Genomic DNA, 56,506 nt, shown 5'->3' with positions numbered 1-56,506 from the left:
GCGCCCGACGCGAGGTAGACCAGGGACCGCCCGTTGATCGCTATGCCCGATTCACCGGACTGCGCCTCGCCGCCGACTGCGCAGCTCGTCCGCGTGATGAATCCGCCTACCGGCGTGACGATCTCACCCTGCGACTGGGTCTCAAAAGCGAGCGTGACGCTGCGTACGTCGAGGTACTTCGTACTGGTCACGGGTACCTCGCCTACCGGGACCGCCCCGCCGATCGCCGGCGGCGCAGCCTCGGGATGAGCGACCCCGACGACCGTCACCCCGAGGAGTGCTCCCAGCACGAGCAGCGAGGGGATCATGAGCCACACGGACGGCGGAAGCCGACGACGAGCGCGGTCGTCATTCAAGGAGACCCAATGGGTCGCGGATGCAGGACCCGAACACTGGGTCATCGTTGTCGAATGGGAGCGATTCCTGCTTCGCATCTGAGGCGAGGTCCTCGCCGGAGTACCCGGGTTCGACGAGCCCCGCCTCGACCAGACATGCCGCGATAATGGCGTCTTCATCGCGCGCATCGGGATTGCGGGCAAGATCGCGGCGCAGACTGCTGACCGCGTAGAAGTCCGGCGTGCACGCGTCCAGCGCTGCGTCCGAAGCGGCGTCCGGCTTCGGCATGTCTGGGAGCGCGATCGCGCCGTACGCATCGTCGAGCGTCACCCTCACTCCCCTGTCCTGCATGCAGCCGATAAACGCGTCGCTGGTCTCCGCCCATTCGGCGTCGGAGATCGCACCATCCTCGAGGATCGCTCGGACAACGTCACTGCCAGCTCGATATGTGTCCGCGAACTCCGACGCCCACGGTCCCGTGAACTCCGGCACGTCTCCGGCACTCCCGGCAACGATGTCTGACGGTCCGAAGTCTGCGGCGCACCCGTTCGACGCAAACAACATGAGCGCTGCGAATAGGGGGACGGTCCAAAGCCTACGCATTGCGGTAGGAGTAACCCGTCGCACCATCCCAACACAGCTGCTGTTTGGACCACTGCCCGGCGCGAGCGGGATTCCCGAGATGTGTACTCGACCCGAACGAAACGTGCACGATATTCAGGCACGTGGCGTTCTTCCCCTGCCACATGCTCAGATTGTCGACCCTGCAGGCAGCCTGCGCTGGAGCCGCAGCAGTCAGCGATACGCCCGTGACCAGAGCCGCCATCGCGACCAGACCGAACAGCTTCTTCTTCATCTCAACCCCCGTTGTTCCTGAAACGGCAGCCTGCTGAGATAGGCCGCCGGCTGCCCGCTTTCGAGCCAGGTCCAACATATCCAAAATATAAGATATGAGCAGTCGGCATTTCGGGGGACGGGGTAGGGGTCAGCTCCCAGAAACCTCCCCGGCACGCGCGAGAAGTGCGCGTGCGTGCCTGAGGAGCGGCTCGTCGACCATGCGCCCGGCATGCCGGAAGGCGCCGATGCGGTCGGCGGCAGCCGCCAGTAGCTCCCTCGCCGCGCGCACTGCCTCGGGGTCCGGACGGTAAGCGGCCTGGACGATCGGGACCTGCGCGGGATGGATGCACGCCGTCGCGACGAAGCCGACCGCACTCGCATCCTCTGCCTCTACCGCGAGCGACGCTTGGTCATTGAGGTCGAGATGGACGGCATCGATCGCGGCGACACCGGCGGCCCCCGCTGCGAGCAGGACGTGCGATCGAGCGGCGCCCACGACGTCGCGGTAGCGTCCGTCAGCGCGCCTGCTGCTCGTGCCGCCGAGTGACGCCACCAGGTCCTCAGCGCCCCACATCACGGCGACGACCGAGTCGTGCGCGACGATCGATTCGGCGCGCACGACTCCGGCGGCCGTCTCGCACAGCGCGACGATCGCGACCCCCGGCAGGGCGCGGGCCAGGTCGTCGAGCTGCGCGACGCTCTCGGTCTTCGCGAGCATCACCGTTCGATAAGCCGTTGTCGCCACGGCGGCGACGTCGGCCGCGAAGTCCGGGCCATCCGCTGGATTCACCCGCACGATCGTCAGGAGCGGGTCCAACGGATGCTCCACCATCGCTACGCGACCGATCGCCTTGCGCGCCGCATCGACGGCGTCCTCGAGATCGAGGATGACGGCATCCGCACGCTCGGCCGCTTTCGCGAAGCGATCCGGACGGTCTGCTGGGACGAAGAGGATCGCCGGCCCCAGGTCGAACGCCGCGGCGCCGGTCACGATGCACCCGAGCACTGGACGAGCGTGCTCCTGGTCGCGGTCGCGACGACGACGCCGTCCTGGTTCCGACCCGTGTGGAGCAGGGTGACGACACCCTCGCCCGGCCTTGACGACGACAACCGTTTCGCCGTCACGAGCGTCTCGGCGTACAGCGTGTCGCCGTGGCGCATCGGGTTCGGGAAGGCGATGTCGGTGAAGCCCAGGTTCGCGACGATCGTCTGCTCGGTGAGCTGCGCGACCGACAGCCCCACGAGCGTCGAGAGGGTCAGCATCGAGTTCACGAGCCGTTCCCCGAAGGGCCCGGTCGCAGACCACGCGGCATCCACGTGCAGTGATTGCCCGTTCATCGTGAGGGTCGAAAACAGGACGTTGTCGGCTTCCGTGAGGGTGCGCCCGGGGCGATGGCGGTAGGTCGCACCCACCACGAACTCCTCGAAGTACAGACCTCGCTGCTCGATCACGGGGCCGGACGACGTCTCGGATGAGTCGGTCATCATGAGCTCACGACGCGAAGCCGAGTTCGCGGGCGATGATCATGAGCTGCACCTCAGTGGTGCCCTCACCGATCTCGAGGATCTTCGAGTCCCGGTAGTGCCGCGCCACCGGGTTCTCGTTGAGGAACCCGTAGCCGCCGAAGATCTGGGTCGCGTCACGGGCGTTGTCCATCGCGGCCTCCCCGGCGACCATCTTCGCGATGGAGGCCTCCATCTTGTAGGGCGCTCCCCGGAGCATGCGCGACGCGGCGTCGTAGTAGGCCTGCCTGGCGGTGTGGACCCGAGCCTGCATCTTCGCGATCCGGAAGGCGATCCACTGGTTGTCACCGATCGCCCGACCGAACACGACCCGCTCCTTGGCGTAGCGGATCGCCTCCTCGAGGCACCCCTGGGCCGCTCCGACGGCGAGCGCGGCCACGGCGATCCGTCCACCGTCGAGCGCCGTGAGGAAGTTGGCGTACCCGCGCCCGCGTTCGCCGAGCAGGTTGCCCTCCGGCACGCGGACGTCCTCGAACCGCAGCGGGTGGGTGTCGGAGGTGTGCCACCCGACCTTGTCGTAGGGCGGTAGCGCGGTGAAGCCCGGCGTCGGGACCGGCACGAGGATCGACGACAACTCCTTCGTCACCCGGCCGTCGGATCGGACCCGCTCCCCCGTGACGGCCGTGACCGTCACGAGACGGGTGATCTCGCTCCCGGAGTTGGTGATGAACTGCTTCGTGCCGTTGATCACCCACTCACCGTCGACGAGCTCGGCGGTGGTCTCCGTCGCGCCTGCATCACTGCCGGCACGCGCCTCGGTGAGGCCGAACGCGGCGAGCGCCTGCCCGCTCGCGAGCTGCGGGATCCATTCCTCGCGCTGGGCGTCGGTGCCGTACAGGTAGATCGGCATGGCTCCGAGGCCGACGCCGGCCTCGAGGGTGACGCCGATGCTCTGGTCGACGCGTCCGAGCTGCTCGACGGCGAGGCAGAGCGCGAAGTAGTCCATCCCCCCGCCGCCGAGTTCTTTCGGGAACGGCAGCCCGAAGAGTCCCAGCTCCCCCATCTGCGCGATGATGTCGTACGGCAGACGCCGTTCCGTGTCGTACTGATAGGCGGCGGGCGCGACGACCTCGTCGGCGAACGCCTTGACCGTGTCGACGATCCGCTGGTGCTCGGGGCTGAGCTCGGTGTTCATGCTGATGCTCCGTTCGTGGGTGCTGCATCGGTTGGGGCTGCGTTGAGGTGTGCTGCGACGGGGTCTGCGGCGATCGTCGCAACCGATTGACGGGTGGCGACCGTGCCACCCGTGGCGACGTGGAGGGTGACCGTTCCGTCGGTCGTGGCGGTGAGGAGGTGCTCCATCTTCATCGCTTCGACGGTGACCAGCGGCTGACCGGCGGTGACGGCGTCGCCGCTCGTGACGTGCACGGCCGTGACGGTGCCGGGCATCGGCGTCCGCACCTCCGGATCGACCACACCGGCCGCAGTCGGATCCCCGCCGGCTGGGAGCGCCTCACGCGTGACCACCTCGACCACACTGATGGCACCGTCGAGCGCGATCCATCGTTCGTCCCCCAAGCGGACGGTCTCCAACGGGGTGCTGACACCGTCGTGCTCGAACCGCAGGGTGCCGTCCGACCGGCTGAGGACCGCGGCCCGGGTCGGTGCCGCGTCATCGACGGAGACGCTCGCGTCGTCGCTCGACCCACGCACCTCGATGCGGACGATGCGTCCGTCCTCAAGACGCAGGTGCTGTCGCGTCGGTGCTGCCGCGCCGAGGCGCCACCCACCCGGATCCGACCACGGCGTCCCGAGTCCGGCGGTCCGCGCTGCGGCCTCGAATCGTCGGTCGTCCGTTTCGGCGAGCGCCACTGCGGTCAGGACCCGCTCGGATGTCGCGGCGGACGGGCTGTCGTCGAGCAGGTCGGCGATGAGACCGGTGTGCAGTCGTCCCGCGACGACGTCCTCGTCGGCGAGGAGCCGCCGGAGGAAGCCGAGGTTCGTGCGGACACCGAAGACCACCGTCGCCGCGAGCGCTGCGTCGAGTCGCCGGAGCGCGGTCTCGCGATCGTCGGCCCAGCACACGATCTTCGCGAGCATGGGGTCGTACCAGGGGCCGACGAACTGCCCGGTGACGATGCCGCCGTCGACGCGGACGCCCGGCCCGTGCGGCAGACGCACCCGCTCGAGCACCCCGGTCTGGGGCAGGAAGCCGCTCGACGGGTCCTCCGCGTACAGCCGCGCCTCCACGGCGTGACCACGCAGGACGACGTCGTCCTGCGTCATCGTCAGCGGTTCCCCGGCGGCGACGCGCACCTGCCACTCCACGAGGTCGAGCCCCGTGACGAGCTCGGTGACCGGATGCTCCACCTGCAACCGCGTGTTCATCTCGAGGAAGGCGAACTCGTCGGGTCGGTCGTCGGCGACGAGGAACTCGACGGTCCCCACCCCTCGGTAGCCGACGCTCCGGGCGACCGTGCAGGCCGCCTCGCCGAGTCGCGCCCGCTGCCGGTCGTCGATGAGCGGCGACGGGGACTCCTCCACCACCTTCTGGTGCCGACGCTGGAGCGAGCACTCACGCTCCCCGAGGTGCACGACCGCACCGTGGGCGTCCGCGAGCACCTGCACCTCGATGTGCCGGGGTCTCGTGACGAACCGCTCGAGGAGGAGCGTGGCGTCGCCGAAGGCCGCCTCGGCCACCCGGTGCGCGGAGGCGATGGCCGATGAGAGCTCCTCGGCGCGCTCCACCACCTGCATCCCCTTGCCGCCGCCACCACCCGCCGGCTTGACGATGAGCGGGAAGCCGATGGCGACGCCGGCACGGACGAGTGCGTCGTCGTCGAGCGAGGCGTCGGCGACGCCCTCGATGATCGGGACGCCTCGAGCCGCGACGTGCTCCTTCGCCCGGATCTTGTCGCCCATGAGGACCAGGGCGCGCTCGTCCGGTCCGATGAAGACGATCCCGGCAGCGGCGAGCGCCCTCGCGAGCGCGGGTTGTTCGGACAGGAAGCCGTAGCCCGGGTGCACCGCCTCGGCCCCGGTCGTGACGGCGGCTCGGACGACGGCGTCGACGTCGAGATAGCTGTCCGAGGCCGGCGCGGGTCCCAGACGGACGGCGCGGTCCGCGAGCCGGACATGCGGGGCGTCGCGGTCAGCGTCGCTGAAGACCGCGATGCTCTCGATGTCCATCGCTGTGAGCGTGCGGATCACGCGACAGGCGATCTCGCCGCGGTTCGCGACGAGGACGGAGCGGAGGGGACGCGCGGATGCGTGGCCCGGCCGGTTCGGTGTCTGGATCGTCATGCCGTCACATCCTGAAGAGGCCGAAGCCGGGTTCTGGCAGGGGCGCGCGGGAGCACACCTCGAGCGCGAGTCCGAGGACCGTGCGGGTCTGGGCGGGATCGATGATGCCGTCGTCCCAGAGCCGCGCGGTCGAGTAATACGGGTTGCCCTGCTCCTCGAAGTCGGCGAGGATCGGCGCCCGGAAGTCATCCTCCGCCTGGGCGGTCCACACCTCACCGCGAGCCTCGAGCTGGTCGCGCTTGACGGTCGCGAGGACACTCGCCGCCTGTTGTCCCCCCATGACGGAGATGCGCGCGCCCGGCCACATCCAGAGGAACCGGGGATCGTAGGCGCGGCCGCACATGGAGTAGTTGCCGGCGCCGAACGAACCACCGATCACGACCGTCAGCTTCGGCACCCGGGTGGTCGCGACCGCGGTGACCATCTTCGCGCCGTGCTTGGCGATGCCTCCGGCCTCGGCGTCACTGCCGACCATGAAGCCCGAGATGTTCTGGAGGAACAGCAACGGGATGCCGCGCTGGTCGGCGAGCTCGATGAAGTGAGCGCCCTTCAGGGCCGACTCGCTGAAGAGCACGCCGTTGTTCGCGATGATGCCGACGGGGTGCCCGTGCACCCTCGCAAACCCGGTCACGAGGGTGTCGCCGTACTCGCGTTTGAACTCCGAGAAGTCACTGCCGTCGACGAGCCGCGCGATCACTTCACGGACGTCGTAGGCCGTCTGCAGCTCCGCCGGCACGACGCCGTACAGCTCTGCCTCCGGGACGACCGGCGGCACGCTGGGACGCACCTCCCACGCGCGCGGGTGGGGCGCCGGCAGCGTCGCGACCGCATCCCGGAGGATGTCGAGCGCGTGCGCGTCGTCATCGGCGAGGTGGTCCGTGACCCCCGACACCCGGGCGTGGAGGCCGCCGCCGCCGAGTTGCTCCGGCGTCACGACCTCGCCGATCGCGGCCTTCACGAGGGGTGGACCACCCAGGAAGATCGTGCCCTGGCCACGCACGATCACGTTCTCGTCGCTCATGGCGGGGACGTACGCACCTCCGGCGGTGCAGGACCCGAGTACGGCGGCGAGTTGCGGGATGCCGGCCGCCGACATCCTGGCCTGGTTGAAGAAGATCCGGCCGAAGTGGTCGCGATCGGGGAAGACCTCGTCCTGCGTCGGGAGGTTCGCTCCCCCGGAGTCGACGAGGTACAGGCAGGGCAAGCGGTTCGCGGCCGCGATCTCCTGGGCCCGGAGGTGCTTCTTCACCGTCATCGGGAAGTACGAGCCGCCCTTCGCGGTCGCGTCGTTCGACACGACGAGCACGTGTCGTCCGTGGACGAGGCCGATCCCGGCGATGACCCCGGCGCCGGGAGTCGCGTCGTCGTACATACCGTCCGCGGCCAAGGGCGCGATCTCGAGGAAGGGGCTCCCCTCGTCGAGCAGGCGGTCGACCCGATCGCGCGGCAGCAGCTTCCCCCGGGCGACATGCCGGGCCCGCGACGCCTCCGGTCCGCCCAGGGCCGCGGTCGCCATCGTCTGTTCGAGCACCGTCACGAGCGCCCGCTGCGCCGCCTCCTGCTCGCGGAATCGGGCTGAGGTGGGATCGGCACCGCTCGTGAGGGTGGGCACTCGGGCTCCTGTCGTCATCGACCGTGAGTGTATTCAGTTACTCATCACTCACTGAAAGAGAGGTTACAGTTCATTAACTGAAAAAGTCCAGCCCGAGGAGATCCGATGACCGGTCGTGACACGCCGTCCCCGAACCCGCCGCACCTCGGGCGCTCGGAGGCGAAAGCGGCACGTCGCTCCGCCCTCCTGCGGTCAGCGGCCGGACTGTTCGCCGAGCGCGGCTTCGCCGGGGTGTCGATGGAGGACCTCGGAACAGCCGTCGGCATGAGCGGACCCGCCGTCTACCGCCACTTCCCGAGCAAGCAGGCCGTCCTCGCAGCACTCCTCGTCGGCGTCAGTCAGGATCTGCTGGACGGCGGGACCCGCGAGGTCGAGCAGGCTCCGGACAGCGGTCGGGCACTGCGTTCGTTGGTCACCTTCCACGTGGCCTTCGCCCTCGACGACCCCGACGTGATCCGCATCCAGGACCACGACCTCGACAGCCTGGCACCGGACGACCGCCGCGCGGTCCGCACCCTCCAGCGGCGGTACGTCGAGCGGTGGGTGGACGTCCTCACGACGCTCCATCCCACGATCCCAGCGGCGGACCTGCGGGTCCGCGCGCTCGCGGGCTTCGGACTGATCAACTCCACGTCCCACAGCACCTCCCTCGGCCGGAACGAGGCCGGGACACCCGACCGCGAGGCGGTGCGCTCGACGCTCGAGCGGATGGCACTGGCCGCCCTGCTCGCCGAGTGAGGACGCGGGACCGGTTCAGTCGACGAGCACGGACAGGACGTTCCCCGCTGGATCGGTGAACCAGGCGATGTCCGGGCCGTTCCCGCGCATGATCCCCTTCGCGTCCGTCGGCAGGACGTCGTCCGGGTAGAGCTTCGTCACCACGCCCTGCGCCTGCAGCTCGTCGACCGCCGTGTCGATGTCCTCGACAACGAGGTTCAGCACCGTGAACGAGGCTGGTGTGTGGTCCGGCTTGCCGTAGACGAGCACCGACCCGCCGGCGGGGAGCGCCACGTCCAGGAATCCCATGGCGTTGTCGGTGACCGTGAGACCGAGGACGTCCCGGTAGAACGCCCTCGCCGCGTCGATGTCGTCGACCGAGAACCCGCTGAAGACATCCGTGTACGAGACCATGAGGCGCTCCTTCGCTGATTCCCGATGCGTACACGATGCACGATGCCACGTCGCGGTCGTCGCGTCCAGGCCCAAACGACCGCCTGGGCGGGCGGGCGCGAGGGCCTGGACTCGACGATCACACCATCGTCAGGACCATCGCCGGATCGGACAGCATCGTCCCGAGGTCGACGAGGAACCGGGACCCCTGCTCCCCGTCGATGAGCCGATGGTCGAACGACAGCGACAGCGTCACGACGTGTCGCAGCGCGACCTGCCCCTCGAACTCCCACGGCCGGCGACGGACGGCACCGAGCGCGATGATCGCCGCCTCACCGGGGTTGAGGATGGGCGTCCCCGCATCGACGCCGAAGACGCCGACGTTGGAGATCGTGATCGTCCCCCCTCGCAGTTCCGCCGGAGCGGTGCGTCCCTCGCGGGCCGTGCGGACGAGGTCCGACACGGCGTCCGCGAGTTCGAACAGGCTGAGCTCCTCGGCCCGTGCGATGTTCGGGACGAGGAGTCCCCGCGGCGTCGCTGCGGCGATCCCGAGTCCGACGTGGCCGTACTCGACGATCTCCCCGGCAGCCTCGTCCCAACTCGCGTTGACCGCGGGAGTGCGTCTCACGGCGATGCACACCGCCTTGGCGAGGACGGTCAGGATGTTGACCCGGTGGTCCCCGGTCCGAGGCGAGCGGGCGAGCGCGTCCAGCAGCGACATCGTCGGCGTCACGTCGACCGTCAGGAACTCCGTCACGTGGGGAGCCGTGAACGCGCTGCTCACCATCGCCTCGGCGGTCCGGCGCCTGACCCCCGTGATCGGCCGACGCACCGAGCCGTCGGCCGCCGTGGCCAGCACCTCTGGGGTCCCGGCCGGTGCCGCTGCTGCTCCGCGAGCACGCTCCGGCAGCTGCCCGCTCAGGTCGGTCGCAGCGCGCTCGACCTCCTCACGCGCGATCCGACCACCGACGCCGGTGCCGACGAGCGTTCCGAGGTCGACGCCCAGATCACGGGCGAGTCGCCGGACCGGCGGTGTCGCGCGGGGCCGGGAACGCTCCGGCACCGGGGCGGTGTGCGCCGGGGCAGGTGTGTCATCGCCGGCGGCCCGGGCACGGCGCCGTGGCCGTTCACCGCTCGCCGTGCGAGGGCCGTAGCCGACGAGGACCGGCTCGCGGTCCGCCGCCCCACTCGGTCGGTCGACCTCCGCTCTGTCGGCCTCGGGGACCGACGGGGGCGGAGCGGTCTCACCATCAGGCGCGAAGTCGACGAGCGCCTCACCGACGAGGACCGTCGTCCCCGGTTCGACGTGGAGCCTCGTGACCACGCCGGCGGTCGGCGCGGGCAGTTCGACGAGCGCCTTCGCGGTCTCGACCTCGGCGATCACCTGGTTGAGCTCGACGTGGTCGCCGACGGCGACGCGCCAGGACACGAGTTCGCTCTCGGTCAGACCTTCACCGAGATCGGGTAGGGAGAACCGTTTCATCGCCGTCCCTCCCCACCGGTCACAGGCCGGGCATCGGCCCTGCCCACGGCCGAGGCGGAGGACCGACGCCCCAGTGCGCGATCCACCCCGTCCAGGATCCGGTCGAGGTCCGGGAGGAAGTGGTCCTCGAGCGCCGAAGCGGGATAGGGCGTGTCGAACCCCGTCACCCGCACCGGGGCCTCTTCGAGGAGGTCGAAGCAGCGCTCGGTGATCGAGGCCGCCAGCTCGGCTCCGACCCCTCCGGAGCGTTGCGCCTCGTGCGTGATGACGAGTCGCCCCGTCTTCTCGACCGAGGCCGCGACGGCGTCGACGTCGAGGGGCGCGAGGGATCGGAGGTCGATCACCTCCAGGTCGACACCCTCGTCGGCCGCAGCCTCCGCAGCCTCGAGCGCCGTCTGGACGAGCGGCCCGTAGGCGACCAACGTCGCGTCCGTGCCGGCGCGAACCGTCCGCGCACGGGTGAAGGCGAGCGGATCGGCGGGGAGGTCGTCGAGGACCTCGCCCTTCGTCCAGTACCGCCGCTTCGGCTCGAAGAACAGCACCGGGTCGTCGCACGCGATCGCCTGACGGATCATGGTGTGCGCGTCCTGGGGGTCCGAGCACGTCACCACGCGCAGTCCCGCCGTGTGCGCGAAGTACGCCTCCGGGGACTCGGAATGGTGCTCGACGGCGCCGATTCCTCCGCCGTACGGCACCCGGATGGTGACCGGCATGCGCACGGCCCCCTTCGTCCGGTAGTGCAGCTTCGCCAACTGCGCGACGATCTGGTCGAAGCCCGGATAGATGAACCCGTCGAACTGGATCTCACACACCGGCCGGAAGCCTCGGAACGCCAGACCGATCGCCGCTCCGATGATCGCGGACTCCGCCAGCGGCATGTCGACGACGCGATCGGCACCGAACTCCGCCTGCAGGCCGTCGGTCACCCGGAACACCCCGCCGAGTCGGCCGATGTCCTCGCCGAGCAACAGGACCCGGTCGTCATCGGCGAGGGCGTGGTGCAGTCCGGTGTTGATCGCCTTGCTGAGGGTGAGCGTGGTCATCGGGCACCACCGTCGAACATCGCGAGGTACGAGCGGTACTCCTCGCGTTGCCGTTCGAGCCCGGGGTGGGCGGTGGCGTAGACCTCGTCGAAGAGCGAGAGCGGGTCAGGGGCAGGCAAGGCGAGGCACCCCGCACGGACCCGGGCGGCCGCGGCGTCGGCGACGGACGCGACGTGGGCTCGGGCCGTCTCGTCGAGGACCCCCTCGGACTCCAGCAGACGCTCGAGACGGGCGATCGGATCCTTCGCACGCCACGACGCGACCTCGCTCTCGTCCCGGTACCGCGTCGGATCGTCCGAGGTGGTGTGCGGCCCCATGCGGTAGGTGACGGCCTCGATGAAGGTCGGCCCACCACCGGAACGTGCGCGGTCGACGGCGATCCGCATCGCCGCCGTCACGGCGAGCACGTCGTTGCCGTCGACCCGCATGCTCGGCACCCCGAAGCCCGGTGCCCGGTCCGCGATGGGGCGTTGGGCCTGCAGCCCGACGGGCTCGGAGATCGCGTACTGGTTGTTCTGGCAGAAGAAGACCACGGGTGCCTGGAAGCTCGCGGCCAGCACCAGCGCCTCGTTCACGTCGCCCTGACTCGTCGCCCCGTCGCCGAAGTAGGCCACGGCCACCGCGTCGGACCCGTCGCGCTGACAGCCCATCGCGTAGCCCGTCGCATGGAGCGTCTGGGCCCCGATGATGACCGCCGGCGTCGCCATGCCGACCGCGAACGGGTCCCAGCCCGACAGCGCGGTCCCCCGCCACATCGCCATCAGTTGGTCGAGTTCGACGCCACGGCAATAGGCGACGGCCTGTTCGCGGTAGCTCGTGAAGACGAAGTCCCCGCGCCGCAGGACCCGCGCCGACCCCACCTGGGCGGCCTCCTGCCCGAGCGACGGTGGCCACAGACCGATCTCGCCCTGCCGTTGCAGAGCCGTCGCCTCCGTGTCGATGCGACGCGTGACGACCATGTCCTCGTAGAGCGCGAGCAGCTCGGTGTGACCGAGGTCGGCGACGAAGAGGTCGTAGAGGGCGTCCTCCTGACGGACGCCGTCCGGATCGAGGAGCTGGACGCACCCGTGGTCGACCGGGACCGGTTCGCGTGCATCACCGCCCCGCTCGTCAGAATCCTGCGGGAATTGGGTGTGAGTCTCCATCGACACGATGCACGCCGCCTTGAGTTCGGTGACCTCACGGCGGTGCCTCGTGAGCGATGCCGTGCCCTCGCGTCATCGCGAGGTGGTCCGAGGCTACGCCGGATCACCCTGGCGCTCAACCGTCGACACTCCGCGCAACGGCGAACGCCCGCCCCGCGGAAGCGGGACGGGCGTTCGGGTGCAGCTGCTGAGGCTTAGCCTTCGGCCGGGGCCTCGGGGCCTTCGCTGGCAGCGTCGCTGCCGTGCGTGTCGGCCTCATCGGCGACGACCGGAGCGAGCGAGAGCTTGCCGCGGTCGTCGATCTTCGTGATCTCGACGAGGATCTTCTGGCCGACGCCGAGCACGTCTTCGACGTTCTCCACACGCTTGCCACCGGCGAGCTTGCGGACCTCGGAGATGTGCAGCAGGCCGTCCTTGCCCGGGAGCAGCGAGACGAACGCGCCGAACGCGGCGATCTTGACGACGGTTCCGAGGAACTGCTCGCCGACCTCCGGGTTGGTGGGGTTCGCGATCGCGTTGACCTGGGCGCGAGCGGCCTCGGCCGACGGACCGTCGACGGCGCCGATGTAGACGGTGCCGTCCTCCTCGATGGAGATGTCGGCGCCGGTCTCGTCCTGGATCGAGTTGATCGTCTTGCCCTTCGGGCCGATCAACTCGCCGATCTTGTCGACGGGGATCTGGACGCTGATGACGCGAGGCGCGGTCGGCGCCATCTCGTCGGGAGCGTCGATCGCCGCGTTCAGCACGGAGAGGATCGTCGTGCGGGCGTCCTTGGCCTGCTGGAGCGCACCGGTCAGGACCGAGGTCGGGATGCCGTCGAGCTTCGTGTCGAGCTGGATGGCCGTGACGAACTCGGAGGTACCGGCGACCTTGAAGTCCATGTCGCCCAGGGCGTCTTCGGCGCCGAGGATGTCGGTGAGCGCCGCGTAGCGGGTCTCACCGTCGACGACGTCGGAGATGAGGCCCATGGCGATACCGGCGACGGGTGCGCGGAGCGGCACACCGGCGTTCAGCAGCGACAGGGTCGAGGCGCAGACGGAGCCCATCGAGGTCGAACCGTTGGACCCGAGGGCCTCGGAGACCTGACGGATCGCGTAGGGGAACTCCTCGCGGCTCGGCAGCACCGGCACGAGTGCGCGCTCGGCGAGGAAGCCGTGCCCGATCTCGCGACGCTTCGGCGAACCGACCCGGCCGGTCTCACCGGTCGAGTAGGGCGGGAAGTTGTAGTGGTGCAGGTAGCGCTTCTTCGTGACGGGCGACAGCGAGTCGATCTGCTGCTCCATCTTGAGCATGTTCAGCGTGGTGACACCCAGGATCTGGGTCTCGCCGCGCTGGAAGATCGCGGAACCGTGGACGCGCGGGATGACCTGCACCTCGGCGTCGAGCGGACGGATGTCGGTCAGGCCACGGCCGTCGATGCGGATGCCCTCGCGGAGGACACGGCCGCGCATGACGACCTTCGAGACGGACTTGTACGCCGCCGAGAACTGGGTGAGCACCTCGGCGTCGAGCGAACCGGCCTCGACGCGCTCGGTGATCTCCGCCTTGACGCGGTCCTTGAGGGCGTCGTCGGCGTTCTGGCGCTCGATCTTGTCGGCGATCTGGTAGACGTTCACCAGTTCGTCGTGTGCGAGACCGGCGACGGCGTCGTAGCTCTCCTGCGTGTACGGGAGGAACACGGGGTAGGCCGCGATCTCCTTGGCCGCCTGAGCGGCGAGTTCGCTCTGCGCCTTGACGAGCTGCTTGAGGAACGGCTTGGAGGCCTCGAGACCGGCCGCGACGACCGCCTCGTCGGGCTTCGTGGCGCCGCCCTTGATGAGGTTCCAGCTGTTCTCGGTGGCTTCCGCCTCGACCATCATGATCGCGACGTCTTCGTTGCCGTTGGCGTCGGTCACGATGCGACCGGCGACGATGATGTCGAAGACGGCCTCCTCGAGCTGGTCGACCTTCGGGAAGGCGACCCACTGGTCGGCCTCGCCGGCCTGGCCGGGGATCAGCGCGAGACGGACGGCGCCGATCGGACCGGAGAACGGCAGACCCGAGATCTGGGTGGACATCGACGCCGCGTTGATCGCGAGGGCGTCGTAGAACTCACCCGGAGCGATCGAGAGGACGGTGATGACGATCTGGACCTCGTTGCGGAGGCCGGTGACGAACGACGGGCGCAGCGGCCGGTCGATGAGGCGGCAGACGAGGATCGCCTCGGTCGAGGGGCGGCCCTCACGACGGAAGAACGAACCGGGGATCTTGCCGGCGGCGTAGGAGCGCTCCTCGACGTCCACCGTGAGGGGGAAGAAGTCGAAGTTGTCCTTGGGGTGCTTTCCGGCCGAGGTGGCCGAGAGGAGCATGGTCTCCTCGTCGAGGTACGCGGCGATCGCGCCCTGTGCCTGCTGCGCGAGGCGGCCGGCTTCGAACCGGACCGTGCGCTTGCCGAACTTGCCGTTGTCGAGAACGGCCTCGGCGAACTTGATTTCTGGACCTTCCACAGGTCTCTCCTTCGTACGTGTGCGCTCCCGTCGAGTGACGGGCCGCGCGTCCCGAATGGACGCGCCGTCGAGCGCGGTCGTGCATGATGCAGCGCGCAACACAGCCGCAGTACTTGCTCAAGCCGCCCGGTCTTCCGGGACTTGGCTGGCCACCAGTAGAACACCACCCGCGGATCGCGAGGGATACACCACCGAGGACCAGCTTCCTGTCGGCTGGCTGTGCGCGGAGCGGACCATCACGGTCCGCCGTCGGTCAGCCTAGCAGAGGGGGGTTCGGCGATCCCCGGAACGACACGGATCCTCAGGTGATGGGCGGGGTGCCAGGGGCGTCCGGAGACGCCGCGCGCCGGTGGTCGCGTCCCCAGGACACGAGCAGAAGGAGCATTGCGACGGCCGCTCCGAGGAGGGTGTCGAGCACGCGCTCCCCCACGATCGCGAGCACCGGCTGCGTCGACGAGGACGTGCTGATGATGAGCACGAGCGGCGTGATGAAGACGAGCGCCAACGCGTAGTGCCGGATGACGACGAGCTCGATCGTGAACTGCAGGGCGGCCAGCACGAGCGCGAGGATGTAGCCGTGCGGCTGGAGCGAGGCCACGGCGAGGAAGATCCCGGCGCCGACGACCGTCCCGAGCACGCGGTGCACGCCGCGTGTCGCGCTCAGGGTGCGCGAGTGCCCGACGCTGAGGATCGCGATGGCGGACCCGGCGATCCAGTACCCGTGACCGAGGCCGAGGACCGCTCCGAGGACCGCACTGATCGCGAGCGCGACCGTGAGGCGTGTCGCGATCCGGCGGTCGGTCGCGCTCAGCCGGTACTCGGGGAACAGCACACGCATCGGCGTCGGCTTCCCCGCGCTGCGGCGGACGGCCGGCACGAGCAACGGCACGACGACCACCAGGGAGGCGAAGGCAGAACCGGCCGCCACGAGCAGGATGACCAGTCCGCCGTCGAGCCCGGCGCCGCCGATCGGGACGGGCGCGGTCAGGTGGCCGGCGATGCCGAACACGAGTATGAAGAACAGCGCGCCCGGAGGGCCGAGGACGATGCCCTGCACCAGCCAGATCACCACCGACCCGACGACGATGAGGCCGATCGCGGTCAGCGGCCGAGAACCCGACATCGCGACACCCAGCGCCGCGGCCGTGACGAGTCCTGCTCCGATGAGCGGCAGCACCCGCAGACGGTCCCGGCGGCTGAGCGGCGCGCAGTAGAGCGCGGTGAACGCCCCGAGGCCGGTGAGCAGGCCGAGCGGCGTGAGTCCGAAGAACGTCGCGACCGCGACCGGCACGGCCATCGCGATGGCCGCGGTCAGCGCGGCGGGCCAACGTTTCGGCGACGGCGCGAAGCTGATCAGCGAGGTCTTCAGACCGCGTTCAGCCATCCGGTCCTCCGCTCTCGTGCAACCATCCAACGCTACGCCATCCTGAGCCCGGCGCCCGGGCCCCGCCGTCGCGCGGGGCCTCCCGGGCTACGCTGGTGCGGACCCCAGGAGGTGACGTTGACGCATCCCGCGCCGGCAGCCGCTCGCCCGAAGCAGCGCGTCCCGTTCTGGGACAACGCCCGTTTCGCGTGCATCACGCTCGTGGTCATGGGCCACGCGATCCAGCGCCTCACCTCCGAGTCCGACCCCGCGCTCGTCGTGTACCTGTTCCTCTACGCCTTCCACATGCCGGCGTTCGCCATCATCAGCGGGTACTTCTCGAAGTCGGCCCCTCCCGGACGACGACAGATGCGCCGGGTGATCACGGACATCCTCCTGCCCTACCTGATCATGGAGGGGATCTGGTCCCTCGTGCAGTTCCTCGTCGAGGGCAAACGCGCGTTCAACCCGACCCAACCGTCGTGGACCCTCTGGTTCCTCCTCGCGCTCGGCATCTTCCGCCTCGTCCTGCCCTATCTCGCGCTCCTGCGCTGGCCATTGCTCTGGAGCGTGGTGATCTCGATCGGCGTCGGTTACCTGGACAACGTCGACAGCACGTTCTCGCTCTCGCGCGCACTCGGGATCCTCCCGTTCTTCGTGCTCGGGTGGCAGATCAACCGGTGGCGGCTCGTGGACCGCTGGCGCCTCGTCCGCACGAGGGCCTGGTGGATCCGGATCGCCGCCGCCGTCGTCCTCATCGCGTGGGCGGTCGTCCTCGTCGGCGGGATCGACCTGTGGCGGCGCATCGACCTGCGCTACTGGTTCTTCTACGACCGGGGCTACACCGCGCTCGGCAACGAGGACGGGACGGGCGGCCTGGTGCGACTCGCGGCGATCCTGCTGGCCGTCGTCCTCACCGCGGCGTTCTTCGTGCTCGTCCCCCGCGGCCAGTCGTGGATCACCCGGTACGGCCAGTCGACGATGTACGTCTACCTGCTGCACTCCTTCGTGCTCTACCCCCTGCGTGAGTCGGGCGTCCTCACCGACACGGGCAGCCCCGAGCTCGTCCTCATCGGCCTGCTGGCGCTGTCGGTCCTGATCGTCATCGTGCTCTCCAGCGGACCCGTGCGCCGCATCACGAGACCGCTCATCGAACCCCGCGCGGCGTTCATCTTCAGTCGCAAGCGGGCCTTCGACCCGGAGCCCCCCTCGGAGCGACCCGACCGGGTCCCGCCGCGACGTCACGAGGTGACGAGGACGACCTTCCCGCGGACGTGACCGTCGATGAGGTGACGGTAGGCGTCGACGACCCGCTCGATGGGCCACACGCTGTCGATCGGGAGGACGATCTCACCCCGCGCGATCGACTCGCCGAGCGCTGCCAGCTCGTCGAGCGTCGCGTCCTGTCCGCCGACGCCCCGGAACCCGTGCTCGGCGGCGAAGGGTCGGTCCGCGATCGTGTTGACCCGCTCCGGCGCAACGCCGAGGTCGCGCGCCAGCTCGAGGGTGGGCCGACCGTGGGTGTCGATGACGGCGGTGATCCCGCCAGGGGCCGCCTCGAGGACACGCTCGCGCAGCCCGTCGCCGTACTGGACGGGGACGATGCCGAGACCGCGGAGGAACTCCTGGTTGGCCGCACCGGCGGTGCCGAGCACGACCGCGCCGGTCCGTCTGGCGAGCTGCGCCGCGAGCACGCCGACCCCGCCGGCCGCAGCACTCACGAGCACCGTGTCCGGCTGCTGGACGCCGACGGCGGCGACCGATGCGATCGCCGCGCGTCCGCGATGTCGAGCGCACCCGCCTGCTCGAGCGTGAGCCCGTCCGGCACATGATGGAGGATGCCGGCCGGAGCGATGAGGAAATCCGCCTGCGCGTGGAACCGGTGTCCACCGTAGACGTGGTCGCCCGTCGCGAATCCCTGGACGCCGCTCCCCACGCCGTCCACCACCCCGGCGAAGTCGTTGCCGTTCCCGCTCGGGACGTCCCGGCCGAAGGAGGCGAGCGCTTCGGGTGATACCGCGAGCTTGTGGTCGACGGGGTTGAGGCCTGCGACGAGGACGCGGACGCGGACCTCGTCGTGGCCGGGCACCGGGATGTCGCCCTCGACGAGGTGGAACACCTCGGGGCCACCGAACCGGTCGAACCGCACGAACCTCGCCATGATGCCTCCTCTGCCGGCTTCCGCCGACCTCCATGCTCACACGCTTCCCGGGCGAGGACCACCCTGGCCGCAGGGGACGTCACGCGCCGTTCACCCGGCCGAGCGAGAATCGCGGACATGGCATGGGTCGATGAGCTGCAGACGGCGATCACGGCGTGGTTGCTCGAGATCGCCGCGTCGGGCTGGGTGTTCCCGGCGCTGTACCTGCTGACGGTCGCCGACGCGTTCCTGGTCGTCCTGCCGAGCGAGACCGCAGTGACGGCGCTCGGGGCGATCTCGGCGTCGAGCGGCTCGCCGGACCTCGCCCTCCTCATCGGCGTGGCCTGGGCGGGCGCCGTGACCGGCGACGTGTCCTGCTACCTCCTCGGGCGACGGATCGGGACCACACGGTTCGCCTGGATGCGGCGCCCGCGGGTCGCGGCCGCGATCGGACGTGCGGGCGTTGCGCTCGAGCGCCGCGCCGCTGCAGCCATCCTCACCGCGCGCTACATCCCGTTCGCGCGCATCGCGGTCAACCTCGTCGCCGGGGCGAGTGGTCTCCGCCCCCGTCGGTACCTTCCGATCACCGTCCTCGCAGGGTTCGCCTGGGCACTGTGGAACGTGGGCGTCGGAGCCGTCGTCGGCCGGTTCCTCCCGGATCAGCCGGTACTCGCAACCGCCGTCTCGATCGTCGTCGCCGTCGGCCTGGGCGTGGCCGTCGACCGGATCAGCGCAGCCCTGGCCGCACGACGGCGACGGACACAGGCCTCACTCGACGAGCTCGCCCCGCGCCTTCTTGCCGACGATGGAGTGCCGCCGGCTGTAGGCGAAGTAGATGATGAAGCCGAGCGCCAGCCAGACGAGGAACCGCACCCAGGTGAGCGTCGTCAGGTTAAGCATGAGCCAGACGCAGAGCACCGCTGAGAGGATCGGGAGGAACGGCGACCACGGGACGCGGAACGCGCGCGGCAGCTTCGGGTACTTCTTCCGCAGCACGATCACCGCGATGCTGACGAGCACGAACGCGGAGAGCGTCCCGATGTTGATCATCTCCTCGAGGATGCCCACGTCGGTCAGGCCGGCGATCAGCGCGACGAGCGCGCCGACGATGAGCTGCACCCGCACGGGTGTCTTGCGCTTCTCGGAGGTGACGCTGAGTGAGCGCGGGAGCAGGCCGTCGCGGCTCATGGCGAAGACCACGCGGGCGAGGCCGAGCAGGAGCACCATGATGACGGTCGTCAGGCCGGCGAGGATGCCGATCGAGATCACCTGCGCCGCCCAGTCCGCGCCCACCGCGATGAACGCCGTCGCGAGCGAGGGGTCTTCGGCCTCGGCGAGCGTCGTGTACGGCACCATGCCGGTGAGGACGAGGCTCACGCCGACGTAGAGGACGGTCACGATGGCGAGGCCACCGAAGATGCCGCGTGGCAGGTTGCGCTGCGGGTTCTTGACCTCTTCCGCGCTCGTGGCGACGACGTCGAACCCGATGAAGGCGAAGAAGACGAGTGAGGCACCGGCGAGCAGACCGAAGACGCCGTACTGCGCGGGCGCGGCCCCCGTCATGAAGGAGAACAGCGACTGCGACCAGGCGTCGGACGCCCCGCCCTTCGTCGGGACCTCGTCGGGGATGAACGGCGTGTAGTTCGCGGCCTTGACGAAGAAGGCGCCGACGACGATGACGAAGATGACGATCGCGACCTTGATGATCGTGAAGACGCTCGCGACACGCGAGGACAGCTTCGTCCCGAGGACGAGCAGGGTGGTGAAGATCGCGACGATGACGAACGCGCCCCAGCTGACCTTGAGCCCGAAGACGTCGAGCTCGCTCGGCACGTCCCAGCCCCAGAGCAGGAAGACGTTGCTGAGGTAGATGCCCCAGTACTTGGCGATGACGGCGGCCGCGGTGAGCATCTCCAGGATGAGGTCCCACCCGATGATCCAGGCGAGGAGCTCACCGAGGGTGGCGTAGGTGAAGGTGTAGGCGGAGCCGGCGACAGGCACCGTGGAGGCGAACTCCGCGTAGCACATGATGGCGAGGGCACAGGTGACGGCCGCGAGGATGAACGCGAGCGACACGGACGGGCCAGCGTAGTTGCCCGCGGCCTTGGCTCCGACGGAGAAGATGCCGGCGCCGACCGCGACCGCGACACCCATGATCATGAGGTCCCAGGTGCCGAGGGTGCGCTTCAGACTGCGCCCTTCGACGCTGGAATCCGCGAGGGAGTCCTCGATGCTCTTCGTCCGCCAGATGCTCATGGTGCTCCTTGCCGTGGTGCGGTACCTCGTGGCCTCGCGCGAAGCCGACTCTCGACCTTGCCAGATGAGCAGGCTGAGGTCGAGTCGCAGACGGGATGTTCTCCGGCTGCCGGGTTCCTGGTACAACACGAACGGGCCGCCATCCCGAAGGATGACGGCCCGTCACGAAGAAGCTCGCGGTGTCAGCGCCCTTCGACAGGCTCAGGGACCGTGGGTCTCGTGAGCTGGCGGAGGGTTCAGAGTGCTGCCTAGCGGCGGAGTCCGAGGCGCTCGATCAGCGAGCGGTAGCGCTCGATGTCGACGGCCTGGAGGTAGCCGAGGAGGCGGCGACGCTGTCCGACCAGGAGCAGCAGGCCACGACGCGAGTGGTGGTCGTGCTTGTGCTCCTTGAGGTGCTCGGTGAGGTCCTTGATGCGGCGGGTCATGACCGCCACCTGGACCTCGGGGGATCCGGTGTCACCTGGGTGGGTTGCGTACTCTTCGATGATCGCCTTCTTACGGTCTCCTTCAAGCGCCATAGTGGTGATCCCCTCTCTGTTCGTTGCGCGGTGCCCGTCGCCTGATGCGTGGGCTCTCTTGATCCGCGGCCGTTCGACGGCAACCTTGTGATTCTAGCAGGTTCAGAGCGTGGGAGGTTCGCGGTGCGTCGAGCGCCGCTTCGCGTTGGCCCGTTCCTCCGCTTCGCTGGCTGCAACCCGGCGTCGGCGACGCAGCACGAGGATGAGGGCGAGCGCGATGAGGTCCAGGATCAGGAAGGCGAGGAGCAGCCAGACCCAGAGCGGCGGTCCGGCACCGGCGTTCGGCGCGGGTTCAGCCGCCGCCTCCGCCGCCTCGGCGGTCGTCGTGGAGTCGTAGACGAGCCGGACCGGGTCGCCGAGTGTGGCCCCGCCGTCGGCGTTCGTCGACACGAGGGCGAGGGTGATGTCGTACTCCCCCGCGTCCGCGCCGCGAAGCCACTGGGTCATGTTGATCCTGGTGGACCATCCGCCGTCGCTCCCGATCTCGATCGGCTGACCGTCGAAGCGGAACTCGGTCGCCCCGGTCCCGCCGGTGGACTGCAGGTCGCACGACGCGTCGTCGGCCGTGGAGCTGCTGAAGCAGGCCTTCGCCGAGTCGTAGAGGTCGATCGAGCGCCAGTAGGACAGCACGACGTCGGCACCCGGGTCGGCGGTGCCGGTGACGTCGAATCCGCTGACCTGCTCGCCGTCCAGGGTGTAGTCGACGCGGTAGACGGTGTCGCCGTCGGTCGGGCTCTCGATCGTGCCGGTGCCGGCGGCCGACGCGGGAGCGGATGCGGCGAGCGGCAGGACGAGGGATCCGGCGCCGATCGACACCGCCACCACGGCGAGCGCCGCGGTACGAGTGGCACGCTGCAGCAGCGAACCGAGTCGACGCGCTCCGGGGATCACCTGGCCACCACTCCCTCCGGCGACGCCGGACGGCGACGCACGCCACCAGTATCCCAAAGACCGGGGCGCCGAGCCTGGGAACGACGGAGGCGGGGACCGCACCCGGCGGTCCCCGCCCGCATCGGGGCGATCGGACGGAGACGTCCGATCAGGCCCCGAGACCGCCGAGCAGCTCGGAGAACGGGCGGTCGAGCGCGAACGGGTCGTCCAGGCGCCCGGAACGGTCCGAGGCCGCCACGAGTGCGCTCAACTCACCGGCCGCGCGGTCGATCCGCGCCGGCAGGGCGCTGACCTGCGCGTCGCCCGACCCCCAGTCCTCGGAGGCCGCGAACACGGCGGTCGGCACGGTCACCGCCCGCAGGTAGGCGAACAAGGGACGCACGGCGTATTCGAGGGCGAGCGAATGCCTGGCCGACCCACCCGTCGCACCGAGGACGACGGGCACCCCGGTCAAGGCGGTCGGCTCCACCACGTCGAAGAACGACTTGAACAAGCCGGAGTAACTGGAGGAGAAGATCGGCGTCACCGCGATCACGCCGTCGGCGGCCGTCATCGCTTCGATCGCCTCGGACAACCGTGGACTGGGGAACCCGGTCAGCAGGTTGTTCGTGATGTCCTGCGCGAGGTCGCGCAGCTCGATCGACGTCGTCCGGGCCTCGTACCCGTCCTGCTCGAGGCGTACCACGGTGGCGTCGCGGAGGCGGTCGGCGAGGAGGCGCGTCGACGAGGGCTGGCTGAGACCGGCCGACACGACGGCGAGCGTGCGCTTCGCGGTCATCGGGTCGCCCCGACCGCCGCCGCGCCGAACGCCGATCCGGAGGCGACCCGGCTCGTCTCGACCGCACCGGAGCGCGACGCGAGTTCCGCCTCAGCGGCCGCGACCATCGACGCGTGCGTCGGCGCCTCCGGCACGTCGGCCGGGCGGTCCTTCGCGAACTCCTTGCGCAGCACCGGCACGACCTCGCCGCCGAGGATCTCGAGCTGGTCGAGCACGGTCGCGAGCGGGAGCCCGGCGTGGTCCATGAGGAACAGCTGACGCTGGTAGTCGCCGAAGGTCTCGCGCATCCCGGCGTACCGGTCGATGACCTGCTGCGGGCTGCCGACGGTGAGCGGCGTCTGCTCGGTGAAGTCCTCGAGCGTCGGCCCGTGACCGTACACCGGGGCGTTGTCGAAGTAGGGCCGGAACTGGGCGACGGCGTCCTGCGAGTTCTTCGCCATGAACGCCTGACCGCCGAGCCCGACGATCGCCTGCGCGGCCGTGCCGTGTCCGTAGTGCTCGAACCGCTGACGGTACAGCTGGATGAGGCGCATGTAGTGCTCCTTCGGCCAGAAGATGTTGTTCGCGAAGAAGCCGTCACCGTAGTAGGCCGCCTGCTCGGCGATCTCGGGGCTCCGGATGGAGCCGTGCCACACGAAGGGCGGCACACCGTCGAGCGGTCGCGGCGTGGATTGGAAGCCCTGCAGCGGGGTGCGGAACTGGCCCTGCCAGTCGACGTAGTCCTCGCGCCAGAGGCGGTGGAGCAACGCGTAGTTCTCGATGGCGAGGTTGATGCCCTCGCGGATGTCCTTACCGAACCAGGGGTAGACGGGGCCTGTGTTGCCACGGCCCATGATGAGGTCGACCCGGCCGCCGGCCAGGTGCTGCAGCATGGCGTAGTCCTCGGCGATCTTCACCGGGTCGTTCGTGGTGATGAGCGTCGTGCTCGTCGAGAGGATGAGGTCCGTGGTCTTCGCCGCGATGTAGCCGAGCATGGTCGTGGGACTCGACGGGACGAAGGGCGGGTTGTGGTGCTCGCCGGTCGCGAAGACGTCGAGACCGACCTCCTCGGCCTTCACAGCGATCGCGACCATCGCCTCGATGCGCTCGTGCTCGGTGGGCGTGATCCCGGTGGTCGGGTCGGTGGTGACATCCCCCACCGTGAAGATTCCGAATTGCATCATGCGCTCCCACTCGTTCTTTCATGCGTTTGCATGGATATCCAGGACAACGGCGTTCACACCCGCGCTATTCCCGGCCCGTTCGGCATCCTGTCCACAGCGCGCCGCGCGAGCCGCACGCCGTGTCGGCGGGCTATGGCAGGATCACCGCATGAACGGCTCACCGAACCCTTCGTCCAGCATGCCGACACCGGCCCCTCGGCACGTGTGCGGCATCGTCCCACCCTGGTTGCTCGAGCGCATCGCCGAACTCGACGCTCCGCAGCTGGCGCGTGCCGCCAGTGCCGCGCGGTACTCGCTGCTCGCCACGCGACCATACCGCTTCCCCGAGCCCGGGTCGGAGCGGGCCACCGGCCCCGTGCGCAGCGCCACCGCTGGCAAGCGTCCGGTCAGCGCCCCGCAGCGCAGCATCCACGACGCCCGGCGGTCCGAGACCCTCCCGGGCACGCTCGTCCGCTCCGAGGGCGAGCCCGCCACCACCGACGCCGCGGTCTCCGCCGCCTACGACGGCCTCGGCGACACCCACGCCCTCTTCGCCGAGGCGTTCGAACGCGACTCCATCGACGGCCGCGGGCTGCCGTTGCTCGCCACCGTTCACTACGGCGACGACTACGACAACGCGTTCTGGAACGGCGAGCAGATGGTCTTCGGCGACGGCGACGGCGAGGTCTTCCGCAGCTTCACGAGCTCCCTCAGCGTCATCGGCCACGAGCTGGCCCACGGCGTGACGCAGTACACGGCGAACCTCGTCTACGAGGGACAGCCTGGAGCGCTCAACGAACACGTGTCCGACGTCTTCGGCGCCCTCGTCGAACAGCACGCGCGCGGCGAGGACGCGGCATCGGCGTCCTGGCTCATCGGCGAAGGGCTCTTCACGGACGAGGTCGAGGGCAACGCGCTGCGTTCCATGCTCGCCCCGGGCACGGCCTACGACGACGACGTCCTCGGCAAGGACCCGCAGCCGGCGCACTTCGACGACTACCTCGAGACGACCGACGACAACGGAGGCGTCCACCTCAACTCCGGCATCCCCAACCGGGCGTTCGCGACGCTCGCCGTCGCCCTCGGCGGCAACGCCTGGGAGCGTGCGGGGCTCATCTGGTACGACACCCTCGTCGGCGGCCTGTCGGAGCGCGCCGACTTCGCGACCTTCGCCGCGGCGACGATCGCTGCGGCCGCCGCCAGGTTCGGTGTGGACTCGGAGGAGCACACCGCGGTCGGGCAGGCGTGGGCGCTCGTCGGCATCGAGCCGTCCGCCTGAGCGTCGTGGCAGCGCCCGGGCTCGCGGAGTAGCATCGCGGCATGAAGGTCACGGTGACGAGGAGCGGCGGTGTCGCCGGTCTCACCCGACGCTGGGAGGTCGTCGTCGACGAGCAGCCCGACGTCGACCGGTGGATCGTCCTGCTCGACCGCCTCCCGTGGGACGACACCCCACAAGGACCACCGGTCCCGGATCGGTACGTCTACCGCATCAGATGCGCGCCCAAGGAGGCCACCCTCGGCGAGCAGCAGCTCACCGGACCCTGGCAGGAACTCGTCGAACGGGTGCGCGCCGTCCAGCCGCCACGCGACTGACGATTCCTCGCCGGTCGCATGACCCCGACGGTGTCAGTGCTGCGGGAAGCGCTCCGCCAGCAGTTCGATCGTCCGCTCACGTGCGGGCGCCGAGTTCGACGGCGTGCCCTCCCGTGCCGACCCGACGGGCGACACCATGACCTCATCGACACCGAAGCGGTCGGCGAGACCCTGCAGCTCCGCCGCAGCCTGGTCGGCGTCGCCGATGATCCAGGCAGCGCGCATCTGCTCGACGAAGCCGAGCTCGAGATCGCTCTGCTCGGTCGCGGCGGCCTCTTCGACGGTCGCGATGGGTCCGAGCGGCTTGCCGGAACGCAGTCTCGCCATCTGCTGCAGGTTGGGGAGCGCCAACGCCTCCGCCTCGGCGGCCGTGTCGGCGACCACGGCGTTCGCGGTCAGGAAGGTGCGAGGCGCGTCGAGGAGTGCTGACGGCTGGAAACTCGACCGGTAGAGCTCGAGGGCCCGAGCCGTCCCCTGACCGGAGAAATGGTGCGCGAAGACGTAGGGCAGCCCGAGTGCTGCGGCGAGCGCCGCCGAGTAGTCGCTCGATCCGAGCAACCACACGTCCGGCACACTGCCGGCCTTCGGCGTTCCCCGCAGGGCGTACTCCTCGCCGGAGGTCATCCGCACGCTCGCACCGTCGACGCCGAGGAGGGCGACGATGTCCTGCACGTTGTTCGGGAACCGGTCGACGTCGCTCGTGTTGCCCGACTGGCGGAGCACGGCGGAGATGACCGGGTCGCTGCCCGGTGCCCGGCCGAGACCGAGGTCGATGCGGCCGGGCGCGGAGGCCTCGAGGAGCGCGAACTGCTCGGCGACGACGAGCGGAGCATGGTTCGGGAGCATCACGCCGCCGGAGCCGACGCGGATCCGCTGCGTGGCGGCAGCCAGGATGCCGATGACGACCGCAGGGTTCGTCGATGCGACGGACGGCATGTTGTGGTGCTCGGCCACCCAATACCGGTGATACCCCAGCTCGTCGGCGCGCTTCGCCAGGGCGATCGTCGCGGCGAGTGCCGCAGCCGTGTCCTGGTCGGTGCGGACGGGGATGAGATCCAGTATCGAGAGTCGCATGGTCACCTTTCGTCGCGCTGCCGAACGGCGACAGACGCATCAGGGTGCAGCGCTCGGACGGCCTGACATATTCCGCCTCGGCGACCGCAGTGGATTCCCAGGGCGATCCAAGCCGGATGCCACACCTGACGCGTACGCTGGACGCCCGCGACCATGAAGGAGCACAGCATGGGATTCCTCGATCGACTGCTCGGACGCCCCGACTCCGATGGACCTGTCCAGGGGACGGGCGGCGCGAGCCCGGCCTCGGCCCCCGCACGGACGGAGGACGAGATCGCCGTCGAACGCTACCGCTACCTCCTGCGGACCGCGCCGCCGGAGACCATCGAACAGGTCCACCAAGAGGCCTTCACGAAGCTCACCCCCGAGCAGCGGGGCATCCTGTACCGACAGCTGTCGGAGGACGCCCCGACCGGTGAGGCACCGGCAGACGACTCCCCCAAGGCCCTCGCGCGTTCGGCCACCCGGGCCGAGGTGCGGCAGCCCGGGACCCTCGAGCGCACCCTCGGTCCGCAGGGCGGCGGGATGGGCTTCGGCAGCATGCTGGCGAGCTCCATGCTCGGCACCATCGCCGGTGTCGTGGTCGGTTCGGCCATCGCGCAGGCGTTCATTCCGGACACCGTCGGAACCGATGCCGCAGCCGATGCCGGCGGCACCGATCAGAGCGGTGCCGAGGCAGGGGCGGGAGACGGCGCGGCGACCGACACCTCCGCCGACGGCGGCGGCTGGGGTGACGGTGGATTCGGCGACTTCGGTGGCGGCGGCGACTTCGGGTTCTGAGCCCTGCCGACGCCCGGGCGCGGCGTCATGCGTCCGTCAGCGCCGCTGACCACCCGCGGTACGCGCAGGAGCGGCCGTCCGGAGCTCCACGGCCCGCTGGGCGAGCAACTCGATGACCGCTTCGATCCGTGCATCCCGGTGCGCGTCGTCGGATCGCTCCACCCACGTCGCGAGTTCCCGCTGTGCGCTGTTCGGCAGGCCGCGGAAGAACGACAGTCGACCGGCGTCGTCGATCGCCTCCTCGAGGTCCGGCCGCAGCCGCACCACCGTGCCGGTCGCCGAGAGCGGCGCGGCTCCCACATCAGCGTGTCTGCCCATGCGGCAACGGTAGTGGTTCGGGCGGCAGCCGTCGAGCAGCTCGGTCCTGACCGACCTCGGCCGGTCCTCGAGCCGTCAGGCCCTCAGGCGAGTTCCCATGAGGCGACGCCACCGCCGACGACGACGAACACCGGGTGCGGCTGCGGTCGCCAGACCTTCGCCCATCGGGACGCGACGTCCGGGCTGCGTCCGAGCAGGTGCCGCCGCAGATTGCCCCATTCGTAGTCGAGCTGGCCGTCGGTCACGACGAGGGGGTCCCGGAGGACGCCGGAGGCGACGACCCGCGCGCGGTCGAAGACGATGTCGCGCTCCTGCGCCTCGTCGGCGACACCGTTGAGATAGGCCGCGATCGCCTCCAACGGTTCGTCGGCCTCGAGGAAGCGCTGGAGCTGCGGGTGTGCACGGAGGCTCGATCCTGGCTCCTGCAGGACCCGCTGGGCGATCAGCCCTTCACGCCAGGACGACGTCAACGCTTGGGCGTCGAAGTACCGGGGATGGATCGACCAGAGACGCATGTCTCCATCCTGCCCGAGGGCGCTGACAACCGACTCCGGGCAGCCCCTGCCCCTCGCCGCCGAGCCCTGCCGCGACGCGCGTAGGCTGAGGTGCATGTCTGAGCGCGCCACATCCCGTCACCCGATGCCCCGGTGAGCGCTGCACCCGGATCCGGTCGGCGCGGGCTCCTCGTCGATCTGAGTCCACTCCGGGAGAGTCCCGCCTTCGCCCGCCTGTGGATCGGCGGGGCGATCACCGGGATCGGCGGCCAGATGACCATCGTCGCCGTCGGCCTCCAGGTCTACGACCTCACCGCGTCGACGTTCGCGGTCTCGCTCGTGGGCGTCATCGCCCTCATCCCGATGATCTGCTTCGGGCTCTACGGGGGCATGCTCGCGGACGCGTTCGACCGACGCACGGTCGCCCTGACGGCCGCCGTGGTCACGTGGGTGTCCACGGCGATCATCGCGGTGCTCGCCTGGAGCGGTTCGGAGCTGGTCTGGCCCCTGTACCTCCTCACGACGATCAACGCCGTGTCGACGACCGTCGTCGGGACGACGCGGCAGGCGATCCTCCCCCGACTGCTGCCGGCCCGCCTCCTACCGTCCGCCGCGGCGTTGTCCGGCATCGCCGCGGGGGTCATGGTGACGGTCGGACCAGCACTCGCCGGCGTCCTCGTGGCCGGCGTCGGATTCCGCTGGACCTACACGATCGACGTCGTGCTGTTCGTCGCCGCCTTCCTCGGGATCGCGTCGCTGCCGAAGATCCTGCCCGAAGGCGGCGTCAGTCGACTTCCGGGCCTCGCGAGCCTGGTCGACGGCTGGACCTTCCTCCGGACGGCCCCCAACGTCCGGATGACGTTCATCGTCGACATCGTCGCGATGACGTTCGGCAACCCGCGGGTGCTCTATCCCGCCGTCGGCACCCTGTTGCTCGGCGGCGGCGCGATCACCGTCGGGGTCCTGACCGCGGCCGGCGCGGTCGGCACCCTCCTGTCGAGCCTCGTCTCCGGACGACTCGGCCGGATCGACCGCCAGGGCCGCGCCATCGAGCGGGCCATCATCGTCTACGGGCTCGCCATCGCCTGCTTCGGCGCGGTCCTCTCGTGGGTCACGTTCTCCGGAACGGCGACGCACGATGCCGCCGACGCGAACCTCCCCGCCATCGTGATCGCGGCGATCGCCCTCGCCGTCGCCGGAGCGGCCGACAACATCAGTTCGATCTTCCGGATGACGATCCTCCAGGCGGCCGTGCCCGATGCCGTGCGGGGCCGGTTGCAGGGCGTCTTCACCGTCGTCGTGACCGGCGGACCCCGCGTCGGCGACCTCTACATCGGCCTCGCCGCGTCGGCCTTCGCGCTCTGGGTACCGGCGCTCGCCGGCGGACTCCTGGTCGTCGTCCTCGTCTGGACACTCGTCCGCGTCCAGGGGGCCTTCCGTCGCTATGACGCCCGGACGCCGACGCCGTAGCGCCTAGGCGGGAGCCGTGGCGATCGAGAAGACGTCGCGACCGCTGAGCGAGGCTCGGCCGGGCAGACCCTCGAGCTCGAGCACCAGCCCGAGCCCGGCCACCTCGTATCCGGCGCGCTCGATGAGGTTGACCGCCGCACCGCAGCTGCCGCCCGTCGCGAGCACGTCGTCGAGGATGAGCACGCGCGTCCCGGCCGGCAGCTGCTCGGTGCGCAGCTCCAGGGCGGCGGCGCCGTACTCGAGGCCGTAGTCCTCGCGGAGCACCTCACCCGGGAGCTTGCCCGCCTTGCGGATGGGGACCAGTCGCGTGTGGGTCGCGTACGCGACGGCCGCGGCGAGCAGGAACCCACGGGCCTCGACACCGGCGACGGCGTCGAAGCGACCCTCGAAGCGCGCCGCCAGCTCGTCGATGATCGCGCGGAAGGCGTCGGCGTCGGCGAAGACCGGGGTCAGGTCGCGGAACAGGATGCCGGGCGTCGGGAAGTCCGGAATGGTCGCCGTCAGGCGGTCGACGTACTGGGTTGCGGTGGTCATGTGGTCCTCGTTCGGTCTGGGAGACATGCGACACCCCTCGCCTCCGCGACACGTCGGTCGAGAGAGACGAGGGGTGACCTGCGGATGGTTACTTGACGCCCAGGAGGTCGATCACGAAGACGAGCGTCTGGCCGGAGAGCTGGTGGCCACCGCCGGCCGGGCCGTAGGCGAGCTCCGGCGGGACCGTGAGCTTGCGGCGACCGCCGACCTTCATGCCGGGGATGCCGTGCTGCCAGCCCTGGATGAGGTTGCGCAGCGGGAAGTTGATGGACTGCCCGCGGCTCCAGGAGGAGTCGAACTCCTCGCCGGAGTCGTAGCCGACGCCGAGGTAGTGGACGTCGACGGTCGAGGAGGCCTGGGCCTCGTCGCCCTCGCCGAGGAAGATGTCCTCGATGACGAGTTCGGTGGGGGCCGGGCCCGTGGGGGCGTCGACCTCGGGCTTGGTGCGTGCTGAATCGGTCATGACTCCATCCAAGCAGTTCCGCCCGATCGGTTCATGCGGATTTCGCTGAGCGCGTGACGTCCCGGGCCGGCCCCTGGTGGCGTGGTCGTGGCGCCGCACCCGGTACTTGGGGGTTGCGGGCCGTGGCCCCCGGGTGCATGCTGGAGGGACAGACCAACTCATCGCCCGGGCGACTCGCAGGCATTGCCGCAGCACCGGGCGATGAGTCTGTCCGGGGCCGTCGCCCGGGGATCCGTCTCGCCTCCCGTTCCATCGTGTCCGGGCACCCGCAGCTCGGACCGCTATGTCCACAACGCCCGCGCCCGACGCGCCTGCGATACCGTAGACGGGTGAAGTTCGCCCATTTCGTCGCCACAGACCACCAGCCGAGTACCCCCGCAGAGCCGCGGGTCCGACTCGCCGTCATCAGCGACACCGGGGCGGTGTTCCTCGACGAGATCCTCGAGGACGCCCCGCGCGACCTCCAGGAGCTCATCGAACGCGGCCCGGCCGAGCTGGACCGTGTACGGAGCTTCGTCGAGACGTCGCTCGCCCACGGTGTCAGCGGAGAACCCCTCGACGGGCTCGTCCACGCGTCCGCGGTCCTCCGTCCGCCGACGATCCTCGCGGTCGGGCTCAACTACTCGGCGCACTCGCAGGAGCTCAACCTCAAGACCGACAACGCCCCCACCATCTTCGGCCTGTGGGCGAACTCGCTCACCGGGCACGAGGGCACCACGAGCTGGCCCGCGGCGATCAGCGAGCAGGTGGACTACGAGGCGGAGCTCGGTGTCGTCATCGGCCGGGCCGCTCGCGATGTCGATGCGGCCGATGCGCTCGGGTACGTGTTCGGGTACACCGTCGTCAACGACATCACCGCCCGCAACATCCAGTACTCCGAGGCACAGTGGTCGCGCTGCAAGTCCTTCGACGGGTTCACCCCGACCGGCCCGGTCGTCGTGACCGCGGACGAGATCCCCGACCCGCAGGACCTCCACATCTCGACCGTCCTCGACGGCGTGACGCTCCAGGACTCCTCGACCAGTCACATGGTCCGCAGCGTCGCGACGCTCATCGAACATTTGTCGGGCTCCGCGACCCTCCTGCCCGGAACGCTCATCTCGACGGGCAGCCCGGGCGGCGCGGGATACTCGCGCGACCCGCAGGTCTTCCTGACCGACGGCGCGACGGTCACCGTGTCCGTCGAAGGCGTCGGATCGCTCACGACGCACTGCACGGTCACCGCCGGGTAGCGACTCCCCCACAGCACACGACGAAGCCGTCCGGACCCTGGTCCGGACGGCTTCGTCGTGTACAGCCGCGTCGGTCAGCGACTCGGGTCGGAGTCCGCGCCCGGGATCGGCAGGTCGATGATCGGGATGGCCGAGGTGATGGCCTCGATCCCCGAGAGCCGCGCGGGCGAGAGCTGCTTCGTCACCTCGTCGCGCGTCATGAGGTTGGCCTCGACCACGAGGTCCGCGACGTTGCGGCCCGTGAGCAGCGCGGTCTTCGCGAGCGCCGCAGCCGACTGGTACCCGATGAACGGGGTCAGGGCGGTGATGACGCCGACGGACGCGCCGACCATCACCTCGAGCCGTTCTTCGTTCGCCGTGATGCCGTCGATGCAGTTCACCCGCAGCGTCTTGCACGCCTGTGCCATCCAGACGATGCTCTGCAGCAGCGAGTGGGCGATGACCGGTTCGAAGGCGTTGAGCTGCAACTGCCCGGCCTCGGCCGCCATCGTGACCGTCATGTCGGCGCCGACGACGCTGAACGCCACCTGGTTCACGACCTCCGGGATGACCGGGTTGACCTTGCCCGGCATGATGCTCGATCCGGCCTGTCGGGGCGGCAGGTTGATCTCGCCGAGGCCTGCCTGCGGACCGCTCGACAGCAGACGCAGGTCGTTGCAGATCTTAGAGAGCTTGATGGCACTCCGCTTCAGGGTGCCGCTGAACGACATGAACCCGCCGGCGTCGCTCGTCGACTCGATGAGGTCGGGTGCCGTGGTGAGCGCGAGGCCCGTGATCTGGTTGAGGTGACGGACGACGGCCTCCGCGTAGCGCGGGTCGGCGGTGATCCCCGTCCCGATCGCGGTGGCGCCGAGGTTGACCTCGGCGAGCAGCCAGAGGGTCTCGTGGAGGCGGTCGTAGTCCTCGTTCAGCGTCGTGGCGAAGCCGTGGAACTCCTGCCCGAGGGTCATCGGGACGGCGTCCTGGAGCTGCGTGCGCCCGACCTTGAGGACGTGGGAGAACTCGACGGACTTCGCGCTGCACGAGTCGCGCAGCAGGCCGAGCTCCGTCAGGAGGAACTGCAGCGAGAACGCGAGCGCGATCTTGATCGAGGTCGGGTAGACGTCGTTGGTGGACTGCGACCGGTTGGTGTCGTCGAGCGGGTGCAGGAACTGGTATTCGCCCTTGGCGTGGCCAGCGAGCTCGAGCGCGATGTTCGTGATCACCTCGTTCGCGTTCATGTTCGTCGACGTACCTGCGCCGCCCTGGATCACACCCACGATGAACTCCTCGTGGAAGTCACCGTCGATGATGATCTGGCACGCGCGGTCGATGAGGTTCGCCTTCGCCGGGTCGAGGACCCCGATCTCGGCGTTCGCGCGGGCGGCGGCCTGCTTGACGCTCGCGATGGCGACGACGAGGTCGGGGTAGACGGAGATCGGACGCTTCGTGATGGGGAAGTTCTCGAGCGCGCGTGCCGTGTGGATGCCCCAGTACGCGTCGGCCGGGATCTCCATCGAACCGAGTGAATCCGACTCCGTCCGAGTCTCGTCGCTGTTCGTCCTGTCCGCCATGTCGTCGTCTGCTCCAAGGGTGGTGGGGGTGCTGCTGCTGCTGGTGGTGCTGATCGTCACTCGTGGCTCCGTTGCCTGGTGGGTGGATGTCCCTTCCAGCGTAGCCGGGTGCGATCCGCGATGCCTCTGCGGTGTCTTGGACCCGAGACGGTTCCGTGCCTGCGGTTCAGCGACCGTGGGTCACCGCTTGCGCGAGAACGCCTCCAGCCGCTCGGCCGGGCTCAGGGCGGCCATGCGGTCGATGAACGCCGCACTGAAGGTGTCGGCGGTGGTGTAGTCACCGAGTGGGACCGTGGAGTGGGTGATGCGGTCGTCGTAGACGTGCACGAGGTTGAAGGACTGACCGCCGAACATCCCGTTCACCTCCACGGACGGGAGCGAGAGGTTCATCGAGTAACAGCTCGCGCTGGCGACCTGGACGGGGATGCCGGCGAAGGTGCTCGAGGTGGAGTAGTGCAGATGGCCGCCCAGGATGGCCCGGACGTCGCTCCCGCGCAGCACGGCCTCGAGCCGGTGCTGGTCGCGGAGCTCGAGGATGTCGAAGAACGGGATACTCGACGGCACCGGCGGGTGGTGCATGGCGAGGATGCTGCCGAGCGGCGCCGGCGTGGCCAGCACCGACTCCAGCCACTGCAGCTGGCTGTCCTCGAGCTCGCCGTGGTGCCACCCCGGGACGGTCGAGTCGAGGCCGATGACGCGCAAGCCGCCGAAGTCCCAGACGGCGTCGAGCGGCTGCTCCCCTGCCGGCAGGTCGAGGAGCTCCGTCCGCATGACCGACCGTTCGTCGTGGTTGCCCATGAGCCAGACGATGGTGGTGCCGAGTCGCTCGGCGACGGGCTCGACCCGCTCCCGGAGTCGACGGTAGGCGTCGGCCTCTCCGAGGTCCGCGAGGTCGCCCGTGAACACCATCGCGTCGGGCCGGAGCTGCATGCGCTCGATCTGACGGAGGGCCTGCTCAAGGTTGGCCTGCACGTCGACCGCGTCGTAGAGGCGTCGGCCGTCGGCCAAGAGGTGCGGGTCGCTCAGATGGACGATGACCCTGTCGGGAGCCGGGTACTGACCGAAACGGACGTCGGAAGTCATGGTCCGAGTCTAGGAGTCACCGCCGACGTGCAACGCCGCGGTCGACCACCCGAGGGCGGCCGACCGCGGACGGTCAGGACGCGACGCCGAGGAGTTGCTCGATGGGTCCGCGGGCGAAGAAGACGAGGAACCCGGCTGCGACGACCCACAGCAGCGGGCTGATCTCGCGCGCCTTCCCGGACAGGGAGCGGAGCACGACCCAGGCGATGAAGCCGGCGCCGATGCCGTTGGCGATCGAGTACGTCAACGGCATGACGACGACCGTCAGGAACACCGGGAGCGCGACCGAGAACTCGGTCCAGACGATGTCCTTGATCTGCGAGATCATGAGCGTCCCGACGATGACGAGCGCGGCGGCGGCGACCTCGGAGGGCACGATCTGCGTGAGCGGCGTGAAGAACATGGCGAGCAGGAACAGCGCGCCGGTCACGAGGTTCGCGAGGCCGGTCCGTGCCCCTTCGCCGATGCCCGCACCGGATTCGATGAAGACGGTCGAGGAGGAGGACGAGGTCGCGCCACCGGCGACCGCACCGACACCCTCGACGATGAGCGCCGAGCGGAGTCGCGGGAAGTCGCCCTTGGCGTCCGCCACACCGGCCTCCTTCGAGAGCCCGGTCATCGTGCCCATGGCGTCGAAGAAGTTCGTGAACACGAGGGTGAAGACGAGCATGAGCGCGGCGAGGACGCCGATGCGCTCGAAGCCGCCGAAGCTCACCTGGCCGAGCAGGCTGAGGTCGGGCACCCCGACGACCTGGGTGGGCAGGGTCGGGACGCTGAGGTTCCAGCCACCGGGGTTCTCGCCGCCGTTGGAGGCGCCGACCTTGAAGACGGCCTCGGCGATGATGGCGATGATCGTGGAGGCGACGATGCCGATGAGCAGGGCGCCCTTGATCTTGCGTGCGACGAGCACCCCCGTGAGCAGCAGGGAGATGACGAACACGGCGGTCGGCACGGTGGCGACCGAGCCCTCGATCCCGAGGCCGACGGGCGGCGAACCGGCGCCCGTCGAGCGGACGAAGCCGGCGTCGACGAAGCCGATGAACGCGATGAAGAGGCCGATGCCGACCGTGATCGCGATCTTCAACTGGATGGGCACCGCGTTGAAGATCATGGCGCGGAGTCCGGTCGCCGCGAGGAGGACGATGATCAGCCCGTTGATGACGACGAGCCCCATCGCCTCGGCCCAGGTGACCTGACCGACGACGCTGACCGCGAGGAACGAGTTGATGCCGAGGCCGGCCGCGAAGGCGAACGGCAGCCGCGCCACGAGACCGAAGAGGATCGTCATGACGCCGGCGGTCAGGGCGGTCACGGCGGCGACCTGGGCGAAGCCGAGCTCGCCACCGGTGACGTCGGCCGAGCCGCTCAGGATGATCGGGTTGAGGATGACGATGTAGGCCATCGCGACGAAGGTCACGAGGCCGCCGCGCACCTCGCCTCCGACGGTCGAGCCGCGCTTGCTGATCTCGAAGAAACCGTCGAGACGCTCTCGGAACGAGCGCGGAGCGGTGGGCGTCGTGGTCACTGGACCTCCTGGGTCTGCATCGAAGCAACCAGCGTACCGGCACGGCGGACCGCCCCGCGACGACCGGGATGCGAGGGTGCCGCTACGATCGGCTGGACCCCTTACCCAGCACCCTCCTCACGGAATCGAGCTCACATGGCGCTGCCCTGGACTCTGCACGGCGACGGCAAGCACGTCCCGACCCACGCGATCGTCGGCCCCGGAGAACGGCTCACCTGGCCGCGGACCATCGGACTCGGCATGCAGCACGTCGTCGCGATGTTCGGCGCCACGTTCCTCGTCCCCGTGCTGACCGGGTTCCCGCCCACCACGACGCTGTTCTTCTCGGGCGTCGGCACCATCCTGTTCCTCGTCATCACCAAGAACCGCGTGCCGAGCTACCTCGGCTCCTCGTTCGCCTTCATCGCCCCCATCTCCGCCGCGGTCGCGAGCCAGGGCATGGGCAGCGCCCTCTTCGGCATCCTCGCGGTGGGGCTCCTCCTGGCGCTCGTCGGCGTCATCGTGCAGGTCACGGGCACCGGGTGGATCGATGCGCTCATGCCGCCGGTCGTCGCCGGTGCCATCGTCGCGCTCATCGGGTTCAACCTCGCCCCCGCCGCGAAGAACAACTTCGTGGCGGCTCCGATCACCGCCCTCGTGACGCTCGCGGCCGTCATCCTGTCGACCGTCGTCTTCCGCGGGATCCTCGGCCGACTGTCGATCGTCATCGGTGTCGTGGTCGGGTACATCGTCGCGGCGATCCGTCAGGAGATCGACTTCTCGAAGATCGCGGACGCCGCGTGGGTCGGCCTCCCCGAGTTCCACCTCGCGGACAACCCGATCTCGAACCCGGCGGTCTGGGCGGTCCTCCCGGCGTTCCTCCCCGTCGTGCTCGTCCTCATCGCCGAGAACGTCGGCCACATCCGTGGCGTCGCGCAGATGACCGACGCCTCGGTGAACAAGCAGACCGGTCGCGCGCTCCTGTCCGACGGCCTGGCGACGATGCTGGCCGGCTTCGGCGGCGGTTCGGGCACGACGACCTACGGCGAGAACATCGGCGTCATGGCGGCGACGCGGGTCTACTCCACGGCGGCCTACTGGGTCGCCGGTCTGTTCGCGGTCCTCCTCGGCCTCTCCCCCAAGGTCGGTGCGGTCATCAACACCATCCCGGCGGGTGTCCTCGGCGGCGTCACGACGGCCCTGTACGGACTCATCGGGATCATCGGCGTGAAGATCTGGCTCGACAACAAGGTCGACTTCTCGAAGCCCGTCAACCAGTTCACCGCGGCGACGGCGCTCATCATCGGCATCGCGGACTTCACCTGGGTGGCGGGTGGCGACGTCAGCTTCAACGGGATCGCGCTCGGCACGATCGCCGCGATCGTCATCTACCACGTGATGACGACCATCGGTCGCTGGCGGAAGACCGCCTGACCCGTCCGGTGCGGGTGCGTCAGCGCGGTGCGCTGGCGTCAGCGCGGGTCGTACGCGTGAGCGCGGGTCTCTCGAGCCCCGCGCTCACGTGTGTGACGCGCGGTCACGCCGGGTAGGTGCGGTTCGCGTCAGCGCACCGCGCTGGCGCCCCCACACGGATCGGTCCCGGACCTGTGGCCCGCGCTCGCGTCAGCGCGGTGCGCCGGCGGATCCGAGGGGTCAGCCCTGGTGGAAGAACGGCACGATCAGGTAGATGCCGAAGAGGACCGCCGCCGCACACAGGGCGAAGCAGGCGTAGGCGCCGGCGCGGGCCAGGTTCTGCTGCGCCGGAGTCAACGGGTTCTTCCGAGCGGCCTTCGCGGCCCGCTTCGCCGCCTTCGCGGCCTCCTCCGGCGTGATGACCGTGATCGCGTCGGTGAACTCGGCCGGCGCCACCACGGGCACGCGCCCGGCGGTGGTCAGGAGCCGGAGCCCGAGGGAGTAGAGACTGACGATCGCGGTCGCACCGACGAGCGACGTCGCGAAGACGATCAGGAATGCTGCCCAGTCGATCACTTCTTCACCTTCTTGGGCTTGGGGTTGCGCTTGATCTTGACCGCACGACCGGAGTCGGCGACCTCACTGACGACGTTGCTGTGGTCGACCTGGTTCCGGCGCGAGATGAGGAAGATGGTGAGGATGACCCCGACCCCCACCACGGCGTCGATGATGATGCCGACGAGACCGAGGTGGGCTACGGCGGCGGCGAGTGCCCCGACGATGCCGGCCGCGGGCAGGGTCATCAACCAGCCGAGGGCGATGCGCCCGGCGGTCCCCCAGCGCACCTTCGATCCGCGCCGCCCGAGACCGGAGCCGATGACGGATCCGGAGGCGACCTGCGTGGTGGAGAGGGCGAAGCCGAGGTGGCTCGACGCGAGGATCGTGGCGGCGGTGCTCGTCTCGGCCGCGAAGCCCTGCGCCGGCTTGACGTCGGTGAGTCCCGTGCCGATGGTCTTGATGATCCGCCAGCCGCCCATGTAGGTGCCGAGCGCGATGGCGAGGGCGCAGACGACGATGACCCAGAGCTCGGGGCCGGTGCCGACCGCCTGCACGCCGACTGCGATGAAGGTGAGCGTGATGACACCCATGGTCTTCTGTGCGTCGTTCGTACCGTGCGCGAGGGCGACGAGGGACGAGGAGAAGATCTGCGCGTACCGGAACCCGTCGCGACCGTCGGGCTTGCCGTCGTAGCGGCGCGTGATCCGATAGGCGAGCTTCGTCGCCGAGTAGGCGACCAGCCCCGCCGTGACGGGGGCGATCAACGCCGGGAGGATGACCTTGGAGAGGACGACACCGAAGTCGATCGAGCCGAAGCCGGCGCCGACGATCGCCGCGCCGATGAGCCCGCCGAACAGTGCGTGGCTGGACGACGACGGCAGACCGAGGAGCCAGGTCAGCATGTTCCAGACGATCGCGCCGATGAGCCCAGCGAAGATCAGCTCCGGTCCGATCCGGATGCCGCCCTCGCCCTCTCGGATGAGCCCGCCCGAGATGGTCTTCGCGACCTCCGTGGACAGGAACGCACCGACGAGGTTGAGGATCGCGGCGAGCAGGACGGCGGTCTTCGGCTTGAGGGCGCCCGTGGCGATCGGGGTCGCCATGGCGTTCGCCGTGTCGTGGAACCCGTTCGTGAAGTCGAAGAACAGTGCCAGTGCGATGACCAGCACGACAGTCAGGGTAACGAGTTCCACTGGTGTCTTTCTCGAGGCGGAGCGAATACGGACACAGTGCTCCCCGACGAGATGTTTGGGGGGAATTCACGTGCTGGATACGGGCGGTTCACCCGCCGTACATGATCCTTACACCCTGCCCGGTCGAGGTCAACTCGACGCCGATCAGCGCCCGCCGCCGCCTCCGCCGCCTCCGCCGCCGCCCGCGAAGCCGCCGCCGGTCGAGCCGCCGGACGAGCTCGCTCCCCCACTGGTCGACCAGGACGCCGACGTACTCGACGCCGATCCGGAGAAGCCGGAGAACGCGTTCGCGAACATCGCCGCCTGGAACGGGGTGTTCGAGGCGTACCACGACGGCGCACTCCCGGCCTGCTCGTAGCGGATGCCGAGTTCCTTCGCCCACTCGCGCTCCACGCCCCAGAGCACGGCGAAGGGCAGGAGCCGTTCGGTGACCCGGACGAGCTGGCCGGGGTCGCCGAAATCCACCCGTTCGGCACCGTCGGGGCTCTGCAACATGCGGAAGCGGTCCTGCTCCGCCAGCGCGAGGTAGTCGCGGAGGCCGAGCAACTCGTCCCGCGCATCGGCACCGGTGGCGGTGAGCGGTTTCGGTGCGATGGCCAACACGATCCCGGCGAGCAGCGCGATCCCGGTCACGAAGAGCGCGGCGACCGACCAGCCGTTGTCCGCTCGCTGGGAGTAGGCGACCCCGAAGAAGACGATCCCGGCGACGCCCAGGACGGCGAGCGCCCCCACGATGATCCACGCCCGCCCGGAGGAGACCGAGCGTCGGAGGCCGAGGTCGAGGGCGTTCCGCTTGGCGGCCGCGAGTTCCGCGGTGACCGCCTTGCCGAGCGCCGGGTCGACCTCCTTCATCTCCCGCGGTCGGTTCCGGTCGGGGAAGAGCGCGGCGAGCACGCGCCGTTCCTGCTTATCCGTCGCGCTGTCGTCGAGGTACTGCAGGGAATAGTCCTTCTTGCCCGGTCCGTCCACGATCCGGAGCTTGCCGCGGACGGCGAGGCTGACGATCTCGGCGGCCATCGACGAGGCGGCGCGACCGGCGAGGTCGCCCGCCAGCAGGAGGTTCATCTGCTTCGGGGCGGAGTACTGCGGCACGATAACGCCACGACCAGGGTGGTCCCGCCAGAAGCGCAGTCGGATCCACAGGAGTGCTCCGAGCCCCGCGGCCGACAGCGCGCCGAGGACGATCGGGACGATGGAGAAGACCGGTGCCTCGCCGGGGCGGGCCGGTTGGACGAACGTGCCCGGTTCGAACCCGATCGCGACCGTCAGCGTCTGGCGGGCCTGCAACGGGACGGAGGAGGTCGTGAAGACGTCTCCGTCGGCGTCCTCCGCTTGGGAGAGGTCGCACGGCGAGCTGTCGTCCGGATCCCCGCGGTAGCAGGCGCCGTCACCGGTGAGCGTGTCGGCGATGTCGGGCGCGACCCGCACCGTCATGCTGGCGTCGGCGAACGGCTGGTCCCAGCCGGTCCCGGGCGCGTCCCAGTAGAACTCGTCGGAGCGTGTGTCGCGATAGGCGCCGACGACGCCGCGCTGCGTGTAGGTGATGATGTAGCTCTGCGTGCCGCGCACGTAGTCGTCCGTCCCGAGCGACAGCTCGAGGAAGTCACCGTCGCGGTCGGTCTCCCACTCCACGGGCGCACCGTCGGCGTCGGTCACCGAGACGATCTCCGTGTGCAGTGGTGCCCGGTCGAACTCGTCGGGGATCGCTCGGATGATGCCCTTGTTCTGGTCGGAGTCGGGGAACTCCGCGACGAAGGTCTCGACCGCGCGCAGCTCGGCTTGACCGTCGCCGCCACGACTCAGGGTGTAGTCGCCGTCGAAGGACGCGAAGGTGAAGTCGGACACGTCGGTCCGAGCGTCGGCCGCGGCGGGCTGCGTGCTCGCCAGGGTCGCGACGAGCGGTGCACCCACCCCCAGGGCCAGGGCGACGAGAAGCACCCGCGAGGAGCGGGCACGGACCGGGGACAGGCGACGACGTCTGGGCTTCACCCGGCCAAGTCTAGGAGGGGTGCCGGCGGGCGCGCGGACGCGCCCGCCGGGACTCACATCTCCTCGTGGGTGTTGGGGTCTCCGTCGAAGAGCCTGCCGTCGGTCCGCCCGAGTGCGGTGATCGCCTGCACCTCGGTGTCGCTGAGCTCGAAGCCGAAGACGTCGATGTTCGTGCGCTGGCGTTCCGGGGAGGCGGACTTCGGGATCGGGAGCACGCCGCGCTGGTGATGCCAGCGCAGGACGACCTGTGCCGGTGAGACGTCGTGCGCCGCGGCGGCCGCTGCGACGGGTTCCTCGGCGAACGGCGCCTGTGCCTTGCCGAGCGGGCTCCACGCCTCGGTGACGACACCGTGCTCGCGGTGGAAGGCGAGGAGCTCCTCCTGCGGGAAGTACGGGTGCAGCTCGACCTGGTTGACGGCCGGCAGCACACCCGTCTCGTCGGCGAGGCGGGTCAGGAACTCCTCGGTGAAGTTCGAGACGCCGATGCTGCGGACGAGGCCCTCGCGCTGCAGCTGGATCATGGCCTTCCACGACTCGACGAAGCGGCCGACGGAGGGGTTCGGCCAGTGGATGAGGTACAGGTCGATGTGGTCGAGGCCGAGCGAGGCCAGGGATCCGCGGCACGAGGTGATGGTCTCCTCGAAGCCGTGGTCGCGGCCGGGCAGCTTCGTCGCGACGACGAGTTCGTCACGGGGGACGTCGGTCTCGCGGACCGCGGCGCCGACGGCGTCCTCGTTGCGGTAGTTCACGGCGGTGTCGATCAGTCGGTAGCCCGCGTCGATGGCGGACAGCGTGGCGTCGGTGCCCTCGCGGCCTCGCAGGGGGTACGTGCCGAAACCGATCGCGGGGACGCTCGAACCGTCGTTGAGCGCGAATGTTGGGATGGTCGTCATCACCCCACGCTAGACCCGGCGGCCCTCGGATGGCTCCGAGCGGGCTGGGAGCGCGGCGCCTCGACTAGCGTTGGACCATGGCGAAGCTCTCTGCCCCCCGTGCCCAGACCCGACCGACCGAACGCACCCATCACGGCGACACCGTGGTGGACCCGTACGAGTGGCTCCGTGAGAAGGAGTCACCGGAGGTGATCGCGCATCTGGAGGCGGAGAACGCCTACACCGAGCAGGAGACGGCCCATCTGGCCGGACTGCGCGAGCGCATCTTCCAGGAGATCAAGAGCCGCACGCTCGAGACCGACCTCTCGGTCCCGACCCGTTCCGGTGCGTGGTGGTACTACGGCCGCAGTGTCGAAGGCCGCCAGTACGGCATCCAGTGCCGCATCCCGGTCGCCGACCCGGAGGACTGGACGCCGCCGACCCTGCCCGAGGGCGGCGCGGCCCCCGCCGAGCAGATCATCCTCGACGCCAACGTCGAGGCGGAGGGCCACGAGTTCTTCTCCCTCGGCAGCTTCGACGTGTCGGACGACGGCACGCGACTGCTTTACGGCGTCGACGTCGAAGGCGACGAGCGGTACACCGTCCGTGTCCGGGACCTCGCGAGTGGCGTCGACCTCGACGACGAGCTCCTCGGGACCGCGGGCGGGGCGGAGTTCTCCCCCGACGGCACCGCCATCGTCTACACGACGGTCGACGAGAGCTGGCGCCCCGACACCGTGCACCTGCACCGGGTGGGGACGTCCCAGGACGACGACACGGTCCTCTTCCACGAGCCCGACGAGCGGTTCTGGGTCGGCGCCGGATTCACCCGTAGCCGCGCGCTGCTCCTGATCGAGGCCGGCTCCTCGGTCACGAGCGAGACCCGGCTCGTCCCCGCCGACGCACTGTCCGAGGAGGCGCGGGTCGTCTGGCCGCGGACCGACGGCGTCGAGTACAGCGTCGAACACCGGGTGGCCGACGGCGCAGACCGGTTGCTCATCCTGCACAACCGGGACGCGCCGGACTTCGAGCTCGTCGACGTGCCGCTGTCGGATCCGCTCGGCACGGCGCGGGTCGTCGTCGCGCACAGCAGCGAGCGCCGGCTCGAGGACGTCGAGGCGTTCGAGGCCGTGACCACCGTCTCCTACCGGCGCGACGGCCTGACCCGCATCGGCCTGCTCGACCCGACGAGTGGCGACATCGACGAGATCGCCTTCGACGAACCGCTGTCCACCGTCGGCTGGCACGGCAACAGTGAATGGGCCCAACCGATGCTCCGGTTCGGATACGGGTCGCTCGTGACGCCGTCCACGGTGCTCGAACTCGACGTCCGGTCCGGCGAACGCTTCGTGCGCAAGCAGCAGCCGGTCCTCGGCGACTACGACCCGGCGGACTACGAGCAGTTCCGGGAGTGGGCGACGGCCGTGGACGGGACCCGCGTGCCGATCTCCATCGTGCGCCGGGTCGGTGTCCAGGGGCCAGGGCCGCTCCACCTCTACGGGTACGGCTCGTACGAGGCGAGCATGGACCCGTCCTTCTCGATCGCGAGGCTGTCGATGCTCGACCGCGGCGTGACCTTCGCGATCGCCCATGTGCGCGGCGGCGGCGAACTCGGGCGTCACTGGTACGAGGACGGCAAGAAGCTCCACAAGCAGAACAGCTTCAGCGACTTCGTCGACGTGGCCGACCACCTCATCCGCGAGGGCTGGACGACGCCTGCCCGGCTCGTCGCCGAGGGCGGCAGCGCCGGTGGCCTCCTCATGGGCGCCGTGGCGAACCGTGCTCCCGACCGCTTCGCGGGCATCCTCGCCGGCGTCCCGTTCGTCGACGCGCTGACGAGCATCCTCGACCCGTCGCTCCCCCTGACGGTCATCGAATGGGACGAGTGGGGCGATCCGCTCCACGACCCCGAGGTCTACGCGTACATGAAGGCGTACAGCCCCTACGAGAACGTCGACCCGGCGAAGCGCTACCCTCGCATCCTCGCGACGACGAGCCTCAACGACACCCGCGTGCTGTACGTGGAACCCGCGAAGTGGGTGGCCCGCCTGCGGGACGCCGGTGCACCGGCGCTGATGAAGATCGAGATGAGCGCCGGGCACGGCGGGGTGAGCGGCCGCTACAACGCGTGGCGTGAGCGCGCCGAGGAACTCGCCTGGCTGCTCGATGTGCTCGAACTCACGGACACCGATCCGGCCTGATCCGAAGCGACGACGCCCCTGCTCCATCCGGAGCAGGGGCGTCGTCGGTGCGGCGGGTGTCTAGCCGAAGAGGATCGCCGCTTCGTCGTAGCGCTCCTGCGGCACGGTCTTCAGCTTGCCGAGCGCCTCTTCGAAGCGGCAGTTGACGAGTTCGGTGCCGCGGAGTGCGATCATCGTGCCCCAGTCGCCGGCCATGACGGAGTCGATGGCGGCCATACCGAGGCGGGTGGCGAGCACGCGGTCGTAGGCGCTCGGGACGCCACCGCGCTGCAGGTGGCCGAGCACGGTCGCGCGGGACTCGATGCCCGTGCGACGCTCGATCTCGGGTGCGAGCACGTCGGCGATGCCGCCGAGACGGGGACGGTTGAACGCGTCGAGTCCCTTCTCGGAGTGCGCGGTCTCCATGGTGTCGAGCGTGAAGCCCTCGGACACGACGATGATCGGGGCGCGACCGCGCTGGTAGACGCTGTCCGCCCACTCGCAGATCTGCTCGATCGACTGCGGCTGTTCCGGGATGAGGATGGCGTGGGCACCCGCCGCCATACCGGCGTGCAGGGCGATCCAGCCGACGTGCCGGCCCATGACCTCGATGACCATGCACCGCTTGTGGGACTCGCCCGTCGTCCGGAGACGGTCGATGGCCTCGGTCGCGATCTCGACGGCGGTGTCGAAGCCGAAGGAGTAGTCGGTGGCGTCGAGATCGTTGTCGATCGTCTTCGGGACGCCGACGATCTTGAGGCCGGCGTCGGTGAGCCGCTTCGCCGCGGCGAGCGTGCCCTCTCCGCCGATGGCGATGAGCGCGTCGATGCCGAGCCGGTCCATGGTGTGCTGGACGTTCTCCGGGCCGCCGTGCGGTCCTTCGAACGGGTTGGTGCGGCTCGTGCCGAGGATGGTGCCACCCTGCTTGGCGAGACCACGCACGCTGTGGCGGTCGAGCGGCATCGTCAGGCCCTCGACGACTCCTCGCCAGCCGTCGCGGATGCCGATGAACTCCTGGTTGTGGATCTTCGTCCCCTTGAGGACCGCTCCTCGGATGACCGCGTTCAGGCCGGGGCAGTCGCCGCCGCTCGTGAGCACACCAATTCTCATATCAACAGTCCTCATGGGGATCGGGGCACCTCAGGTGCCGGGAGTCATCCCCGACAATACCGTCTCGCCGACGGTGCTTCATCCGGCGCGGACGGTCCTCCGGCCCAGAGGGTCGGTGCCTCGTCCACCGGGGTTAGGCTGCTGGGATGAGTGCCGACGACTACCTGCCCGCCGATGGCGGCATCACGATGTTCTCCACGACCTGGTGCGGGTACTGCGCCCGACTGAAGCAACAGCTGTCCGCAGCCGGTATCCCGTTCACCGAGGTCGACATCGAGCAGGTCCCGGGGACCGCCGACCTCGTCGCCTCGCTGAACGGCGGCAACCAGACGGTCCCGACGGTGATCTTCCCCGACCGCTCGACCGCGACGAACCCGTCGCTCGCTCAGGTGAAGGCGGCACTCGGCGTCTGACCAGCCGACGACGTCCGGCCGGGCGACCCGTGGTCACCCGGTCGGACGAACCGGACGTCAGGCGCCCAGCGCCTCGCGGAGCAGGTGGACGAGGGCGTTCAGCTGCACCGAGTCGACCGACGCGACGTCCTGGTCGCTGCCGTCGAGCGCGCGAGCGGCCAGGCCCTGCTTGCTGTCGATGAGTTCCGCGACCTTCGCGTCGATCGTGTGCGCGGCGATGATGCGCCAGGCGGTGACCGGCTCCTCCTGACCGATGCGGTGCACGCGGTCGATCGCCTGGGTCTGCTCGGCGGCCGTCCAGGACAACTCGGCGAGCACGACGTTGGAGGCGGCCTGCAGGTTGACGCCGACGCCGGCGGCGGTGAGCGAACAGACGGCGACCGCGACCTCCGGATCGGTGTTGAACGCGTCGATCGCGGCCTGACGCGCCTGCGCGGTCTGGTCGCCGCGGAGCGACACCGTCTTCAAGCCGCGACCCGCGAACAACTGCTCGGCCGCGTTCATGACGTCGATGTGCTTCGCGAAGAACACGACCTTGCCCACGGACCTCGCGAGCTGCGCCGTGTAGTCGGCGGCGAGGACGGCCTTCGCTTGACCGATCTTGCGGATCATGGTGAACACGTTCTCCGTGCCACCGGCGGCCTTGGACTCGTCGAGCTCGGCCTGGGCGACCATGCGCATGAGGTCGGTGTTCGGCTCGTGCAGCGCGTCGACGCGCTCACCACGCGACTCCAGGACCCGCACGTAGCGGGACTTGAGCCGTTGCCCGAGCTCGGCCTCCGCGTCGCGGATCGACCGGATCGCCTCGTCGTCGAGCTCGACCGGGAGGTCTGCGACGCGCTTGGCGGGCAGGTCCTTGGCGACGTCGAGCTTCTTGCGGCGCACGATGCCCATGTCGATGACGGCGGACCGCGCGGCGGCGTAGAAGGCGTGCTCGGCCGGGGTCAGGCCGGTGTCCTCGAGCCGCTCCATGAGTTCCGCGGTCGGCTTGCCGTCCTTGATCCAGCCGAGGAACTGCCAGATGGCGTTGAAGTCCTCGACGTCGTTGATCAGTGGCGTACCCGTCAGCGCGAGCAGCAGCGGGTCCTGGCCGGGGGTCGCCTTCCGGATCCGATTCGCGAGCGACAGTACGTGTTGCGAGCGCTGGGAGTGGAGGTTCTTGATGAAGTGCGCCTCGTCGACCACCATGCCGCGGAAGCCGAGCGTCCCGAGCCAGGCGAGGTGGCGGTCGAGGACCTCGTAGTTCACGATGATGACGTCGGCGAAGGCGTCGAGCGCCTGGCCGTCGCCGTGGATGACCGTGGCGCGTCGATGCGGCGTCCAGCGCTCGACCTCGCGCGCCCAGTTCATCTTGACGACGTTCGGCACGATGACGAGGAGCGGGTACGCCTCGGCGACCGAGGCGGCGAGGACGGACTGCGCGGTCTTGCCGAGGCCCGGCTCGTCGGCGAGCAGGAAGGAACGGTGTCCTTCACGGACGCTCTCGACGAAGCGCGCCTGGTGCTTCATGACTTCGAGGCCGCGCGGCGAGAGCCGGTCGAGCTTCGGGGCGTCGGGCAGGTCCATCGAGGCCGCTCCCCCGCCGGAACCGAGCTCGAACGCCTTGTACAGGGGGCCCATGAGCTCCCAGCTGTCGAGTCGTCGACGCACGGTCGGCTGCGGTGCCGCCTGGCTGAAGTCCGGGGCGAGGAACGGATTGGCCAACTGACGTGCCTTGACCGACTGCGGGATGACCTGCTTCTCGGCGAGCTCGGCCGGGACGACGGATTCCACGACGGGCTTCTCGACGGTGATGATGAGTTCGTCGGCGCTGAGTTCGGCGCCCGACTCGAGGAGCCAGTCGCGCCGGAGCCGCTGCGCGACGGGGCTCGTCGCGGCGTCGGCCTCGAGGAGCTGGATGAGCGAGGTGTCGCGCGCCGCCGTCTTGGCGAGGATGGTCGCCACACCGTCGAGGCGCTTCAGGAGCTCGGCCCGCGTGGCGTCGCTGTAGCTCGTGTCGGCCTTGACCCTGGCGCGTTCCTCGCGGACGAGGAAGGCGATGACCTGGTACTTGGTCCGGTTGGTGGGCCCGACCTTGCCCTTCTGCGCCTTCGCCTCGACCTCGCGCACCTTGCGGGCGAGGATGGGGATGATCGGCGCGTCGTCGTCGTGACGCGATGAGGATCCTCTGGGGTTCGAGCGGCCAGATGAACGGGTGCTGGAACGCCCCTGGGAACGGCGTTGCTGGCCGGTGTGCGGCATGCTCCTCCTGAGCAGTCGAAGAGCCTCATCGGCCGAGGGGCCGGAAGAGACGGGCGTCGGGCCCGACTGGTCGTCGTGGAGCAACAGAGCGTTGCACGAGACCGACACGGGCGCCGGACGGGCGTGTGCCCAGTCTACGCCATCGGCCGCATCGGTCGCGAGCGCTCAGTCCGGCGCGCTGTCGACGAGTCCGAACCGCTCCAGTTCGGCGTCGTCGAGCATGCGGGAACGGATGAGGAACCGCTGCCCCGTCGGGGCCTCGACGCTGAACCCGCTGCCGCGCCCTTGCACCACGTCGATCGTCAGGTGCGTGTACTTCCAGTACTCGAACTGGGAACGCGACATGTAGACCTCGACGGGCGCGTCGAGCCCGGGCACGTCGAGCGTGTCGAGCAGGACGTCGACCGCGCCCGTGCGGAACATCCCGACGGGGTAGCACATGGGCGAACTCCCGTCGCAGCAGCCGCCGGACTGATGGAACATGAGCGGTCCGTGCAGCGCGGTCATCTCACGCACCAGTGCGGCCGCAGCGTCGGTGACGTCGACCCGTCCGGTCATGGTGTCCTCCTTCGTCGTGTCGTGGATCCGGCCCTGCCCCTCCGCCGGTCCCTGAGCCTGTCGAAGGGCGCCCTTCGACAGGCTCAGGGACCGGATGGGGACTCAGGGACCGGATGGGGGCTCAGGGACCGGGGATGTCGATCAGAAGAAGCCCATCGGCCCCTCCGCGTAGCTCACGAGCAGGTTCTTCGTCTGCTGGTAGTGGTCGAGCATCATCTTGTGGTTCTCCCGGCCGATGCCCGACTGCTTGTACCCGCCGAACGCCGCGTGCGCCGGGTACTGGTGGTAGGTGTTCGACCAGACGCGTCCCGCCTCGATGGCCCGCCCGGCCCGGTACAGCGTCGTCGCCTCACGGCTCCACACACCGGCGCCGAGGCCGTAGAGGGTGTCGTTCGCGATGGAGATCGCCTCGTCGTAGTCGGCGAAGCTCGTGAGCGCGAGCACGGGCCCGAAGATCTCCTCCTGGAAGATCCGCATGTCGTTCGTCCCCTCGAAGACGGTCGGCTGGACGTAGAACCCGCCGCTCAACTCACCGCCGAGGTCGGCGCGCTCGCCGCCGATGAGCAGCTTCGCGCCGCCCTGCTTGCCGATGTCCATGTAGGAGAGGATCTTCTCGAGCTGGTCGTTCGACGCCTGGGCACCGATCATCGTGTCCGTGTCGAGCGGATTACCCTGCTTGATCTTGCCGATGCGGGCCAGCGCGTCGCCCACGAAGCCGTCGTAGATGGAACGCTGGACGAGCGCCCGACTCGGGCAGGTGCAGACCTCGCCCTGGTTCAGGGCGAACATCGTGAAGCCCTCCTGCGCCTTCTCGTAGTACTGGTCGTGCTCGCGCGCCACGTCCTCGAAGAACACGTTCGGGCTCTTGCCGCCGAGCTCCAGCGTCACCGGGATGAGGTTCTCGCTCGCGTACTGCATGATCAGGCGACCGGTCGTGGTCTCACCGGTGAACGCGATCTTCCGGATCCGCGGGTGGGAGGCCAGCGGGGCGCCGGCCTCGATGCCGAAGCCGTTGACGACGTTGAGCACCCCGGCCGGCAGCAGGTCCTTCACGAGGTCGACGATGAGGTGGATCGACGCCGGGGTCTGCTCGGCCGGCTTCAGCACGACGCAGTTGCCTGCTGCGAGCGCCGGTGCGAGCTTCCACACGGCCATGAGGATCGGGAAGTTCCAGGGGATGATCTGTCCGACGACGCCGAGCGGTTCGTGGAAGTGGTAGGCGACCGTGTCATGGTCGAGTTCCGAGATGCCGCCCTCCTGCGCACGGATCGCCCCGGCGAAGTACCGGAAGTGGTCGATCGCCAAGGGGATGTCGGCGGCCAGGGTTTCGCGGACCGGCTTGCCGTTCTCCCAACTCTCGGCGACGGCGATCTCCTCGAGGTGCTCCTCCATGCGGTCGGCGATGCGATTGAGGATCACCGCGCGCTCGGCGACGCTCGTCTTCGACCAGGCGGGGAACGCTTTCCATCCCGCCTCGACCGCTCGGTCCACGTCGGCCGCGGTGCCTCGGGCGATCTCGGTGAACACGGCTCCGGTGACCGGGGTCTGGTTCTCGAAGTACTGACCGTTCGCGGGCGGGACGTACTCGCCCCCGATGAAGTGGTCGTAGCGGGGGGCGTAGCTGAACACGGCACCTTCGGTACCCGGGTTGGCGTAGACGGTCATGTCACTCCTTGTCGACGACGTTGTCGGTGTCGCACCGCTCAGGTGCGTGCCGTCGACGCTAGTCGGCCGGAGGTTGCAGGAGGTTGCGTCGAGGACCGCGGACCGGATCGGCCGTCAGGACGCCGAGAGGTCGGCGTCGATCGCCTCGATGCGGGCGACGAGGCCAGCACGCTTCGGTGACCGCGGCGGCAGCAGTCGGAGGCAGGCGTGCAGGACCTCGACGTCGTCGGGCGCGGCCGCGGTCCGGATGTAGTCGTGCAGCAGGTCCGCCGAGGCGTCGGTCAGCATCGCCTCGCGGAGGCGCGTCGCGACCCGGTCGCGGAGGTCGATGACACCGGGGGCGGTGGAGTCCGGCAGGAGCGGACCCGGGTACGCGGCGAGCGCTGCGCGGTGGGCGCCGCGGTCGAGGAGGGACAGCACCTGGTGGGCGTCGAGCTGGAGCGGGGTGGTGAGCCGGTACGGCCGCGAGGCCGGCACGAGTGTCGGCGCGGTCCCGCCGAGCACCTTCCGCAGCCGGACGAGCTCCGCCCGGAGGGTGACCGACGCCTCGTCCGCGTCGTAGAGCAGCCCGGCGAGCGCGTCGGCGCTGAGGCCCTGGTGGTGCCAGGCCAGCAGGGTCAGGATCTCGGCGTGCCGTCGGCTGAGTTCGGTCGGGCGGCTCGCCCCGTGTCCGACCAGCAGGCCGGTGTCACGGCCGAGCACCTGCAGGCCGGGCCGCACCGTGGTCGTCCGGCGGGGTGTGTCCGTGCGTGGGCGACCGGCGAACCGACGGTCGGCGACCGCGCGCAGCCGCTGCACCATGATCTCGGACTCGACGGCGGCCGCGGTCGCCTCCATGAGCGGCAGTGCATGCGAGGCGACCGCCTGCGGGCCACCGGTGATGTCGATCACGCCGATGATCTGCCGGGTCTCGGGATCGTGCACCGGGACGGCCGTGCAACTCCACGGGTGCACGAGGCGGTTGAAGTGCTCGGCCGCGTGGATCTGGATGCCGTGGTCGAGTTCGAGCGCGGTGCCCGGTGCGCTCGTCCCCACCTCCCGCTCCGACCACCCGGCACCCTCGACGAAGAGCATGCCCTCCGCCCGTCGCCGCAGATGGCGGTCGCCGTCCACCCAGAGCAGTCTGCCCATGGCGTCGCCCACCGCGACGAGCATGCCGGAGTCGTCGTCCGCGTCGTTGACCAGCAGCTTGGTGATCACCGGGAGGACGCCGGCGAGCGGGTGTCCGAGCCGATGGTCGCGCAACTCGTCCTCGTCGAAGGCGAGCTCCGGCATGAGGTTGTCCGGGTCGAGATGACGGCCCATCGACCGTTCCCACGACTCGCGGACAAGCCGTCGGACGAGTCCGCGCTGCGCTTCGGCACGCGCCGGGGCCGCCAGCCACGGACTGGACACCTCACCACCACCCATCCACGTCGACCGGTTCTGCGGACAGTGTATCCGCCGCAGCCCGCCGGTCGACGGGTAACCTCAGGCGGCCGGACGGAACCGGCGGAGGCGCAGGCTGTTGAGCACGACGAACACGCTGGAGAACGCCATCGCCGCACCCGCGATCATCGGGTTGAGGAGGCCGAGGGCGGCGAGCGGGATCGCCGCCACGTTGTACGCGAACGCCCAGAACAGGTTGCCGCGGATGATCCCGAGCGTCCGTCGGGAGAGCCGCACGGCGTCGATCGCCGTGGCGAGGGAACCGGAGACGATGCTGAGGTCGGCTGCACCCTTGGCCGCATCCGTGCCCGTCCCCATGGCGATCCCGAGATCGGCCGTGGCGATCGCCGCGGCGTCGTTCACCCCGTCGCCGATCATCGCGACGCGGTGACCGGCCGTCTGGAGCCGTTCGACGGCGGCGACCTTGTCGGAGGGGCTCGCGTCGGCGATCACCTCGGTGATCCCGACCTCGGCCGCGACCCGCGCTGCGACGGCCGCGTTGTCGCCGGTGAGGAGCACCGGTGTCATCCCCAGGGACACGGCACGTCCGATGGCGGCGCGGGCCTCCGGCTTCACGGTGTCGGCGACCTCGACGACGCCGCGGACCTCGCCGTCCCAGGCGACGACCACCACCGTGCTCGCACGCTCCGCGGCTGCAGCCAGGGCGCTCGCCGCGTCCGGCCCGATGCGGAAGCCCTGGTCCTCCGCGAAGGCGGGACGTCCGGCCAGCACGCTTCCGCCGTTGATCGTGCCGGTGACGCCGAGACCCTCGAGGCTCGCGAAGTCCGAGACCACCGGACGAGCTGCATCGCGGCGGGTCGCTTCCGCGACGATCGCCTCGGCGATGGGGTGCTCGGATGCCGCTTCGAGCGCCGCGCCGAGCGCGAGCACCTCGTCCGTCGCACCGGCCGCCCAGACCTCCCTGACGCTCATCCGCCCGGACGTGACGGTCCCCGTCTTGTCGAGCAGGATGCGGTCGATGCCGCTCGCCCGCTCGAGCGCCTCCGGTCCGGCGATGAGGATGCCGAGCTGCGCGCCACGCCCCGTCCCGACGAGGAGGGCCACCGGGGTCGCGAGTCCCAGCGCACACGGGCAGGCGATGATGAGGACGGCGACCGCGGCGGTGAACGCCGCCTCCATGGTCGAGCCGGTGAGCGCCCACACGATGGCGGTGCCGAGGGCGATCACCAGGACGACCGGGACGAACACGCTCGAGACGCGGTCGGCGAGCCGTTGGACCCGGCTCTTCCCGAGCTGCGCCGCCTCGACCGCCTGCGCCATGCGCGCCAGCTGCGTCTCGGCGCCGACGGCCGTCGCCCGCACGACGAGACTGCCGCCGCGCGCGATCGTGCCACCGATGACCCGGGAGCCGGCTACGAGCTCGACCGGGACGGACTCCCCCGTGACGAGACTCTCGTCGACACTCGCCGCCCCCTCGACGACGATTCCATCGGTGGCGACGGACTCGCCGGGACGCACGAGGAACTGGTCTCCGACGAGCAGCTGCTCGATCGGGATCCGTTCCTCGGTGCGGGTGGGCGCCATGAGGTCGGTGGGGTCCGGCGCACGGTCCCGGAGCACGGAGACCTCGGAGGCGCCCAGCGTCATGAGGTCGCGGAGTGCCTCGCCGGCGGCACGCTTCGACCGCTGCTCGATGAGGCGGCCGGCGAGCAGGAAGACGGTCACGCCGGCGGCCACCTCGAGGTACAGCGCGCTCGACGGGTCGGCGTCGGGTGCGAAGAAGGTGAACTCGTGCCGCATGCCCGTCAGCCCGGCCATGCCGAAGAAGAGCGCCCAGACGGACCACAGGTACGCGGCCCCCGTCCCGAGCGTGATGAGGGTGTCCATCGTCACCGAGCCGTGCCGCAGCGTCACGAACGTCGCCCGGTGGAACGGGTACCCACCCCAGAAGACGACCGGCGTCGCGAGGGTCAGCGAGAGCCACTGCCAGTGGTCGAACTGCCAGGCGGGGATCATCGCGAGCAGCACGACGGGCAACGCCAGCACCGCACTGACGACGAGGCGGGTACGGAGCGTCGTCACGGTCGCCGAGGGGTCCGACGGCGGTCCCGACGTCGGAGTCTGCTCCCGGTTCGCCGCGTCGCGTTCGTCAGCGGGCGGACGCACCGTCGCCGTGTAGCCGGCCTTCGCGACGGCCGCGACCAGCTCGTCCGCGGTGACGGTGGAGGGCGCGGTCACCGTCGCCCGTTCGGTCGCGAGGTTGACCTGCGCCTCGACACCGTCGAGCGCGGTCAGCCGCTTCTCGACGCGTGCCACGCAACTCGCGCAGGTCATGCCCTCGATGTCGAGGTCGAGCTGGATGAGTGGAGCGCTCATCAGCGACGACCCACGAGGGTGTAGCCGGCTTCCTGGACACCGGCACCGATGGCCGCCTCGTCGGCCGATGAGGCACCCGAGACCGTGACCGTCCCCGCGTCGAGATCCACGGCGACCCCGTCAACGCCGGAGAGCGCGGAGAGCTCGGTCGTAACGGCGGACACGCAGTGCGCGCAGGTCATGCCGTCGACCCGGTAGGTGGTGGTTGCGGTGGTTTCGGACATGCGTCCTCCTCAGTGGATCGGAGCCTTCACTATACCCCCAGGGGGTACCCCTTGCAACCGTCCGCGGGACGCGATCGCCGGGTCAGCCGAGCAGGTCGAGCGCCCGCACCGCCGCCCGCTCCTCCTCGAGTTCCGCCACGGAGGCGTCGATGCGGCGCTGCCAGACGGGCGCGACGTCGAGCCCCTCGACCACCTCCCAGCGTCCGTCGACCGAGCGGGCCGGGAACGAACTCACGAGCCCCTCCGGCACGCCGTACCAGCCCTCCGACGGAAGCGCCACGGAGGTCCAGCGTTCCGGCCGGCCCGGGATCGCCGTGCCGTTCACCCAGTCATGCACGTGGTCGATGGCGGCGGCAGCGGCCGAGGCGGCGGACGACGAGCCGCGCACCGCGATGATCTCCGCACCGCGCTTCGCCACCCGTGGGATGAACTCGTCGGCGATCCACTCCTCGTCGACGAGTTCGAGGGCCGGACGACCTCCGACCGTCGCGTGGGAGAGGTCCGGCACCTGGGTCGCCGAGTGGTTGCCCCAGATCACGACGCCGTCGATCTCGGACACGGGTGCGCCGGTCTTGGCGGCCAACTGCGCGACGGCACGGTTGTGGTCGAGTCGGGTCAGGGCGGTGAACCGTTCGGCCGGCACCCCGCCTGCCGCCGACCGCGCGATGAGTGCGTTCGTGTTGGCCGGGTTGCCCACCACCAGGACGCGCACGTCGTCGGCCGCGCCGGCTCCGATCGCCGCGCCCTGCGGTGCGAAGATCCCGCCGTTGGCCGCGAGGAGGTCGGCTCGCTCCATGCCCGGACCACGTGGACGGGCACCGACGAGCAGGGCGACGTCCACCCCGTCGAAGGCGCGCGACATCTCGGTCGTCGCCTCGACCCCCGCCAGGAGCGGGAACGCGCAGTCCTGCAGTTCCAATGCCGTCCCCTCGGCCGCTCCGAGACCCTGCGGGATCTCGAGCAGGCGCAGGACGACGGGCCGATCCGGCCCCAGCAGCTGACCTGACGCGATGCGGAAGAGCAGGGAGTAGCCGATCTGGCCTCCGGCTCCGGTGACGGTGACGACGGTGGGTTCGCTCATACGCCCACGCTACTCCGCGGCCTCCGGCGTGGGTCGGGAGGCCTGCATGTCCGCCTCTGCGGAGTCCACTGCGTCGTGCTCCTCGGGAGACACCGGGCCCACCCGGCTCTTCCGCTGGGCCGAGGTCTCGGACGGCAGCGCGACCGCCGCCTCCGTGATGCGGTTCGCCATCCCGTTGAAGATGATCCCGTGGAAGGGCAGGATCGCGAACCAGTAGAGGCGTCCGCCGAGCCCCTTCGGGAAGAAGACGGCGCGCTGCCGGTAGACCGAGCCGTCGCCGACCGGGGTCGCGCTCATCTCGAGCCATGCCAGACCGGGCACGCGCATCTCCGCGCGCAGGCGCAACATCCGACCGCGTTCGAGGTACTCCACGCGCCAGAAGTCGAGGGCGTCCCCGACGCTCAGGTGCTGCGGATCGTCGCGACCACGTCGCAACCCGACACCACCGACGAGCTTGTCCATCCAGCCACGGATCGCCCACGCCAACGGGAAGGAGTACCAACCGTTCTCGCCGCCGATGGACTCGATCACCGAGAAGAGACGGTCGGCGCTCGCCGAGGTCTTCCGCTCCTTGAGATCGATGTAGACGGTGTGTCCGGCCCAGTCGGGGTCGCTCGGCAGCGGGTCGCTCGGCGCGCCGTCCACGGTCGCGTTCCGCCAGGAGGTCTCGACCTCACCGTCCCGCATGCGCTGCAGTGCCAGGCGCACCGCGCGTCGGTACCCCGTCAGGCCGCCCTCCGGCGGCGGGATGACCGCGTCGATGTCGTGGTCGCCCATGACGCAGTCGACGAGCAGCGACTCGATGATCGGCGACGCGAGCCGGCGTGGGATCGGCGTCACGAGGTTCACCCACTGCGAGGCCAGCCACGGGGTGAGGACCGGGAGCGGCGCGATCGGGCGCTGCGGGAGGCCGGCCTCGACCGCGTAGCCGTTCATCATCTGTCCGTACCGGAGGACGTCGGGGCCGCCGATGTCGAAGGCCCGGTTCACGTCGCGGTCGACCTCGGCGCTCGCCAGCAGGTAGTGCAGGACGTCACGGACCGCGATCGGCTGGATGAAGTTCCGGACCCAGCGCGGCGCCGGCATGTACGGCAGGATGTCCGTCAGATGGCGGATCATCTCGAACGAGGTCGATCCGGAACCGATGACCACGCCGGCCTGCAGGACGATCGTCGGAACGCCCGAGGCGAGCAGGATCCGCCCGACCTCGGTGCGGGACCGCAGGTGCTTCGACAGCTC

General features: G+C 69.8%; 52 protein-coding genes and 1 pseudogene (2 of these 53 cut by a window edge). 11 read left to right on the top strand and 42 right to left on the bottom strand.

Translation table 11 applies throughout. From position 1 onward, the window contains the following. The 8 genes from ACZZZB_RS18150 to ACZZZB_RS18115 all read right to left on the bottom strand — a co-directional run. Positions 1 to 308, bottom strand: partial view of a peptidoglycan-binding domain-containing protein gene (locus ACZZZB_RS18150; RefSeq protein ID WP_463530415.1) — the 5' portion only. The gene continues 703 nt to the left of window position 1, outside the view; the window shows 308 of its 1,011 coding nt (coding positions 1-308); its start codon is at positions 306 to 308; its stop codon lies beyond the left edge, outside the window. Positions 309 to 348: 40 nt separating this feature from the next. Then, positions 349 to 900 (bottom strand): hypothetical protein, encoded by a 552-nt coding sequence (locus ACZZZB_RS18145; RefSeq protein ID WP_463530414.1) that lies wholly within the window; start codon positions 898 to 900, stop codon positions 349 to 351. A gap of 31 nt (positions 901 to 931) precedes the next feature. Further along, a complete protein-coding gene (locus ACZZZB_RS18140; RefSeq protein WP_124769527.1) occupies positions 932 to 1,192 on the bottom strand; it encodes a hypothetical protein in 261 nt (86 codons plus the stop codon). Between the two features lie 129 nt (positions 1,193 to 1,321). Beyond that, the gene (locus tag ACZZZB_RS18135; RefSeq protein ID WP_274500903.1) at positions 1,322 to 2,164 is read right to left on the bottom strand and encodes an HpcH/HpaI aldolase/citrate lyase family protein; all 843 of its coding nucleotides are present in this window, start codon (positions 2,162 to 2,164) and stop codon (positions 1,322 to 1,324) included. Beyond that, positions 2,161 to 2,658, bottom strand: coding sequence for a MaoC family dehydratase (locus ACZZZB_RS18130; protein ID WP_137243786.1), 498 nt, complete (start codon positions 2,656 to 2,658; stop codon positions 2,161 to 2,163). The genes ACZZZB_RS18135 and ACZZZB_RS18130 overlap by 4 nt, the downstream gene beginning before the upstream one ends. A 7-nt stretch (positions 2,659 to 2,665) precedes the next feature. Beyond that, complete coding sequence (locus ACZZZB_RS18125; RefSeq protein WP_064294458.1) at positions 2,666 to 3,832, bottom strand: acyl-CoA dehydrogenase family protein; 1,167 nt, start codon at positions 3,830 to 3,832, stop codon at positions 2,666 to 2,668. Then, positions 3,829 to 5,940 (bottom strand): acetyl/propionyl/methylcrotonyl-CoA carboxylase subunit alpha, encoded by a 2,112-nt coding sequence (locus tag ACZZZB_RS18120; RefSeq protein ID WP_463530413.1) that lies wholly within the window; start codon positions 5,938 to 5,940, stop codon positions 3,829 to 3,831. The genes ACZZZB_RS18125 and ACZZZB_RS18120 overlap by 4 nt, the downstream gene beginning before the upstream one ends. Before the next feature lie 4 nt (positions 5,941 to 5,944). Then, complete coding sequence (locus ACZZZB_RS18115) at positions 5,945 to 7,570, bottom strand: carboxyl transferase domain-containing protein (RefSeq protein WP_463530412.1); 1,626 nt, start codon at positions 7,568 to 7,570, stop codon at positions 5,945 to 5,947. Positions 7,571 to 7,657: 87 nt separating this feature from the next. Between ACZZZB_RS18115 and ACZZZB_RS18110 the strand changes: the two genes are divergently transcribed. Further along, positions 7,658 to 8,290, top strand: coding sequence for a TetR/AcrR family transcriptional regulator (locus tag ACZZZB_RS18110; protein WP_463530411.1), 633 nt, complete (start codon positions 7,658 to 7,660; stop codon positions 8,288 to 8,290). Between the two features lie 15 nt (positions 8,291 to 8,305). On the opposite strand, the gene ACZZZB_RS18105 is transcribed toward ACZZZB_RS18110, so the two are convergent. The 6 genes from ACZZZB_RS18105 to ACZZZB_RS18080 all read right to left on the bottom strand — a co-directional run bounded on the left by ACZZZB_RS18105 (position 8,306) and on the right by ACZZZB_RS18080 (position 16,203). Beyond that, a complete protein-coding gene (locus tag ACZZZB_RS18105) occupies positions 8,306 to 8,683 on the bottom strand; it encodes a VOC family protein (protein WP_137243246.1) in 378 nt (125 codons plus the stop codon). A 118-nt stretch (positions 8,684 to 8,801) separates the two neighbouring features. Beyond that, on the bottom strand, positions 8,802 to 10,145 hold the full coding sequence (locus ACZZZB_RS18100) for a dihydrolipoamide acetyltransferase family protein (protein WP_463530410.1): 1,344 nt from the start codon (positions 10,143 to 10,145) through the stop codon (positions 8,802 to 8,804). Further along, on the bottom strand, positions 10,142 to 11,188 hold the full coding sequence (locus ACZZZB_RS18095) for an alpha-ketoacid dehydrogenase subunit beta (protein ID WP_124769533.1): 1,047 nt from the start codon (positions 11,186 to 11,188) through the stop codon (positions 10,142 to 10,144). The genes ACZZZB_RS18100 and ACZZZB_RS18095 overlap by 4 nt, the downstream gene beginning before the upstream one ends. Continuing rightward, on the bottom strand, positions 11,185 to 12,333 hold the full coding sequence (pdhA, locus tag ACZZZB_RS18090; RefSeq protein ID WP_137243248.1) for a pyruvate dehydrogenase (acetyl-transferring) E1 component subunit alpha: 1,149 nt from the start codon (positions 12,331 to 12,333) through the stop codon (positions 11,185 to 11,187). The genes ACZZZB_RS18095 and pdhA overlap by 4 nt, the downstream gene beginning before the upstream one ends. Before the next feature lie 194 nt (positions 12,334 to 12,527). After that, complete coding sequence (locus tag ACZZZB_RS18085) at positions 12,528 to 14,819, bottom strand: polyribonucleotide nucleotidyltransferase (RefSeq protein ID WP_079707114.1); 2,292 nt, start codon at positions 14,817 to 14,819, stop codon at positions 12,528 to 12,530. 301 nt (positions 14,820 to 15,120) lie between these two features. After that, on the bottom strand, positions 15,121 to 16,203 hold the full coding sequence (locus ACZZZB_RS18080; protein WP_463530409.1) for an FUSC family protein: 1,083 nt from the start codon (positions 16,201 to 16,203) through the stop codon (positions 15,121 to 15,123). Between the two features lie 117 nt (positions 16,204 to 16,320). Here ACZZZB_RS18080 and ACZZZB_RS18075 point away from each other — a divergent pair, with 117 nt between their 5' ends. Further along, on the top strand, positions 16,321 to 17,460 hold the full coding sequence (locus ACZZZB_RS18075) for an acyltransferase family protein (RefSeq protein WP_463530408.1): 1,140 nt from the start codon (positions 16,321 to 16,323) through the stop codon (positions 17,458 to 17,460). Here the strand turns inward: ACZZZB_RS18075 and ACZZZB_RS18070 are convergent. Beyond that, the gene (locus tag ACZZZB_RS18070) at positions 17,424 to 17,903 is read right to left on the bottom strand and encodes a zinc-binding dehydrogenase (RefSeq protein WP_463530407.1); all 480 of its coding nucleotides are present in this window, start codon (positions 17,901 to 17,903) and stop codon (positions 17,424 to 17,426) included. The two genes, ACZZZB_RS18075 and ACZZZB_RS18070, sit on opposite strands and share 37 nt — an antisense overlap. Further along, positions 17,900 to 18,343: an alcohol dehydrogenase catalytic domain-containing protein gene (locus tag ACZZZB_RS18065; protein WP_463530406.1), complete on the bottom strand. Its 444-nt coding sequence runs from the start codon at positions 18,341 to 18,343 to the stop codon at positions 17,900 to 17,902. The genes ACZZZB_RS18070 and ACZZZB_RS18065 overlap by 4 nt, the downstream gene beginning before the upstream one ends. A 117-nt stretch (positions 18,344 to 18,460) precedes the next feature. Between ACZZZB_RS18065 and ACZZZB_RS18060 the strand changes: the two are divergent. After that, positions 18,461 to 18,946: pseudogene (locus tag ACZZZB_RS18060) on the top strand (DedA family protein); the annotation flags it as partial. A 144-nt stretch (positions 18,947 to 19,090) separates the two neighbouring features. Here the strand turns inward: ACZZZB_RS18060 and ACZZZB_RS18055 are convergent. The 5 genes from ACZZZB_RS18055 to ACZZZB_RS18035 form a co-directional block, all read right to left on the bottom strand. Continuing rightward, positions 19,091 to 20,578: an amino acid permease gene (locus tag ACZZZB_RS18055; RefSeq protein ID WP_071262327.1), complete on the bottom strand. Its 1,488-nt coding sequence runs from the start codon at positions 20,576 to 20,578 to the stop codon at positions 19,091 to 19,093. A gap of 248 nt (positions 20,579 to 20,826) precedes the next feature. After that, positions 20,827 to 21,096 (bottom strand): 30S ribosomal protein S15, encoded by a 270-nt coding sequence (gene rpsO, locus ACZZZB_RS18050; RefSeq protein ID WP_056012204.1) that lies wholly within the window; start codon positions 21,094 to 21,096, stop codon positions 20,827 to 20,829. A gap of 102 nt (positions 21,097 to 21,198) precedes the next feature. Continuing rightward, entirely contained in the window at positions 21,199 to 21,987 is a 789-nt protein-coding gene (locus tag ACZZZB_RS18045; RefSeq protein WP_463530405.1) for a hypothetical protein, read from the bottom strand. A gap of 148 nt (positions 21,988 to 22,135) precedes the next feature. Beyond that, positions 22,136 to 22,765: an FMN reductase gene (locus tag ACZZZB_RS18040; RefSeq protein WP_463530404.1), complete on the bottom strand. Its 630-nt coding sequence runs from the start codon at positions 22,763 to 22,765 to the stop codon at positions 22,136 to 22,138. Further along, the gene (locus ACZZZB_RS18035; RefSeq protein WP_079707385.1) at positions 22,762 to 23,925 is read right to left on the bottom strand and encodes an LLM class flavin-dependent oxidoreductase; all 1,164 of its coding nucleotides are present in this window, start codon (positions 23,923 to 23,925) and stop codon (positions 22,762 to 22,764) included. Before ACZZZB_RS18035 ends, ACZZZB_RS18040 begins: the two co-directional genes overlap by 4 nt. A 151-nt stretch (positions 23,926 to 24,076) precedes the next feature. On the opposite strand from ACZZZB_RS18035, the gene ACZZZB_RS18030 reads away from it, so the two are divergent. Together ACZZZB_RS18030 and ACZZZB_RS18025 are read left to right on the top strand one after the other, a co-directional pair. Continuing rightward, positions 24,077 to 25,186: a M4 family metallopeptidase gene (locus ACZZZB_RS18030; RefSeq protein ID WP_463530403.1), complete on the top strand. Its 1,110-nt coding sequence runs from the start codon at positions 24,077 to 24,079 to the stop codon at positions 25,184 to 25,186. Positions 25,187 to 25,227: 41 nt separating this feature from the next. Further along, the gene (locus ACZZZB_RS18025; protein WP_064294474.1) at positions 25,228 to 25,500 is read left to right on the top strand and encodes a protealysin inhibitor emfourin; all 273 of its coding nucleotides are present in this window, start codon (positions 25,228 to 25,230) and stop codon (positions 25,498 to 25,500) included. A 33-nt stretch (positions 25,501 to 25,533) separates the two neighbouring features. On the opposite strand, the gene ACZZZB_RS18020 is transcribed toward ACZZZB_RS18025, so the two are convergent. Then, positions 25,534 to 26,574, bottom strand: a complete 1,041-nt coding sequence (locus tag ACZZZB_RS18020; protein WP_192018582.1) for an LLM class flavin-dependent oxidoreductase — start codon at positions 26,572 to 26,574, stop codon at positions 25,534 to 25,536. 168 nt (positions 26,575 to 26,742) lie between these two features. Between ACZZZB_RS18020 and ACZZZB_RS18015 the strand changes: the two genes are divergently transcribed. After that, a complete protein-coding gene (locus ACZZZB_RS18015) occupies positions 26,743 to 27,354 on the top strand; it encodes a hypothetical protein (protein WP_463530402.1) in 612 nt (203 codons plus the stop codon). A gap of 36 nt (positions 27,355 to 27,390) precedes the next feature. Here the strand turns inward: ACZZZB_RS18015 and ACZZZB_RS18010 are convergent, their stop codons facing one another. Together ACZZZB_RS18010 and ACZZZB_RS18005 are read right to left on the bottom strand one after the other, a co-directional pair. Then, a complete protein-coding gene (locus tag ACZZZB_RS18010; protein WP_137243255.1) occupies positions 27,391 to 27,672 on the bottom strand; it encodes a YdeI/OmpD-associated family protein in 282 nt (93 codons plus the stop codon). 83 nt (positions 27,673 to 27,755) lie between these two features. Next, a complete protein-coding gene (locus tag ACZZZB_RS18005) occupies positions 27,756 to 28,187 on the bottom strand; it encodes a pyrimidine dimer DNA glycosylase/endonuclease V (protein ID WP_064294478.1) in 432 nt (143 codons plus the stop codon). 132 nt (positions 28,188 to 28,319) lie between these two features. On the opposite strand from ACZZZB_RS18005, the gene ACZZZB_RS18000 reads away from it, so the two are divergent. Next, positions 28,320 to 29,636: an MFS transporter gene (locus tag ACZZZB_RS18000; protein ID WP_194645598.1), complete on the top strand. Its 1,317-nt coding sequence runs from the start codon at positions 28,320 to 28,322 to the stop codon at positions 29,634 to 29,636. Positions 29,637 to 29,639: 3 nt separating this feature from the next. Here ACZZZB_RS18000 and ACZZZB_RS17995 read toward each other — a convergent pair whose 3' ends face one another. Beyond that, positions 29,640 to 30,170 carry an adenine phosphoribosyltransferase gene (locus ACZZZB_RS17995; RefSeq protein ID WP_124769542.1) on the bottom strand — a complete coding sequence of 177 codons (531 nt, stop codon included), beginning with the start codon at positions 30,168 to 30,170 and terminating at the stop codon, positions 29,640 to 29,642. A gap of 88 nt (positions 30,171 to 30,258) precedes the next feature. Next, positions 30,259 to 30,633: an FKBP-type peptidyl-prolyl cis-trans isomerase gene (locus tag ACZZZB_RS17990; RefSeq protein ID WP_137243256.1), complete on the bottom strand. Its 375-nt coding sequence runs from the start codon at positions 30,631 to 30,633 to the stop codon at positions 30,259 to 30,261. A gap of 329 nt (positions 30,634 to 30,962) precedes the next feature. Between ACZZZB_RS17990 and ACZZZB_RS17985 the strand changes: the two genes are divergently transcribed. Continuing rightward, entirely contained in the window at positions 30,963 to 31,865 is a 903-nt protein-coding gene (locus ACZZZB_RS17985; protein ID WP_370281973.1) for a fumarylacetoacetate hydrolase family protein, read from the top strand. A gap of 74 nt (positions 31,866 to 31,939) precedes the next feature. On the opposite strand, the gene ACZZZB_RS17980 is transcribed toward ACZZZB_RS17985, so the two are convergent. From ACZZZB_RS17980 to ACZZZB_RS17970, 3 genes are all read right to left on the bottom strand, one after another. Continuing rightward, positions 31,940 to 33,418 (bottom strand): aspartate ammonia-lyase, encoded by a 1,479-nt coding sequence (locus ACZZZB_RS17980; RefSeq protein WP_086474295.1) that lies wholly within the window; start codon positions 33,416 to 33,418, stop codon positions 31,940 to 31,942. Positions 33,419 to 33,598: 180 nt separating this feature from the next. Next, positions 33,599 to 34,501 carry a phosphodiesterase gene (locus ACZZZB_RS17975; protein ID WP_191941368.1) on the bottom strand — a complete coding sequence of 301 codons (903 nt, stop codon included), beginning with the start codon at positions 34,499 to 34,501 and terminating at the stop codon, positions 33,599 to 33,601. Between the two features lie 73 nt (positions 34,502 to 34,574). Beyond that, positions 34,575 to 36,026, bottom strand: a complete 1,452-nt coding sequence (locus tag ACZZZB_RS17970; RefSeq protein ID WP_463530401.1) for an NCS2 family permease — start codon at positions 36,024 to 36,026, stop codon at positions 34,575 to 34,577. A 135-nt stretch (positions 36,027 to 36,161) separates the two neighbouring features. Between ACZZZB_RS17970 and ACZZZB_RS17965 the strand changes: the two genes are divergently transcribed. Then, positions 36,162 to 37,439 carry a uracil-xanthine permease family protein gene (locus ACZZZB_RS17965; RefSeq protein ID WP_079707128.1) on the top strand — a complete coding sequence of 426 codons (1,278 nt, stop codon included), beginning with the start codon at positions 36,162 to 36,164 and terminating at the stop codon, positions 37,437 to 37,439. 219 nt (positions 37,440 to 37,658) lie between these two features. Here the strand turns inward: ACZZZB_RS17965 and ACZZZB_RS17960 are convergent, their stop codons facing one another. From ACZZZB_RS17960 to ACZZZB_RS17945, 4 genes are all read right to left on the bottom strand, one after another. After that, a complete protein-coding gene (locus ACZZZB_RS17960) occupies positions 37,659 to 37,994 on the bottom strand; it encodes a peptidase (protein WP_086473906.1) in 336 nt (111 codons plus the stop codon). Then, positions 37,991 to 39,169, bottom strand: a complete 1,179-nt coding sequence (locus ACZZZB_RS17955) for an inorganic phosphate transporter (protein ID WP_079707130.1) — start codon at positions 39,167 to 39,169, stop codon at positions 37,991 to 37,993. The genes ACZZZB_RS17960 and ACZZZB_RS17955 overlap by 4 nt, the downstream gene beginning before the upstream one ends. Before the next feature lie 144 nt (positions 39,170 to 39,313). Then, on the bottom strand, positions 39,314 to 41,158 hold the full coding sequence (locus tag ACZZZB_RS17950; protein WP_463530400.1) for a DUF2207 domain-containing protein: 1,845 nt from the start codon (positions 41,156 to 41,158) through the stop codon (positions 39,314 to 39,316). Positions 41,159 to 41,211: 53 nt separating this feature from the next. Then, a complete protein-coding gene (locus tag ACZZZB_RS17945; protein WP_192018577.1) occupies positions 41,212 to 42,051 on the bottom strand; it encodes an aldo/keto reductase in 840 nt (279 codons plus the stop codon). Positions 42,052 to 42,128: 77 nt separating this feature from the next. On the opposite strand from ACZZZB_RS17945, the gene ACZZZB_RS17940 reads away from it, so the two are divergent. Beyond that, a complete protein-coding gene (locus tag ACZZZB_RS17940; protein WP_463530399.1) occupies positions 42,129 to 44,231 on the top strand; it encodes a S9 family peptidase in 2,103 nt (700 codons plus the stop codon). Positions 44,232 to 44,291: 60 nt separating this feature from the next. On the opposite strand, the gene ACZZZB_RS17935 is transcribed toward ACZZZB_RS17940, so the two are convergent. Beyond that, positions 44,292 to 45,320, bottom strand: a complete 1,029-nt coding sequence (locus ACZZZB_RS17935) for a 6-phosphofructokinase (RefSeq protein WP_064294489.1) — start codon at positions 45,318 to 45,320, stop codon at positions 44,292 to 44,294. Between the two features lie 146 nt (positions 45,321 to 45,466). On the opposite strand from ACZZZB_RS17935, the gene ACZZZB_RS17930 reads away from it, so the two are divergent. Next, entirely contained in the window at positions 45,467 to 45,733 is a 267-nt protein-coding gene (locus tag ACZZZB_RS17930) for a mycoredoxin (RefSeq protein ID WP_274500871.1), read from the top strand. Positions 45,734 to 45,790: 57 nt separating this feature from the next. On the opposite strand, the gene ACZZZB_RS17925 is transcribed toward ACZZZB_RS17930, so the two are convergent. The 8 genes from ACZZZB_RS17925 to ACZZZB_RS17890 all read right to left on the bottom strand — a co-directional run. After that, entirely contained in the window at positions 45,791 to 47,974 is a 2,184-nt protein-coding gene (locus ACZZZB_RS17925; RefSeq protein ID WP_079707134.1) for a DEAD/DEAH box helicase, read from the bottom strand. A gap of 165 nt (positions 47,975 to 48,139) precedes the next feature. Then, positions 48,140 to 48,532: a DUF779 domain-containing protein gene (locus ACZZZB_RS17920; RefSeq protein ID WP_079707135.1), complete on the bottom strand. Its 393-nt coding sequence runs from the start codon at positions 48,530 to 48,532 to the stop codon at positions 48,140 to 48,142. A gap of 141 nt (positions 48,533 to 48,673) precedes the next feature. Next, on the bottom strand, positions 48,674 to 50,197 hold the full coding sequence (exaC, locus tag ACZZZB_RS17915) for an acetaldehyde dehydrogenase ExaC (RefSeq protein ID WP_137243262.1): 1,524 nt from the start codon (positions 50,195 to 50,197) through the stop codon (positions 48,674 to 48,676). A 114-nt stretch (positions 50,198 to 50,311) separates the two neighbouring features. Further along, on the bottom strand, positions 50,312 to 51,592 hold the full coding sequence (locus tag ACZZZB_RS17910; RefSeq protein ID WP_463530398.1) for a GAF domain-containing protein: 1,281 nt from the start codon (positions 51,590 to 51,592) through the stop codon (positions 50,312 to 50,314). Positions 51,593 to 51,667: 75 nt separating this feature from the next. After that, the gene (locus tag ACZZZB_RS17905; protein ID WP_463530397.1) at positions 51,668 to 53,962 is read right to left on the bottom strand and encodes a heavy metal translocating P-type ATPase; all 2,295 of its coding nucleotides are present in this window, start codon (positions 53,960 to 53,962) and stop codon (positions 51,668 to 51,670) included. After that, positions 53,962 to 54,186 carry a heavy-metal-associated domain-containing protein gene (locus ACZZZB_RS17900; protein WP_137243265.1) on the bottom strand — a complete coding sequence of 75 codons (225 nt, stop codon included), beginning with the start codon at positions 54,184 to 54,186 and terminating at the stop codon, positions 53,962 to 53,964. The genes ACZZZB_RS17905 and ACZZZB_RS17900 overlap by 1 nt, the downstream gene beginning before the upstream one ends. A gap of 82 nt (positions 54,187 to 54,268) precedes the next feature. Continuing rightward, complete coding sequence (locus ACZZZB_RS17895) at positions 54,269 to 55,267, bottom strand: malate dehydrogenase (RefSeq protein WP_463530396.1); 999 nt, start codon at positions 55,265 to 55,267, stop codon at positions 54,269 to 54,271. A gap of 9 nt (positions 55,268 to 55,276) precedes the next feature. Continuing rightward, positions 55,277 to 56,506 carry the 3' portion of an SDR family oxidoreductase gene (locus ACZZZB_RS17890; protein WP_463530395.1) on the bottom strand. It continues 369 nt past the right edge of the window, so 1,230 of the gene's 1,599 nt are visible here — the last part of the coding sequence; the start codon falls outside the window, past its right edge; it ends in the stop codon at positions 55,277 to 55,279.

The sequence above is a fragment of the Plantibacter sp. AC185 genome (assembly GCF_979258065.1).
This window is presented reverse-complemented; position numbering and strand designations above follow the sequence as displayed.

Bases quoted from the DNA above. Each gene is read 5' to 3' on its own strand.
- ACZZZB_RS18145 (WP_463530414.1), bottom strand. From the start codon at position 900: ATGTTGTTTGCGTCGAACGGGTGCGCCGCAGACTTCGGACCGTCAGAC.
- ACZZZB_RS18140 (WP_124769527.1), bottom strand. From the start codon at position 1,192: ATGAAGAAGAAGCTGTTCGGTCTGGTCGCGATGGCGGCTCTGGTCACG.
- ACZZZB_RS18130 (WP_137243786.1), bottom strand. From the start codon at position 2,658: ATGACCGACTCATCCGAGACGTCGTCCGGCCCCGTGATCGAGCAGCGA.
- ACZZZB_RS18125 (WP_064294458.1), bottom strand. From the start codon at position 3,832: ATGAACACCGAGCTCAGCCCCGAGCACCAGCGGATCGTCGACACGGTC.
- ACZZZB_RS18120 (WP_463530413.1), bottom strand. From the start codon at position 5,940: ATGACGATCCAGACACCGAACCGGCCGGGCCACGCATCCGCGCGTCCC.
- ACZZZB_RS18115 (WP_463530412.1), bottom strand. From the start codon at position 7,570: ATGACGACAGGAGCCCGAGTGCCCACCCTCACGAGCGGTGCCGATCCC.
- ACZZZB_RS18110 (WP_463530411.1), top strand. From the start codon at position 7,658: ATGACCGGTCGTGACACGCCGTCCCCGAACCCGCCGCACCTCGGGCGC.
- ACZZZB_RS18105 (WP_137243246.1), bottom strand. From the start codon at position 8,683: ATGGTCTCGTACACGGATGTCTTCAGCGGGTTCTCGGTCGACGACATC.
- ACZZZB_RS18100 (WP_463530410.1), bottom strand. From the start codon at position 10,145: ATGAAACGGTTCTCCCTACCCGATCTCGGTGAAGGTCTGACCGAGAGC.
- ACZZZB_RS18095 (WP_124769533.1), bottom strand. From the start codon at position 11,188: ATGACCACGCTCACCCTCAGCAAGGCGATCAACACCGGACTGCACCAC.
- pdhA (WP_137243248.1), bottom strand. From the start codon at position 12,333: ATGGAGACTCACACCCAATTCCCGCAGGATTCTGACGAGCGGGGCGGT.
- ACZZZB_RS18080 (WP_463530409.1), bottom strand. From the start codon at position 16,203: ATGGCTGAACGCGGTCTGAAGACCTCGCTGATCAGCTTCGCGCCGTCG.
- ACZZZB_RS18065 (WP_463530406.1), bottom strand. From the start codon at position 18,343: ATGGCGAGGTTCGTGCGGTTCGACCGGTTCGGTGGCCCCGAGGTGTTC.
- ACZZZB_RS18055 (WP_071262327.1), bottom strand. From the start codon at position 20,578: ATGAGCATCTGGCGGACGAAGAGCATCGAGGACTCCCTCGCGGATTCC.
- rpsO (WP_056012204.1), bottom strand. From the start codon at position 21,096: ATGGCGCTTGAAGGAGACCGTAAGAAGGCGATCATCGAAGAGTACGCA.
- ACZZZB_RS18040 (WP_463530404.1), bottom strand. From the start codon at position 22,765: ATGACCGCGAAGCGCACGCTCGCCGTCGTGTCGGCCGGTCTCAGCCAG.
- ACZZZB_RS18035 (WP_079707385.1), bottom strand. From the start codon at position 23,925: ATGCAATTCGGAATCTTCACGGTGGGGGATGTCACCACCGACCCGACC.
- ACZZZB_RS18030 (WP_463530403.1), top strand. From the start codon at position 24,077: ATGAACGGCTCACCGAACCCTTCGTCCAGCATGCCGACACCGGCCCCT.
- ACZZZB_RS18025 (WP_064294474.1), top strand. From the start codon at position 25,228: ATGAAGGTCACGGTGACGAGGAGCGGCGGTGTCGCCGGTCTCACCCGA.
- ACZZZB_RS18020 (WP_192018582.1), bottom strand. From the start codon at position 26,574: ATGCGACTCTCGATACTGGATCTCATCCCCGTCCGCACCGACCAGGAC.
- ACZZZB_RS18015 (WP_463530402.1), top strand. From the start codon at position 26,743: ATGGGATTCCTCGATCGACTGCTCGGACGCCCCGACTCCGATGGACCT.
- ACZZZB_RS18010 (WP_137243255.1), bottom strand. From the start codon at position 27,672: ATGGGCAGACACGCTGATGTGGGAGCCGCGCCGCTCTCGGCGACCGGC.
- ACZZZB_RS18005 (WP_064294478.1), bottom strand. From the start codon at position 28,187: ATGCGTCTCTGGTCGATCCATCCCCGGTACTTCGACGCCCAAGCGTTG.
- ACZZZB_RS17995 (WP_124769542.1), bottom strand. From the start codon at position 30,170: ATGACCACCGCAACCCAGTACGTCGACCGCCTGACGGCGACCATTCCG.
- ACZZZB_RS17990 (WP_137243256.1), bottom strand. From the start codon at position 30,633: ATGACCGATTCAGCACGCACCAAGCCCGAGGTCGACGCCCCCACGGGC.
- ACZZZB_RS17980 (WP_086474295.1), bottom strand. From the start codon at position 33,418: ATGGCGGACAGGACGAACAGCGACGAGACTCGGACGGAGTCGGATTCA.
- ACZZZB_RS17975 (WP_191941368.1), bottom strand. From the start codon at position 34,501: ATGACTTCCGACGTCCGTTTCGGTCAGTACCCGGCTCCCGACAGGGTC.
- ACZZZB_RS17965 (WP_079707128.1), top strand. From the start codon at position 36,162: ATGGCGCTGCCCTGGACTCTGCACGGCGACGGCAAGCACGTCCCGACC.
- ACZZZB_RS17945 (WP_192018577.1), bottom strand. From the start codon at position 42,051: ATGACGACCATCCCAACATTCGCGCTCAACGACGGTTCGAGCGTCCCC.
- ACZZZB_RS17940 (WP_463530399.1), top strand. From the start codon at position 42,129: ATGGCGAAGCTCTCTGCCCCCCGTGCCCAGACCCGACCGACCGAACGC.
- ACZZZB_RS17935 (WP_064294489.1), bottom strand. From the start codon at position 45,320: ATGAGAATTGGTGTGCTCACGAGCGGCGGCGACTGCCCCGGCCTGAAC.
- ACZZZB_RS17930 (WP_274500871.1), top strand. From the start codon at position 45,467: ATGAGTGCCGACGACTACCTGCCCGCCGATGGCGGCATCACGATGTTC.
- ACZZZB_RS17925 (WP_079707134.1), bottom strand. From the start codon at position 47,974: ATGCCGCACACCGGCCAGCAACGCCGTTCCCAGGGGCGTTCCAGCACC.
- ACZZZB_RS17920 (WP_079707135.1), bottom strand. From the start codon at position 48,532: ATGACCGGACGGGTCGACGTCACCGACGCTGCGGCCGCACTGGTGCGT.
- exaC (WP_137243262.1), bottom strand. From the start codon at position 50,197: ATGACCGTCTACGCCAACCCGGGTACCGAAGGTGCCGTGTTCAGCTAC.
- ACZZZB_RS17905 (WP_463530397.1), bottom strand. From the start codon at position 53,962: ATGAGCGCTCCACTCATCCAGCTCGACCTCGACATCGAGGGCATGACC.
- ACZZZB_RS17900 (WP_137243265.1), bottom strand. From the start codon at position 54,186: ATGTCCGAAACCACCGCAACCACCACCTACCGGGTCGACGGCATGACC.
- ACZZZB_RS17895 (WP_463530396.1), bottom strand. From the start codon at position 55,267: ATGAGCGAACCCACCGTCGTCACCGTCACCGGAGCCGGAGGCCAGATC.